The organism is Xanthomonas axonopodis (genome assembly GCF_001304695.1).
GTDB classification, from domain to species: domain Bacteria; phylum Pseudomonadota; class Gammaproteobacteria; order Xanthomonadales; family Xanthomonadaceae; genus Xanthomonas; species Xanthomonas axonopodis.
Map to the genome: position 1 here is coordinate 1 of NZ_JFAQ01000122.1, position 46,236 is coordinate 46,236.

A 46,236-nucleotide genomic window follows, 5' to 3' on the forward strand; every position below is an offset into this window, starting at 1 on the left:
CGCGCGCAAGGTTGCCCACATGAAGCACAGAGGCCTCCCAACAGAGGCCTCGATCACCGGGATTGCCCTGAATGGGCAAAGCGATCTACGCGCCCCATCGTCTATGTGCATCCAACCTCCCGCGAAACGCGGGAACGGGGCTTGATCAGCGTTGCCTTAGGCAAGCACGCGCTCGCGTGGCGGTTGGACGGGTGGGACACATGCGCGTCACTGATGCAGGCCGGCCATCCGGCGCTGCTGAGGTGCAGGCGCTTCACGCGCACATCGGCCCATGCCTGCGGTTTGCCGCGGTGCGTGCATAATTGCTGTTGCAGACGGCCCGCCCCATCGGCGGGTCGTCTGCATTCTGCGGTGCGTGCCGCTGCATTTGGTTGGCTGAGCCGAGATGACCTCCCACAACGTGCTGCTCCCCACTGCTGCGACCGAGCGCATCGTCGTGCTGGATATCCTGCGCGGCGTGGCGCTGCTGGGCATCCTGCTGATGAACATGGAAGCCTTCGTCGGGCCGCTCGATCTGGCCATGACTGGCGTGGAGCCGCATTGGCATGGCGCCGACCGGGTCGCCGATGCGTTGGTCTACGTGTTCGTGCAAGGCAAGTTCTACACGCTGTTTTCGCTGTTGTTCGGCATGGGCTTTGCGGTGATGGCGCAGCGCGCCGGGCGCGCGTTCTTTGGCCTGTATCTGCGCCGCACCCTCGGGCTGTTGGCGATCGGGCTAGCCCACGCATTGCTGGTGTGGTCCGGCGATATTCTGGTGACCTATGCCCTGCTGGCGTTGCTGCTGCTGAGTGCGCGCAATGTGCCGACGGTGACGCTGCCATGGTTTGCTGCGTTGGTATATCTGTGTGCACCCGGGCTGACCCTGCTGTACAGGGTGGCAGGCGAGTTGGCGCAGACTGATCCCGATGCGATGGTGCAATGGAAAGCGGCGATGGCCGACGCCGCGCAGCAGGCGCTGGCGAACGTGCAGGCGCAGCGCGCCGCATTCGGCAGCGGCACTTACCTGCAAGCGACAGTGCAGCGCTGGCATGACTTTCAGGAAGCGATGACCGGTCTGAGCATCAACGGCCCGGCCATGCTCGGCATGTTCCTGCTCGGTGGTTGGTTCGTGCGCAGCGGTGCGATCGCCACGCCCGAGCGCTTCCCACGCGTGTTTGCCACGTTGCGCTATGTCGTGTTGCCGTTGGGGCTGGGCGTGATGCTGGCAAGTTACGCATTGGAGCCGTGGATCGATCCGGCGCGTCTGGACCTGCGCCTGTCCGGCGCCTTCGCGCTGTCGCTGATTGCAGGGCCATTGATGTGCCTGGGCTATGCCGCATGGGTGGTGCGCTTGGCACCGCGTCTGGCATGGCTTGCGCCAGCGGGGCGGATGGCATTGAGCAACTACCTGCTGCAATCGCTGGTCTGCACCGGCATCTTCTATGGCTACGGACTGGGCTATTTCGAACAGCTGCCGCGGGTGTGGCAATTGCCGTTTGCGCTGGTGCTGTTCGCGCTGCAGGTGCTGCTGAGCCGATGCTGGCTGCACTGGTTCCGCTTCGGGCCGATGGAATGGCTATGGCGCAGCGTGACCTATCTGCAGGTGCCGCCGATGTGGTGTGGCACTGGGCGCGCCGGGTAGCGCCTGCATGCACGGCAGCGGCGATGATGTGTTGGTGATCGGCGCGGGCGCGATTGGCCTGGCCACCGCGCTGGCACTTGTCGAAGCGGGCCGGCAGGTGTGTGTGCTCGATGCCAGTGCGCCCGGTGCGGCGACCTCCTACGGCAATTGCGGCACCATCACGCCGAGCCACGCACCGCCGCTGGCGGCGCCCGGCATGATTGCGCAGGCACTGAAATGGATGTTCACCCCGGATGCGCCGTTGTATATCCCGCCACGTCTGGATCCGGGGTTATGGCGCTGGCTGCTGCACTTCGCACGGCGCTGCAATGCGCGCGATTGGCAGTCCAGTGCGCAGGCGCGCGCGGCGCTGTTGCACGATGCGCGGCAGCGTTTCGACGTGTGGGTGGCGCGGTACGGGTTGGAGTGCGAGTTTCGCAACGACGGGCTGGATTACGTGTTCGGCGATGCGCGCCGCTTTGCGCAATACCGCGACGAATGCGCGCTGCTGGCGCAGTGGGGTATCCGGGCCGAGGTCATCGATGGTGCGGACTATGTACGCCAGGATCCCGCATTTCGCGATGGGATCGCCGGCGCGATCCACTTCCCCGGCGATGCGCATCTGCGCCCGGAGCAATACACCGCAGAGCTTGCGAGAGTGCTGCGCGCACGTGGCGTGGTGATCGATGCGCACTGCCGCGTGCAGGCGATCGTGCCCGATGGAGCTGGCAGCTGTGTGCAGACAGAGCACGGCAAGCGCCATGCGCGCGAGGTGGTGATCGCAACCGGGCCATGGTCGCCGGTGCTGGCGGCGCAACTTGGTTTGCGCTTGCCGGTGCAGGCCGGCAAGGGTTATTCGATTACCTACAGCGCGCCGCATCTGATGCCGCGCCGCCCGGTGGTGTTGAAGGACCGTTGGGTGTTCGTGGTGCCGTGGCGTGACCGCCTGCGCATCGGTAGCACGATGGAATTTTCCGGGCGCGATACGCAGCTCAATGCCACACGCCTGGCTGCGTTGGAGCGTGCAGCGGCCGACTATCTGCAGGCGCCATGCGGGCCTGCGGTGATCGAGCGCTGGTACGGATGGCGGCCGATGACCTGGGACGATGTGCCGGTCCTGGGCGTGGTGCCCGGCCATCCTCACGTCTGGCTCGCAGCCGGGCATGGCATGCTCGGCATCAGCATGAGCACTGCAAGCGGACAATTGATGGCCGACCTGATCACGGGCCGCGCACCCGCGCTGGACCCACATCCTTACCGGGCGGAGCGTTTCGCATGAGTGCGCCATACGACTACGACGTGGTGATTCTGGGGGGCGGCTCCGGGGGGCTTGCGGCGGGATTTCGCGCAGCAAAACATGGCGCGCGCGTGGCGATCATGGAGCCCAACGAATTGGGAGGCACCTGCGTCAATCTCGGTTGCGTGCCGAAGAAGGCGATGTGGCTGGCAGCCGATCTGGCCGGCAAGGTCGAGTTGGCCAGTGCGTTGGGATTCGATGTGCCGCGCCCGACCTTGGCCTGGCAGGAGCTGGTCACGCATCGGCAGGGATACATCGCCAACATCCATGCCAGTTACCGACGCCGCCTCAACGACGATGGTGTGGTGTTGATTCCGCAGCGCGGCGTAGTGCAGGACCGCCATACCGTCATGGGCAGCGACGGCGTGCCGGTGACCGCTGGCCATATCGTGATCGCCACCGGCGCACACCCATTACGCCCGGACGTGGAGGGCGCAGAACATGGCGAAGTTTCCGACGATTTCTTCAATCTCTGCCATGCGCCTGAGCAGGTCGCGATTATCGGCGGTGGCTATATCGCGGTGGAAATCGCCGGGCTGCTGCAGGCCTTGGGCAGCCGCGTGCATCTGTTCGTGCAGGGCGAGCGCTTGCTGGAACGCTTCGATGCGGAACTGACTTTGCAGTTGGCAGACAACCTACGCCATCTGGGCGTGCGGCTGCACTTCGGTTTCAACACGACCGCATTGGAGCGTGATATGCAAGGTGCGCTGCGCGTGCATGGGCATTCCGTGCATCCGCGCGAGCAAGGCAACGACGTCTTCGATAAGGTGTTTTTCGCGGTGGGCCGCCGCGCCAATACCGCCGGGCTGGGTCTGGACACCGTGGGCGTTGCGCTTGGCGACAAGGGCGAAGTGGTGGTGGACGACGGGCAGACCACCAACGTGCCGAATATTCACGCAATCGGCGATGTGAGCGGCAAGGTCGGACTGACGCCGGTGGCGATTGCGGCGGGGCGCAAGCTGATGGACCGCCTGTTCGGTCACCAACCGGATGCGCGCATGGACTACGAAAACGTGCCCAGCGTGGTGTTTTCGCACCCGCCGCTTGGCAATGTCGGGCTCACCGAAGAACAGGCGCGTGCGCGGTACAACGGCGCTGTGCGGGTGTACCGCAGCAATTTCCGCCCGATGCTGCACGCACTGGCCGACGCGCCGCAGCGCAGCCTGTTCAAACTGGTGTGCGTGGGCGAAGAAGAGCGGGTGGTCGGCGTGCATCTGCTGGGTGAGAGCGCCGACGAAATGCTGCAAGGCTTCGCACTGGCGGTGAAGATGGGCGCGACCAAGCGGGACTTCGACGAAACCGTGGCGATTCATCCGACCTCGTCTGAAGAGATTGTGTTGATGCATTGAGGGATGGGGTGGCGCGGTGGCGTCGCCGTCGCTATCGATGGTTGCTTGTCGTGTGGCGGCGCATAAGGCGATGCCGCGATCAACGCCCGACTGCAATCTCCAGTGGCAGCCGTACCCGCATCCGGCGCTGCGCGCCCCCTTCTCTCCCATGAAGGGGCAGTGTCCCGGAGGGATAAGGATTGAAGCCTCTGCCATCGGGGGAGGCCTCAGCACAAGCGACTCGTTGATCCAACTCGATCTGATGTTCAAAGCTTTTTGTACTCTGATCGGGGCGAATGACGACGTATTGCGTTGCCTGAGCGGTTTGCTTGCTGCGCCCGTACCCTCACCCCAATCCCTCTCCCGTGGGGAGAGGGACTTGCAACTTTCTCTTCGCGTGCAGGGCGATCCGCACGCGCACATGTAGCTCCGTCAGCTGGCATGCTTGCGCGATGTCCAGATCTCGCCATCCAACCGCGCGCGGCACTGCCAGCGTGCCTGTGCGTGCCGCCTCCAAGGGTGAGGCACTGTCCGGCGAGCAGGCGCGGCTGCGGATTCTCCAGGTGGTCCGCGCGATTGCCGTGGGCGAGGTGGCCGGTTATGGGGACGTTGCCCGGCGCGCCGGCCTGCCGGGCCGTGCGCGGCTGGTGGCACGCGTGCTCAGCGGCAACGACGATCCGCGCTGCCCTGGCACCGCGTAGTGCGCAGCGATGGCCGGATTGCCTTGCCCGAAGGCTCGGCAGGCTACCGCGAGCAATGCCAGCGCCTGCGCGCGGAGGGCGTCCAGGTGGAACGGGGCCGTGTGCGCCGGGCCAGCGCCGCGCAGCGGCTGGATGCGGCCGTGTGGGTGCCTTCATAAGCCTGCCGTTATCATCGGCAGCATTCCGAAGGATGCCGCCATGCCTCAACTGCCGCCCATCACCAAAGCATTACTGATCGCCAACATCGGCTTGTTCCTGCTGCAATGGGCGGTAGGCGACCTGGGCGCCGGCGTGTTGCCATCGGACAGCGTGTTGTCGTGGCTGATGTTGTGGCCGCTGTCCAACGGCTTCGATGCGTTTTCGCCGGGCGCCAGCTTCATGCCGTGGCAGCTGCTGACGTACGCGTTCCTGCATGGTGGCTTCAACCATCTGTTTTTCAACATGCTGGCGCTCTTCATGTTTGGCGCGCCGTTGGAACAGACCTGGGGCCAGAAGCGCTTTCTGACCTACTATCTTGTGTGCGTCGCCGGCGCCGGCCTGTGCCAGCTGTTGATGGCCTGGTTCACACAAAGCGGTGCGCCGGTGGTAGGCGCATCGGGCGGCGTGTTCGGTTTGCTGCTGGCGTACGGAATGCTGTTCCCCAATCAGCGCGTGATGCTGCTGTTCCCGCCGATTCCAATGAAGGCGCGCACCTTCGTGATCGTGTTCGGCGCGATCGAGTTATTGCTCGGGGCGACCGGTTGGCAGCCTGGCGTGGCCCACTTCGCACATCTGGGCGGCATGCTGTTCGGCTGGCTGATGATCCGCTACTGGCGCGGCCAGTCGCCATTCGGCGGCAGCGGCGGAAGGAAGGGCGGTGGCAAGCGCAAGCCGCCGTTGCGCGTGGTGCGTTGAGTCGGGCGATGCTGCGTTGTCGGCGTGATCCGTAGTAGCGGCCGTGGCCGCGGTGGGCGTTGCCGGGATTCCCTTGTCGCCGCCAGAACCGCGACCGGAAGGGTGGCTGAGGCCGAAGTCGGCATGGAGCGCAGACGACACGCCATCCCGCCAATGCCACAGAGACAAAAAAAGAGCGCGGAATCCGCGCTCTTTTTAATTGTCTAACCTTGGCGAAAATCAGCGCCAGAGTTCGATCTGGTCTGCATCCACGCGCTGCATCGGCTGGCCGGCCTTGCAGCTGAACGCTGCACCGAACTCGGGCAGGTTCGAGAGCGGGCCGTTGGTGCGCCACTGGCCCGGTGCGCGGATGTCGGCGCTTGCGCGCTGTACCGCTTCGTTGGGCGACAACTGCTGTGCCCACAGCCCGGCCCATGCGGTGAAGAAGGCCTGCTTGTCGGCCTCGGTGGCTGCCGGCTGCGCCTTGCTGAACGCCTGCCAGGCCAATTCGACGCCGGCCAGGTCGGCCAGATTCTCTTCGGCGGTCTGCGCACCATTGACCTTGGCGTTGGGCACGCCTGGGTAAGGGTAGGCCGAGAACTGCGTGGCGACCTTGTTGGTCAGCATCGTCCAACTCGCCTTTTCGGCCGGTGTCCACCAGCTGCGCAATTCGCCCTTGGCATCGACCAGCGAGCCCTTGGCATCGATCGCACGGGTGATCTCGTGTGCGACCAGCGCACCGTAGGCACCGTACTGCGCGGCCTGGGTACCGCCGGTGGTCAACACCGGTGCCTGCAACACGGCGGCAGTGACGATCAGGCGGTTCTGCGCGATGTCGTAGGCCACCGCCGGCTGCTGCGGCAGCACGTCCCAGCGACGGTCGGCGTTGCCCTTGCCGATGCGCTTCATCTCTTCGTGATGGCGCCAGGTCGAGGCGATCAGCATATTGCCGCCGAAGCTGCCGCGCCCCATCGGCTGCACGGTGTAATCCAGGTCGCGTCGCGGCGCGCCGACTTCGATCTTCATCGCGGCCAGCTTGGCCTTGGCTTCGGCCACCACCTCGCCGTTGCCCCAACCGCTGCGCTCCAGCGCGGCCAGCTGCGCATCGCGCACTTGGTCGGCGATGGTTTCGGCCTGGCGGCGGGTGTCGCTGCTCAGGTAGCGTGCCACGTATTCGCGGCCGAGCATCGGGCCGGCGGCCACGTTGATGGCGTCCAGCACCTGCTGCCAACGCTGCGGCGGCACCGCATCGCCACGCAGCAGACGGCCGCGGAACTGGTATTCGGCATCGTGGAAGCTCTTGGACAGGTACGGCGCCATCGCATCGCCCACGCGCCAGCGCAGGTAGGCCTTCCACTGGTCCGGCTTGATGCTGACGATCATGCTGTCGAGCTGCTTGAACATGGCCGGGTCGGCCATCGACACCAGGTCGTCCTTGACGCCCTGCGCTTCCAGGAAGTCGGCCAGGCGCAGGTTCTTGTACTGCTTGCTCAGTTCCTTGGTGGCGGTCGGTGCGTAGTTGTTGAACGGGTTGTTGATGCCCTGCACCGACTGCGCGCTACGCGCCAGCGCGGTTTCGATCTGCAGCACCGAGGCGGCATCGGCGTCGAGCTTGTCGGCGGCGGTGCCGGTGAGCGCCAGGATCTGCTTGACGTAGGCACGGTAGCGGCCCATCAGCGCCTGGGTGTCGGCGTCGGTGCGGGTGTAGAAGGCCGGGTCGGGCAGGCCCATACCGCCCTGCATGAAGTAACCGATATGGCGATCGAGCGCTTTCAGATCCACGTCCGGGCCGAAATTGAAGCCGACCGGAATACCGACCTGATGCAACGCGGCGATGGAAGCGGGCACATCCTTGGCCTTCTTGATCGCGTCGATGCGCGAGAGCAGGGGGGCGATCGGGTTGGAGCCGTCCTTTTCGACAGCCGCTTCGTCCAGGCCGCTTGCCCAGAAATCGCCGAGCAGCTTTTGCACGTTGCCCTGCGGGGCCTTCATCGATGCATCGAGCAATTCGCGCTGCTGCTGCAGGGCGCGCTCGGACAATTGACCCAGCGCGGTGACGGCGCCGGCCTGCGGCACGGGGTTGGCCTTGAGCCAGCTGGCGTTGGCGTAGTCGTAGAAATTGGTGCAGGCCGCCGAGACGGCCGGAGCCTTGGGCGCTGCGGCCTTCTTCTTGCGAGCGGCGTCGGCGTCGGGGGCGGACAGCAGCGAGATCAGGCTGAAGCCAAGAGCGAGGGCAAGCGGACGAATGGTGGGCATCGAGAAGAAGGGTGGCCAGATTGAGGTCGGCGGAGTTTAGCAAGGCTAGGTGCCGCGCAGGCAGGCGCGCGCGCCGGTTCGTGCTCGGTGCCGGCTGCGTGCATGAATGCGACAGGCCCACGCGTGCGGGCCTGTGCCACCAGGTGCCAGGTGCCATCGTAGTGGAAGCGCTTGCCGCCGCCGGTGCGGTCTTACCAGATCACCACGCGGTCTTTTTCTGGCCGCACCATCGCATCGCCGGCCTTGCAGGAAAATGCCTTGGCGAAGGAGGGCATGTTCGAGGGCGGCGCAATGGCGCGCAGGTTGGTCTGGCGCATGGGGGTCGCTGGCCAGGTAGACCAGTTGCTGCTGTTCACGTGTCTGCCCACGCCAAGTGCGGGCGTAATTCAGGAAAAAGCGTTGATCCGGGCTGTACCCGTCGATCGCGCCGGCCCGCTCCGGATGCGCGCGCAGATCTGCCTGCAACGCATCGTAGGCAACGTTGGTGCCGCCCAGGTCGGCGATGTTTTCGCCCAGGCTGAGCTTGCCATTGACGTGCACCGTGGGGTGGTCGGGCAGCGGCACGTAGGCATCGAACTGTTTGACCAGTCGCTCGGCGCGTTGCTCGAAGGCCTTGCGATCCTGCGGCGTCCACCAGTCGACATGGTTTCCGGCGCCGTCGAACTGCCTGCCCTCATCGTCGAAGCCGTGGGTGGCTTCGTGCCCGATCACCGCACCAATGCCGCCGTAGTTCAAGGCGTCGTCCGCGCTGGCGTCGAAGAACGGCGGCTGCAGGATTCCGGCCGGGAAATTGATGGAATTGGTGCTGGGGTCGTAATACGCATTGACGGTCTGCGGCGTCATCTGCCAGCGCCTGCGGTCGGTGGGCTTACCGATCTGGGCGATGTCGTAGTGATAATTGAATTTCGCTGCTGCCTGCAGGTTGCGGTAATACGCGCCGGGCACGATCTCCAGCCCCGACCAGTCGCGCCAGGTGTCGGGATAGCCGATTTTTGGCAGGAATGTCTGCCACTTGGCGATGGCCTTGGCTTTGGTTTCCGGGCTCATCAAGTCGACGTTTTCGATGCGCGCCTTGAGCGCAACACGCACGTTGTCCACCAAGTCGCTGGCGCGCTGTTTGGCTTCCGGCGTGAACACCTTGGCGACGTAGAGCTGCCCCAAGCCTTCGCCCATCGCGCCGTTGACCGTGCGTAATACGCGTTTCCAACGCGGCTGCTGTTCGGGTTGCTCGGACAGCGTTTTGCCGTAGAAGGCGAAGTTGTTGTCGACGAAGACCTTGCTGAGCTGCCTGGACGCATCGTCGATGGTGTGGAAGCGCAGATACGCCTGCCATTGTGCGATTGGCGCGTTCGCCAGCTGACGATCGAATTCAGCGAAGAACCGCGGCTGCGACAGGGAAAAGCCGGCACCGTTGTCGATGCCTTGCACAGCGAAGAAATTGCTCCATGAAAAGTGCGGCGTGAGTTTGTCGGCCTCGGCCGTGCTGACGAAGTGATACTGGTTCTTGGGGGCGCGCGCCTCGGTGCGTGTGAGCGAGGCGGCAGCCAGCCGCGTTTCGAGCGCCAGGACCTCGCTCGCCTGCGTCTTGGCGGCGTCGGCGGTGCTGCCGGTGAGCTCGAAGGATTTGGCGATATAAGCCAGATACGCCTCGCGAATGGGCGCGTATTCGGGGGAGGTGTAGTACTCCTTGGTCGGCAGGCCCAGTCCATCTTCCTGCGCGAACCCGATCTGTCTGTCGGCTTGTTTGAAGTCGGTACGCGCGCCGAAGTCGAAGACCAGCGCATCGCCTTCGGCAAAACGATGCGTGATGTAGTCGGCAACGTCCTTGCCTGAGGTCAGCGCGGCGATGGCCTCGAGCTGTGGCTTGATCGGTTGGTCGCCGGCCGCTTCGATGGCCGCTTCATCCATGCCGGAGGCATACAGCATGCCGATTTTGTGGGCGACAGGATTGGTCTGGGTGTCGGCCTGTTTTGCGGCGTCTTCGGCGATCTGGCGTTGGGTGGTCAGGCTGTTCTCCACGAGCACGTCGGAGACCCCCCAACTGGTGCGGTCGGCCGGGATGGGGTTGGCTTTTTTCCAACTGCCATTGACGAAATCGTCCAGGTTCCGGCACGCGCTGGTGGCTGTATCCAGTTCGCCGATATCGAACGCAGGTTTCGCAGCCGCTGGCGTCGCTGCAGGTGCCGAGGTCGCGGTTGTTCTGGTGTGCGCTTCGCGTTGGCAACCTGTCACGGCGACCAGCAGGGCGAGGGCAAGCGTGGAGGTCTTGGTGGGTGACATGGGCGGGCGCCAGTGTCTGGAATAAACGCCGAGCATAAGCGGACCCATCACCAGGGGCACGTGCGTTGAGTTGTGTTGAGGCTTGCATGCAGGCGCGATTGCAGATCGCACCGCATTGCGGCTGATGTTTGCGGCTCTTGCGTACAGACTACGCTTGCGGCCGGGCGCAACGATGGCATCGCGGCAGGATGTGCGTTGTACGCGTTGGTCGGCATGTGTCTGGCGACGCGTGCGTGCAGGAAAGATCATCTACTGCAGGAGCATGGCCTGCCTCGGTTGTTGGCGCCGGCTGGTGGATATGGAGAAGACGACGCGGGAAATACGGTGTGCACAAAGAAACGGGCGGCCATCTTTCGATGGCCGCCCGTCGTTTTACAGCGACTGCGCAATTACCAGATCACGACCTGCTTGTCGCCCTGACGCACCATCGCATCGCCCGCCTTGCACGAGAACGCGGCGGCGAATGCCGGCATGTTCGACGGTGCGCCGATGGCGCGGAAGTTCGCCGGTGCATGCGGGTCGGTCTTCAGGCGCACGACCAGTTCTTCCGGAGTGAAGTTGCGACGCCACACCGTGGCTCAGTTGAGGAAGAAGCGCTGGTCGCGGGTGATGCCGTCGGTCTTGGGGTCGTCCTTGCCGGCAGTGGCCGTTTTCATCGCGTCGTAGGCGGTATTGAGACCGCCCAGATCCGCAATGTTTTCGCTCAGCGTCAGGTCGCCCTTGACCTTGTCGCCGGCAGGCGTGCGGTAGCTGTCGAACTGCGCCACCAGCTTGCCGGTGCGTGCCTTGAACGCGTCCAGATCCTTCTGCGTCCACCAGCCCGGATCGGGGATGAAGTTGCCATCGGCACCGAAGCGGCTGCCCTGGTCGTCGTAGCCGTGGGTCATCTCATGGCCGATCACTGCACCGATGCCGCCGTAGTTCATTTCCTCCGGCGCATTGGGGTCGAAGAACGGCGGCTGCAGGATGGCGGCAGGGAACACGATCTCGTTCTGCAGCGGGTTGTAGTAGGCGTTGACCGTCTGCGGACTCATGCCCCATTCGGTCTTGTCCACCGGCTTGCCGATCTTGGACAGGTTCCACTTGTAGTTGAACTCCCGCGCGGCCATCACGTTGTCCAGGTAGCTGTCGAGGCCGGTGCTCAGGCCGTTCCACTCACGCCACTTCTCCGGGTAGCCGATCTTGGGCGTGAAGCTTTCCCACTTGGCGATGGCCTTGGTCTTGGTCTCCGGGCTCATCCAGTCCAGCTTTTCGATGCGGGCCTTGAGCGCGGTGCGCAGATTGGTCACCAAGGTTTCCATCTTGGCCTTGGAATCGGCCGGGAAGGCTACCTTGACGTACAGCTGGCCCAGCGCTTCGCCGGCCTGGCCGTTGATGGTGGCCAGCACGCGCTTCCAACGCGGCTTGATTTCCTTCTGGCCGCGCATGGTCTTGTTGTAGAACGCAAAGCTCTCATCGACGAACGGCTGGCTCAGGAACGGCGAAGCGCCATCGACGGTATGGAAGCGCAGGTACGCGCGCCAGATCGCCGGGTCGGTGTCGGCGATCATCTTGCTCACTTCCTGGTGGAAGGCGGGGATCGCCAGCGAGAACATCTCCGGTGTGGCCACGCCCTGCGACTTGAAGAACTCGGTCCAAGACCAGTTCGGGGTCCGCTTGTCGGCCTCGGCCGGGGAGATCGGGTTATAGGCCAGCGAGGCGTCGCGCGACATCTGGGTGCTGGTCTTGGAGACCTTGGCCAGGCGGGTTTCGAAGGCCACCACTTGCTTGGCCTGCGCGGCGGCATCGGCCGCAGCCACGCCGGACAGTTCCAGCACCTTGGCCACGTGCGCCTGATACGCCTCCAGCTTGGCCTTGTTGGCGGGGCTGGTGTAGTACTCCGGGTCCGGCAGGCCCAGGCCGCCCTGCATGGCATAGGCGATGTTCTGGCTGGACTTTTTGAAGTCCGCTTGGGCACCGAAGCTGAAAAGTTCGTTGTTGCCCTTGGCCGCGCTGCTGCGCAGATAGTCGACCAGCTTGGCCTGGTCGCTGATGGCGTCGATGGCGGCCAGCTCCGGCTTCAGCGGCTCGATGCCCTGCGCGTTGATCTTGGCTTCGTCCATGCCGGTCGACCATAGGTCGCCGACGATCTTTTCCACGCCGGTGGCCTTGCTGTCGGCTGCGGCCTGTTCCACCAACTGCCGCTGGATCGCATTGGAGCGCTCGTCGAGCATCTCGAACGCGCCCCAACTGGTGCGGTCGCTCGGCACCGGATTGGCGGCCAGGAACTTGGCATTGGCATAGGCGTTCAGATCGGTGCAGGCGTTGCTGTTGGGGTCCAGGTCGGCCACGGTGAAGTGGTTCACTGCCGGCAGCTTGCTCTGGTCCAGCGTCAGCGTCTTGGGTGCCGCCGGGGTGGTGGCCGCGGTGTCGCCCGCCGGGGCCGCAGGCGCGGCGTCTTCGGACTTCTTGCAGCCGCTCAGGGCGGTGGCCACGGCCAGGGTCAGCGTCAATAAATGAGGTGTTCGAATCACAAAGGACTCCAGAAGCATCAAAGGGAAGCCCCGTCGCCAGGGCCGTGGCCGGCACTCTACGCCTCGCTGGCCGGATGGCATGGTGTCGAAGGTCATGGGTGCGGGGTGTAAAGGGCCGGGCGAGGTGCCAGCTTTTGGCGCGCTGGTGCCGAACATCATTTGAGTCACCTGGCCAGTGCCAGCAGTGCAACGGCGGCACTGCCGATCACACAACATCCAGCTGTCGGCTGGACGTGTCGGCCTGCTCACCCTCGAATCCTTGAGCGTGGCACTTGCTGCAATGCCCGCCGCGACGTTGCAGCGGCCGTTCGTCGTCTTGCCGGTGGCACGCGCTGGCGCGGTGGTGCGTTGGTAGCGGCGGGCAGGCGCTCAGACGCTGCCGCTGCCAGATGGTGGGCGCGGGTAAGCGGTGCTATATACCAACGCATGCCCATCGCCTCTGAACCCCTGGATGCACTGATCATCGGCGCCGGCCACAACGGGTTGGTGTGCGCTGCTTATCTGGCCAAGGCTGGCAAACGGGTGCTGGTGTTAGAAGCGCGCGAGGTGGTTGGCGGCGCGGCGGTGACGGAGGAGTTTCATCCGGGTTTTCGCAATTCGGTGGCGGCGTACACGGTGTCGTTGCTGCAGCCCAAGGTCATCGCCGATCTGGCACTGGAGCGCCATGGCCTGCGTGTGGTGCCGCGCCGTATCAACAACTTTTTGCCGCTGCCGAACGGTGACTATCTGCTTGCCGGTGCAGGGCGCACGGCACAGGAAGTCGCCAAGTTTTCAGCGCGGGATGCGGCGGCGTTACCCGCCTATGAGGCGCGGTTGGAGCAATTGGCCGATGTATTGCGTGCGCTTGCATTGCAGCCACCGCCTGATATCACCGATGGCGGCTGGCTGCAGGCATTGCCGCAGCTATGGCGGGCAGGCAAGCTTGGGCTGCAGTTGCAGGGCCTGCCGCTGACATTGCGCCAGGAGCTGTTGGACCTGTTTACGATTTCAGCGGCCGAGTATCTGGAGCGCTGGTTCGAAAGCGCGCCGATCAAGGCCTTGTTCGGCTTCGACGGCATCGTGGGCAATTACGCCAGCCCCTACACGCCGGGCACCGCCTACGTGTTGTTGCATCACGTGTTCGGGCAGAGCAACGGCGTCAAGGGGGCGTGGGGCCACGCCATTGGTGGCATGGGCGCGATCACTCAGGCCATGGCCGCCAGCGCAAGCGAGCACGGGGCGCAGATCCGTACCGGCTGCGCGGTGGGGCACGTGCTGGTAGAGCAGGGGCATGCGGCCGGTGTCGTCACGACTGCCGGGGAAACGATCCGCGCTCGCGCGGTCGTGGCCAATGTCAATCCGAAACTACTGTATCAGCGCCTGATGCGGCCAGACGACGTGTCTGCGCCAACGCGCGAACGTATCGCGCATTACCGCTGCGGGTCGGGCACCTTCCGCATGAACGTGGCGCTCTCGCGCCTGCCGGACTTCACTGCGTTACCCGGCGATGGCGATCATCTGACTGCCGGCATCATCCTGGCACCGAGCCTGGACTACATGGATCGCGCCTGGCAGGACGCGCGCGCTTTCGGGTGGTCGCGTGAACCCGTGGTCGAACTGCTTATTCCCAGCACCCTGGACGACACCCTTGCGCCACCTGGCCAGCATGTCGCCAGCCTGTTCTGCCAGCACGTGGCACCGCAACTGCCCGACGGCAGGCAGTGGGACGACCGCCGCGACGAGGTGGCCGATCTGATGATCGCGACGGTCGAGCGCTATGCGCCCGGGTTTGCCGCATCGGTACTGGGCCGGCAGATCCTCAGCCCGCTCGATCTGGAACGCATCTTCGGCCTGGTTGGTGGCGACATCTTCCACGGCGCCCTCAGCCTCAATCAGCTTTTCAGCGCACGCCCGCTCCTGGGCCAGGGTGCGTATCGCGGCGCGGTGCCAGGGCTGTATCTGTGCGGCTCCGGGACGCATCCCGGCGGAGGTGTGACGGGTGCGCCTGGGCATAATGCGGCACGGGTGATTTTGGGTGGGTGATCGGCTTACCTCTCCGATCATTTCATAAGCGAACTAATAAAAAGGCCCTGGAAACCAGGGCCTTCTGTAACACGTTGTCTGCAACCGGAAACGCCTTCCAGCGCTCCGGTGCCGTGCCTGTGATTAGAAATCGTAGGCTGCAGTCAGGCGAACAAAGCGCGGCGTGTTGTAATTGTACGGGTCCGTGCCAATGCCGTAGGTGTTACGAACGGTGTAAGGCGCGGTGTTGTAGCGGCTTTCAACACGGTTCACCGAGCGGTCGTTCAAGACGTTGAAGACCTGAAGGCCCAGTGCCAACTTGTGGTCGGCGAAAGAAGGCCTGTAGGTAATGCCGAGGTCCAGATTCTTGATCCAGGGAGTCCGTCCAGCATCACCCGGAGGCGATGCCTGTCCCCCACAGTAATGGTAGGCAGAGCCATAACCGATCGGATTGTCTTCGTTGGATCCGAAGTAGCCCAGGCATGAGATAGGCGTGCCCGACATGACGCGCACCGTGGCCGATGCCATCCATTCCGGCGAGATCTGATACGCACCGAATGCCTTTAGCTGATGCCGACGATCGTTCGCCAGGCTACCACCGGCGTAATACATCAGTGCGGCAGCATCCCAGTCCTGAGTCTTGGAAACGTCGGATTGACCGATATCAGACTTCACCTGGCCTTCCGTGTTGCCGTAGCTGTGCGACCACGTGTAGTCGACGCGGCCATACCATTTTTCGTCGAACGGATGCTCCAAGAACAGATCAACCGCGACATAGTTGCGACGCGCCTTATCGGTGAATCCCCAGTCAGACTGGCTCATGCGCAGCTGCGTGTAGCCTGATCCGTCGACGTTGGCGAGATTGTAAATATTGGTCTGTCCAGGATTGAACATGACGCAGCCCGGGATACTGACGCTACTGACATCGCCACCGCTTGCAGCCAATTTCGCGGACATCTTGCCCGGATCGCATACGTCATCGATCGCGCTCTGCAACTTGCGATATGTCACCTTGGCGCCGGAATTCCAGCTCTCGCCCAATGTCTTTTCAAAGCCCAGGATAATTTCGTCCTGGTACTGCGACTTCAGATCGCTTGGCGCAAAGGCGTTGGGATCTGGTGATTGGCCATACTCGCCATTGCCCGAGACAGGGCCGGGACCGATAGCGCCAAGACCCGTCGGCTCGCCATTCGCATTGATACCGGTGTAGGTGAAGTACTCGTCGGTGTAGGTAGATGCCGACGCACCCCGAATCGCGACGCTGTTAGGCAGTGCTAGATAGTAGCGGCCGAGGTTGGCAAACACCTTCAACGAAGAGTCACCGAGCACATCCCAGCTTGCGCCCAGGCGAGGTGCCCACTGGTCGCCACTGTCCACATAGGCGACATGCTCACTGTTGAAGTTAGTGAACTTGTCGTTACGGATGCCGAGCGTCAGCAGCCAATTTTCGCTGACCTGCCAACGGTCTTCCAGATAATAGGCTTTCTGTTCGACCGCCATGCTGGTGGTCGTGGAAAAGATTCGACGCTGTGCGTAATAACCCTGGCCGCCTGGCGCACCGACGCCGAGCTCCGGATTAATGCCTTCGGCGGGGTTGTCCTGTCGCCCGTAGATCCATTGGTAGCCCGGACCCGTGGTGCGAACGCCCTCGTCGTAGGCGTTGAAATACATATTGTCCACGCCCGCGGTTAGGTCGTGATTACCCAGTCGATATTCCAGCTCAAGGCGAAGGCTACGGGTTTTGTTGATCGGATCGTCCGCCTTCGCCCGATTGGTAGCCTGGTTGTTGCGGATGGGCGTGGTGCCGACGATTGCCGGATCTTGCTCTGTGACACCGTCCAGAAACGGGAGCGCCGAGATATGGGGGTTGAACTGGCGGTTGTGCTCAGTGCTACGGCCCCAGGTAGCGTTAAAGGTCAAATCATCGGTGAGATAACCGGTATATTTGAAGATGTCGTAATTGTCGGTGATCTTAAACGTATCAGGGAAAATGCCGGTTGCACCGCCGGTGCTTAAATCGTTGTAATTGAATGCGGTGTAATAGCCGCCACGGCGGTCCGTGTTCTGAATGCGTGTGTATTCAAGAATATTGGAGTCGTTAATGTTCCAGTCCAGCTTTCCGTAAAACTTGGGAGAACTGTACCCGTAGTTATTTTGGCCCTGTATCGCGCTCGTCCAAGCGTTTGTAGTGACGCCATCGGTCTTATCGGTTTCGCCAGCGACAAAGATGAAAAGCTTGTCTTCGATTAAGGGGCCGCCTGCGTATGCGCTATAAACGGTACGGGTCTGATTATTGTCTTTGCCGCTGCGATAGAGCGTCCCGGGCTGGGTTCGGTTGGTGTAGCCGTAATTTTCCGGCAGCGTCTTGTTCGGGAACCAGACATCGCCGGTGGAACTCGCCAGGGAGTCCGGCTCCCACACGGCCTGCGCGCCAAAATGCCACTCGTTGGTGCCACGCTTGCCTAGCTGGTTGATGACACCGCCCGTAGAGCGGCCGTACTTGGCGCTGTAACCGCCGGTATACGTTTCCTGCTGATCGATGGCGCCATAGGGCAAGCTCACGCCGCCCAGGTTGCTGAGCGGATTGCTGACATTGAAGCCATTGATGTAGTAAGCGTTTTCTGTGACGCCCGAGCCACCGAACGACACCACCGAGCGCGAGCCGTTGTTGAACGCGCCGCTACCAGCCACCGCACCGGGTGCCAGCAAGGCAATCGCTTCGGCGCTACGGCCCAGCGGCAGGGTAGCCAACTGCTCGGACGTGATCACCGAGCGCGAGCTGGTGGAGCTGACATCGATCTTCGGCGCGTTGGCGGCGGTGACGGTGATCGCACCGAGCGTGGTTGCATCGGCATTGCTGCCCGATGCGGCCGCGCCGGCAAAGGACACTTCAGTGCCCGAGCCGACGCGCAGCTGCACGTTCTTGCGGGTGTCGACGACCTGATCGCCGCGCTTCAGGGTGACGGTGTAGGCACCCACCGGCAGCGAGCCGAGGTTGTAGCGGCCATTTGCATCCACCGTAATGATGCGGCTGAGACCGGTGTCGCTCTGCACGATGATCGTGCTGCCGGCTTCGGACGGGGCGCTGCCGTAAATGCTGCCTGTGGTGGTCTGCGCGTAGACCGCGCCGTTGGTTAGGCAAGCACCGAGCACGACAGCGAGGGCGGTGCGCTTGAGGACTTGGCGACGAAACTGATTGCTCATTCCTGACCTTTCAACTGGAGTTCGGATAAGGGGCGGTCATCGGGGAGTCAGATGGCCTTAACCCGAACGTAATGAATGCCTGCTACGGAGTGCAAGCGTCTGATATGATTTGTTAATGAAATAACCGGAATCCGCGTTGGATGTGAGGAATTAGGCACAAAGTGGTGCTGTGTGCCACACCTCGGCAAACGACCTGAAGCGGCGCTCGCGACTTAATAGTTACGTTCGATACAGATCGTCTGGTGCAGCCGGTGGATCGGACGTTGCTCGGAGTTCCACTTCGCGAGCGAAGATCCACCGCCTGGACAAAGCCCAACAAAAAAGCCCCCGACAAGCGGGGCTCTTTACTATGCGCGTGAGGCCATCAGAATTTCACCGTCGTCCCCAGGTAGAAGAAGCGACCGACGTTGTCGTACAACGCCGAGCTGAAATCCGAGCCGAAATAGTTGTGTGGCGGATCCTTGTCGAAGGCGTTGTCGATGCTCAGGTACACGTCGATCTTCGAGCCGGGGAATTGGTAGCCGAACTGGAAGTTGTGATACACGTACTAGCCGTTCTTGATCGGGCTGGCCGAGCCGGGGTTGCTGTTATAGCTCTCCGGGGTCACGCGCAGGTTGCCGTCCACATAGTTCATGTCCCACGACGCGCGCCACTCGTTCCAGTTGTACTTGGTCTGGAACTGCGCACGCCAGCGCGGGTCGGTCACGGAGGTCACATACTCGTCGTATTCCTGCGGAAAGTCCTGGAATACCCATTCGCGGGACTGGATCAGGCGGGTGCCGACGAACCGCAGCAAGGTATTGCCTTCGCCGATCTGGAAGCGGTAGTCCATTCCAGATCCACGCCCACGCGACGCGAACGGGCGAGGTTTTCGTTGAGTGCCTGCCAGCCGGTGATGCTGTGCTCAGGATAGATGCGGCCTTGCGGGTCGGTGAAGCCGCCCAGCGGTGCGCGCTGCACGAAGCCGCAAAAACTGTTGCCGATCCCGCCGGGGTTATCCACGCAGCGGGTGGCATTGGTTTCCGCAGTCACCGTGCCGATGGCATCGCGCAGGTCGATGCGCCAGTAGTCGATCGACATACCGAAGCCTTCGAAGAACTCCGGCTGCCACACCACGCCATACGACAGGCTGCGCGCGCGCTCCGGCTTGAGCTCCGGATTGCCGCCGCTCACGCCGGGGCGAGTGGAGGTATAGGTGTCGATCCAGCCGACCGGCACGCCCAGCGCACTGCAGTTGGCCTGATGCAATGCCACATCGCCGGCGGTGCCGGGGCGGTTGATATTGGTGGGCAGGTAATTGCAGGGGGCGTTGATGGTGGCGAGGTTTTCGCTCTGCGATGCGTACAGCTCGCCGATGCTGGTCGCGCGTACGGCCTGTGCCAGGGTGCCGCGCAACCGCAACGACTGGATGATGGTCCAGTCCAGCCCGATGTTCCAGGTATTGGTCTAGCCGATGCTGCTGTAGTCCAAATAGCGTCCCGCAACGTCCAGCGCCAGACGCTCCACGCCCGGCAGGCCGGCCAGCAACGGGATGGTGCTTTCGACGAACACTTCCTTGACGCTGTAGTCGCCGCCGTTGTTCGGGATGGCGTTGAGGAAGGTCGCGCCCAACGCAGCCAATGGGTCGGTGACTTCTTCGCTCTGTTCCTTGCGGTATTCCACGCCGCCGGCGAAGCCGATGTCGCCGGCCGGCAGCGACAGCAGGTTGCTGTTAGCCACCGAAGCGCTGAACACGGTCTGCTGGATCTTGGCTTGCGAGCGCGCGGTGGTGTTGAACCACGCAGCCGCTTCCGGGGTAACCGCACCATTGCCGAACACACTGAAGGGCACGCAGCCTTCGCGGGCCAGTGCCGAGTACACACGGCCGGTATTGGGATTGACCGCAGTCGGATCCAGCGTGGTGCGGCAGACGATGTTGCCGCTGGCATCGCGCGCCGCATCGATACCGGCCTGCCAACGCTCGTTGATGCGGTTGTTGAGGTTGAGGCGGTCGACCGTGGTCTTGCCGTAATTGGCAGATACGTCGTAGGTCCAGTTGTCGGTGAAGTTGCCTTCTGCACCGAGCACGGCGCGGTAAGTCTTGCGCTCGATGTTTTCGCCGCGACGGCCGGCATCGACGTTGAAGCGGTTCATCAGGATCTGCGTAGCGCCGCGCGAATCCATCAAGGCGCCGAGGTCGGGACTGACGTACGGGTTCTTGCGACGCACGCGCAGCGAGCTGTCGAATGCGGGTTGGCTGAAGAATTCCGAATCGGTTTCGCTGTATTTGCCTTCGAAGAACACGCGATGGTTTTCGCTGATCTCGAGTTGATCATCGTATTGACGCTTTTGCGATCGAAGCCCGGCTGCAGGTCGGCCACCGCGTTGAGGTTGACGAAATCGCAATCCACGCACGAGGTGTTGCTCACCACCGTGCCGTCGTAGCGGTTGCGCCGGAAGCTGCCATCGTTGTTGAACAGATAACGGTTGCCGTAGCTGGCCGGGTTACGGAAATCGAACGTGCCCAGATTGAAGGTGCCGCCGTAGGAGGTCGAATGGTTGCCGCCTGGGCCGCTGAGCACGTTCTGTGGGGTGCTTTCGCTTGGCGGACAGGTGGGGTCGAAACCGGGATTGGGCACACTCACCAGATACTCGCGGCCGATGGCGCGATTGCCGCGACCAAAGCGATCTTGCTTGCTGTATTCGCCGGACACCGCGATGTTGCCGCGGCCGCCTGCGAAATCGATACCGGCAGAAAAGCTGGCAAATGAGCGGTTGAAATTGCCTTCGTCGGCCAGACCGGTCTGCGCGCGGGTTTCGAAGCCGGTGAACGATTTCTTGAGAATGAAATTGACCACGCCGGCCACGGCGTCGGCGCCGTACACCGCGGACGCGCCGCCGGTGATGACTTCCACACGTTCGATCCATTCCACCGGGATCGTGTTGACGTCCACCGCGGTCGAACCGGGGCTGGAGCCCACATGGCGACGGCCGTTGACCAGCACCAACGTGCGGTCTGCGCCCATGCCGCGCAGGTCGAGCATGCCCAGGCCGGCCGTGCCGATGAAGCGGGTGGAGTTGCCTAGCGTGTAGGTCTGGGCGAGTGCCGGCATACGCGCCATCAGGTCGCTGAGGGTGGTCGCGCCGGTGGCGCGGATTTGCTCTGCAGTGATCGCGGTGACTGGCGAGGGCGTGACAAAGCCGGTGCGCGCAATGCGCGAGCCGGTGACGGTGACCTTGTCCAGATCGGTCGTATCGGGCGCGACGCCATTTTCGGACTGGGCGGCGGCGTTGCCCGCGGATGCGGCACGTACGCCGAAAAGTGCGGTGCTGAGGCGGTGGCGGCGGGTGCGCTGCGAGGTACGGCTCGACAGGATGCTGCAGAATCCTTGCTGAAATTCGATTGGCATCGCTAGGCTCGCTGAGCGCCGGTTGAACTTTTTTCGAACGTAACAATCACTTAATCTTGTGTCCATGTTTGCGAAATATGTCACAACATGTCACGCGCTAACGCGCGGGCGTTAGTCGGGGTTGCCGAACAAACCAGCTGTTTTTGGCCGAGCCAGTACACTGACGCCCTCTTTTGATGTCGCGCCGGGCGATGCTTGCGTCGCTCGTGCATTGGCACACGACCAGTCGAGTAAGCGATGAACACAATGGCGGAAAGTGGTTCCGTAGCTGCACGCGCTGTTGCGCAGGCAGTTGGCGCATGACGGGCGAACGCAGAATCGCCGCGCATGCGGTGCAGGGCGCATTGGCGCCACATCCGCGCATCCGCAACGTGATTGCGGTGGGGTCGGGCAAGGGCGGCGTGGGCAAGTCCACCACTGCGGTGAATCTGGCACTGGCACTGCGTCAGTTGGGCGCGCGCGTCGGCGTGCTGGATGCCGATATCTATGGTCCCAGCGTGCCGGCGATGCTGGGCCTGAGCGGGCGACCGGATAGCCCGGACAATAAGTCGATCGAACCGCTGCGCGCGTTCGGGATCGAGGCGATGTCGATCGGCCTGTTGGTCGATCAGGACACCCCGATGATCTGGCGCGGGCCGATGGCGACTTCTGCGCTGACCCAGCTGTTCAACGACACCCTGTGGGACGACCTGGACTACCTGTTGATCGATCTGCCACCCGGCACCGGCGACATCCAGCTGACCCTCTCGCAGAAGATTCCGGTGGCCGGTGCGGTGATCGTCACCACGCCGCAGGACATCGCCACGCTGGACGCGCGCAAGGCCTTGAAGATGTTCGAAAAGGTCGAGGTGCCGGTGCTCGGCATCGTCGAAAACATGGCGGTGCATACCTGCAGCAACTGCGGTCACCGCGAGCATCTGTTCGGCGAAGGCGGCGGCGAGGGTATGGCGGCGCAGTACGGCGTGCCGTTGCTGGGGTCGCTGCCCTTGGAAATCGCGATCCGCGAGCAAGGCGATGCCGGTCAGCCGATTGTGGTGGCTGCGCCAGAGTCGGTGGCAGCCCAGGCCTACCTGGCGGCGGCGACGCGGCTTGCCGAAGAACTGGGCAAGCGCCCGCGCGCCAGCATCCCGATTTCTGCGTCGCTGCTGTAACCCGTCCGGCCGGCTGCGGGTGCCGGCCGCTGGTAGAATTCGCCGTCTTCGCGCGGGCCGCTCGGCTCGCCGCCTTCCGTCTTCAAGGAACACCGCATGAGCATCAAGAGCGACCGCTGGATCAAGCGCATGGCCGAACAGCACGCGATGATCGAGCCGTTCGAACCCGGCCAGATCAAGCACGATGCGGCCGGGCAGCGCATCGTCAGCTTCGGCACCTCCAGCTACGGGTACGACGTGCGCTGCTCGCGCGAGTTCAAGGTCTTCACCAACATCAACTCGACGATCGTCGACCCGAAGCACTTCGATCCCGGCAGCTTTGTCGATATCGAATCGGACGTCTGCATCATTCCGCCGAACAGCTTCGCACTGGCGCGTACGGTGGAATATTTCCGCATCCCGCGCGACACGCTGGTGGTGTGCCTGGGCAAGAGCACCTACGCGCGCTGCGGCATCATCGTCAACGTAACCCCGCTGGAGCCGGAGTGGGAAGGCCATGTGACGCTGGAATTCAGCAATACCACGCCGCTACCGGCGCGCATCTATGCCAACGAAGGCGTGGCGCAGATGCTGTTTTTCCAGTCCGACGAAGTCTGCGAGACCTCGTACAAGGACCGTGGCGGCAAGTACCAGGGCCAGACAGGCGTGACCCTGCCGCGCACGTAGGGCAGCGACCAAGACGACTGCGCTCGCTGCCAGGCGGGCGCGGCCTGGGCTCGGGATCGGCATGTTCCGCGCGTACACGCCGGTTCGTTTCGCCTGCCGGCTGCTCACTCGGTTTTTAGCCGCTCTTGATGCAATGGCGCGGCCGTGACCTTCAGCAGGTTGCGGCCTTTTTCTCGCGATAGCGCAGCAGTTGGCGCACGCCGGCGGCGATCAGAAACGCCGGCCACCAGTCGCGATCAGGTGGCCCACATCCATATGCGCCAGCCCCAGGTTGTCCAGCAGAAACAGCGCGCCCATGACAATCAGGAACAGGACAGGGATCAGGCGGTAGTTCATGGCGATGTCCTCGTTGGGTATGAGGCCATGCTGCGCCGGATGCGCCCCACGATCAGGTGCCGGAAGTCAACAATCGCAGATGACAAACGTCATGTCGGTGGCGGCATTCGGTGGGGCGGCCGTCGACGGAGATGTGGGTGCTGCCGCTTTTGGCTAGCCGCGTCCGCGCGATAACTGGCGCTGGTGGGAGCCGAGCATCCCGTTTTGAAGCAGCATCTCCGGTGCACCACGCTTCGCCCGTCCCTCATGCGCCACGACGCGGCACCTTCCTCCCCATGAAGGAGGACAATGTCCCGATGGGAGAGGAACGCTGCGGTGAGCGACAGGCTGCACTGGCTCTGCTCAGGACAGCGCTGGACCGCCCAAATCGGCAGCAACCAATGCGTACGAAAAGCGTGGATAAGCGATTGTTCGTCGATTGAAGTGCCACGAGCGCGTGAGCAGCGGTGCGACCAAACGCAGCACCGCACCCCAACTCGCAAGCGCCTCCTACCCAGCCGCTGGAATGTCAGCAGCGCCAATAGCTCGCTCCAACCAATCCCCAATCCCAACTTCCCAATCCCAGCCCCACCTACTTGCCGCGCCCGAACAGCATGCCGATGCCGCACGCAACCAGTGCGGCCGGCCACCAGGTGGCGATCAGACGACCAATACTGAGATTGGTCCAGCCCAGGTTATTGGCCAGGAACAGCAAGCCGACGAGGATCAGGATCAGTGCGGCGACGACATTGGATTTCATGAGGGAGACTGGTTGAAAGACAGGCGTCTATCGTAGCCGTTGCGCCCACGCCGCGACATGCTGCTGCAACGTCTCGGCCGCAAAGCGCTGCGCATTGCCGCTGCCCCAGACGGGCCCGGGCCACGCAGCATCGCCAGGGTGACGGCCGACCAGATGCACATGCAGCTGCCGCACGATATTGCCCAGCGCGCCGATATTGAGCTTGCTCACCCCAGGCTCGACACGTAGCAATTGCGAGAGCTGGTTGATTTCGGCCAGCAACAAACGCTGCTGGCCGCCATTCAGATCGATCCACTCACTGACATCGGCCATCCGTGGCACCAGCACCAGCCATGGGAAGCGGGTGTCGTCCATCAGCCGCACCTGCGACAGCGGTCCGTCGGCGACGAACACGCTATCGGCCGCCAGGCGCTGGTCGAGCTGGAAGTCGCCCGCAGGCGCGCCTGGTGCGGTGTCGCTCATCCCAGGTGCGCCGCGAAGAAGCCCAAGGTGCGTTCCAGTGCACGCTCGGCACTGTCGGCGTCGTAGTGGGTCGGGTCGATGCTGCGGTTGAAGGCGTGCCCGGTCGGGTACACGAAGGTCTCCATCTGCGGCAGTTTCTCGCGATGGGCCTGGATCGCCTCGGGCGGAATGCTGGCATCGCGCTCGCCGAAGTGGAACATCACCGGCGCCATGGGGGTTTCGTCCAGCAGCTGGGTGTTGCGGCCGCCGTAATAGCTCACCGACGGCAGCCCCAGGCGAATGGCCGATAGCAGCGCGACCGAGCCGCCCCAGCAGTAGCCCACCGTGCCGACCTTGCCGGCGCGGGTCAGCAGGGTGGCGGCGGATTTCACCACCTCCACGGCGCGCTCCAGGCCCACCGCATTGGCCAGCGCCAGGCCGCGCTGCAGGCTCTCATGGTCGTACGGCAACTGCACGTCCTTTTCTTCCAGATCGAAAAAGGCCGGTGCCAGCACCTCATAACCGCGTGCGGCGTAGTCGTCGGCCACCGCGCGGATATGTTCGTTGACGCCGAAGATCTCTTGAATCACCACCAGGCCGCCGCGCGGGCTGGAAGCGGGTGTGGCGTGCCAGGCGGCGACCTGGCCGTCGGGTGTGTCCAGCGTGGTCCAGTGACCCATGGAAACTCCTGCTGCAGTCCGGGGGAGGCGTGAATTATCGACCGGATTGGCGGGGGCGAAGGTGAGGGTTCCGCTAAGGTGACCCCGCGTGCGCGGCCTGCGGTTCAGAGCGCCGCCCCCACGCCGCTATAATTGACCCGCTCAGGCCCCAGGCCGCTCCGCTTCCCAGGCTCCTGCTTCCATGTCCCAGCTGCACCCTAAAGTCGGCTTCGTCAGCCTTGGCTGCCCGAAGGCGCTCGTCGACTCCGAACGCATCCTCACCCAGCTGCGCGTGGAGGGCTACGACATCGTGCCCAGTTACGACGCTGCCGATGTGGTGGTGGTCAACACCTGCGGCTTCATCGATTCGGCGGTGACCGAATCGTTGGACGCGATCGGCGAGGCGATGAACGCCAACGGCAAGGTCATCGTCACCGGCTGCCTGGGCAAGCGCCCGGAGCAGATTCGTGAGGCATATCCGCAAGTGCTGGCGGTATCCGGCCCGCAGGACTACCAGAGCGTCATGGAGGCAGTGCACGCGGCGTTGCCGCCGCGTCACGATCCGTTCGTGGATCTGGTGCCGGACTACGGCATCAAGCTGACCCCGCGCCATTACGCATATCTCAAGATTTCCGAAGGCTGCAATCACCGGTGCAGCTTCTGCATCATTCCGTCGATGCGCGGCGATCTGGCTTCGCGTCCGGTGGACGAGGTGCTGCGCGAGGCCGAGCGGCTGGTGCGTGGCGGGGTCAAGGAACTGCTGGTGGTGTCGCAGGACACCTCCGCGTACGGCGTAGATCTGAAGTACGCCGAGCGTTCGTGGCGCGACCGCATGTACCAGACCCGCATGAAAGCGCTGTGCGAGGGCTTGTCGGAGCTGGGCGTGTGGACGCGCCTGCATTACGTGTACCCGTATCCGCACGTGGACGACGTAATTCCGCTGATGGCCGAAGGCAAGCTGCTGCCGTATCTGGACATCCCGTTCCAGCACGCTAGTCCGCGCATTCTCAAGTTGATGAAGCGCCCGGGCGCGGTGGAAAAAACCCTGGAGCGTGTGCAGCGCTGGAAGGCGATGTGCCCGGAGAGCACCGTGCGCTCGACTTTCATCGTCGGTTTCCCCGGCGAAACCGAGGCCGAATTCGAGTCCTTGCTGGACTTCCTGGATCAGGCGCAGCTGGACCGTGTCGGTGCGTTTGCGTATTCGCCGGTCGACGGCGCCAGCGCCAACGCCTTGCCGGACCAGGTGCCGGAAGAGGTGAAGCAGGAGCGCTTGGCGCGCTTCATGGCCAAGCAGGCGCAGATCTCTGCGTTGCGCCTGGAATCCAAGATCGGCAGCGTGCAGCAGTGCCTGGTGGATTTGATCGAAGACGACATCGCAGTGGCCCGCTCGCGTGCCGATGCGCCGGAAATCGATGGGCTGGTGCATATCCAGAACGGCGGCGAGTTCGGCTTGAAGGTGGGCGATCTGGTCGATGTGGAAATCACCGACAGCGACGAGCACGATCTGTTTGGTGATGCGTTACCGGTCACGGATAATCGCGGCATTGAACTTGCGGTGATCAGCTAGGGCAAGAGTGCAAGGTGCGGTAGAAAAGTTCGTACATGAGTTTCATTGCAAGTTCTGCGTCTTCGCGCATGACGGTGCGCGGATGTTTTTGTTCGGTGATGAGTCGGTGTCCGAGCGTATGGTCTAGGTCGTTGGCTTCTTTTCGATGCGCGTAGGCGTTTCTTTTTTTGACCAGCAGCTCGAGATTGTCTAGGAATTCCTGGCTTAAAACTACATTGCGTACCCGGATTTTTCTTATCTCTGTAATCATTTCTCCCAATGGTAGCTTCCGCTTTGAATTGCCCGCTTCCCTCAACTCATCCGCCAAGGTCATCTCAATGTAAGCAGTTGCCGTTAAAACTGCTGCAATGTCCAGGCTGCGTTTGAAACAGTTTTTTGCTTCATTGAGCAGAGTGAGTGATTCAATATCATCATTTAAAAAGGGTACGGGAGGCTGCTCCAGCTTAGCCAGCCATTCGATGCGCTCGGCGCGATCAGATATTGAAGCCATATCAGCTCTTTCCAGTGCGTTCAATAGGTTGAAATTCATGGGTTTCACGCCTCGTAATAGACCGACACCACCATAAACGTGTATTTGCCGGCCGGCAAGTGCGCGTCGAATTCGTCGTCCACGCGCTTTTTCAGCAGTGCGCGTGCCAGGGGCGAATCGATGCTTATCCAGCCGCGTCCGGCATCGGTTTCGTCCGGGCCGACGATGCGGTAGCGCAGCAGCTCGCCGCTGTCGGCGTCTTCCAGTTCCACCTGTGCGCCGAAGAACACCGCGTTCGCGTCGGTGGGTGCGGTATCCACCACGCGCAGCGCTTCCAGCCGCTTGCTCAGATAGCGCACACGCCGATCGATTTCACCGAGCTGCTTCTTGCGATAGGTGTATTCCGCATTTTCCGATCGGTCGCCTTCGGCGGCGGCTGCCGCCAGGGCCCGTACCACTTCGGGCCGGCGCACGCGCCACAAGTCGTCCAGCTCGGCCTTGAGGCGGGCATGGCCTTCGGGGCGTGATCAGCGCAGTGCTTTTCTCGGCAGGTGGGCGCCAGCGGCTCATGGGGCAGGCAGTTTCGAACGGCGGGGCCGCGATGCTAGCGCGCATGACGTGCTTGCGCATCTGCCGCCGCACAGCGAAGCTTTGCGCCATTCTTAAGACACGGACGTTGTCATGCTGATCATGCCGCTGCACAAACCCCGGTCGCGCCAGAACATTCCCTGGGTGACGCTGCTGCTGGTGCTGATCAATGTGGCGGTCTACCTGGGCTACCAGCGCAAGGACGACCGCCTGGTCGAAAGTGCCGTGCACTATTACGTGCACTCCGGCTTGGGCGCGCTGGAGGCCGATGCGCATGCGCGCCACCTGCAGCAGACCACCAACGCCAAGCTGCGCGGGGCACGTCAGGCAAAACTGGACAGCGTGAATGATGCCGCCAGATGGGTTGCATGATGTACGTCCTTGTGGTTGTCGAGAGCGCTTAGCGCTTCCCGCCAAAAATACTGCCGAAAATGCCGCGCACGATTTGCTGGCCGATCTTGTTGCCTACCGTGCGCGAGGTCTGTTTGGCCATCGCTTCCAGCATGCCCTGGCGGCGGCTGGTGCCGAAGACCGCGTCCTTGACCGCCTGACCGAAGCCGCTATCGTGCGTGTCGTCGTCTTCGCGAGTGCGGGCAGGTGGGGCTGCGTTGTGTTCGGCCACTTGTTCGACGCGGCGTGCGAGCAGTTCTGCGGCCGATTCGCGATTGATGGCGGCGTCGTAGCGCGTGCCGACGGGGCTGGAGGCGCGTACCTGCGCGCGCTCGGGCGGCGTGATCGGTCCCATCCGGCAACGCGGCGGTGCGATCAAGGTCTGCTGCACCGGCGCCGGTACGCCCTTGCCCTGCAGTGGTGACACCAGCGCCTCGCCGGTGCCCAGGCTGGAGATGGCGGTGGCGACATCGAGCTTGGGATTGCCGACGAAGGTTTGCGCGGCGGTCTTGACCGCCTTCTGGTCGCGCGGCGTGTAGGCGCGCAATGCGTGCTGCACGCGGTTGCCCAGCTGGCCGAGGATGTTGTCGGGAATGTCGTCGGGAAACTGCGAGCAAAAATACACGCCCACGCCCTTGGAACGAATCAGGCGCACGACCTGCTCGATGCGCTGCACCAGCGCCGCCGGCGCATCGTCGAACAGCAGGTGCGCCTCGTCGAAGACGAACACGAGTCTGGGTTGTTCCAGGTCGCCCACTTCGGGCAAGCGTTCGAACAGCTCGGACAACAGCCACAGCAGGAAGGTGGAATACAGCTTCGGCTTGAGCACCAGTTGGTTGGCCGCCAGGATGCCGATCACGCCACGGCCATCCGGCGCGACGCGCATCAGTTCGGCCAGTTCCAGCGCAGGCTCACCGAAGAACTGTTCGCCGCCGTCCTGCGACAAGCGCAGCAAGGCGCGCTGGATGGCAGCCACCGATTGGCTGGACACCAGCCCGTAACTGGTGGAGAGCTCCTTGCGCTCTTCGACCACCAGCGCGAGCAGCGCACGCAGGTCGTCCAGGTCCAGCAGTAGCAAGCCGCGGTCGTCGGCCAGCTTGAACACGATGTCCAGTACGCCGGACTGGGTGTCGTTGAGTTCCAGAATCCGGGCGAGCAGGGTGGGGCCCATCTCGCTGACGGTGGTACGCACCGGATGCCCGAGCTGGCCATACAGGTCCCAGAACACCACCGGGTTGGCGGCCGGGGCGTAGTCGGTCATGCCCATATCATTGGCGCGCTGCAGCACGCCGGGCGCGCCATCGCCGGCCACGGCCAGGCCGGCGACATCGCCTTTCACATCCGCCAGGAACACCGGTACCCCCAGCCGCGAGAAGCCTTCGGCCAGGGTCATCAAGGTCACGGTCTTGCCGGTGCCGGTGGCGCCGGCCACCAGTCCGTGGCGGTTGCCGAAGCGTCCTTCCAGCACAACCGGGATGTCGTCGGTGATGCCTTTGCCGAGCAGGAACGAGGCCATTGCGCTGATCCGGTAGGAAAGGGCCGATTCTAGCGGGCAATCCCGGCGGGCAATGCCAGCCGGCAACTCGGCAGATTCGGGCGGGCAGGCTGGGCGGAACGGGCCATCACGCGCACGCCGCGCTGCAGGCGCTGGCGCATGCAAATCATGACGGCGGTGAGCCGGTTTGCAGGTGCTGCACGCATCGATCGCGCCCACCAAGCTAACGGCCCACTGACCCCGGCGGCCCGGCTGCCTTGCCCCGGTATCGCCCCGGCGGCTACCCTGCCTGCCTTTCCGCTGTACTGCCTACGATGCCGCTCGCTCATTTTGGTTTGCGCCCATGGCCTGTCCTGGCCGTGCTGGCGCTGATGTCTGTCGTCCCCGCCGCCCACGCCATCTCCAAACGCGACACGGAGAAGGCCGCCGCGCTCGATGCGCGCATGGCCGCCGCCGAAAAGCGCTATCGCGATGCGCTGGTGCTGGTGAACAACTCCGACCCCAAGGGCACTGCCGAAGGCGACGCCGCGCTGGAGGACATGGAAGACATCATCGAGGCCTGCATCAAGCAGCGTGGTTGCCTGGTCTCCAATCAATTGGCCACCTACAAGCGCCTGCTCAAGGCGCGCGCCGATGCCGAGGCGCCGGCCGCCGAAGATCCGGAAGACGACGACACGCTGCTGCAAGCCGACCCTGACCATCTGGGCCCGGCGTCGAACGGCGTGCCCGAGGCCGCGCGTGCCGCCACGCTGCTCAACGACCAGCGCCACGACTTCGACAAGATGGTGCAGTACAACACGGCCGTGCAGGCCGGCGTCCGGCGCTGGCTCACCGATATGCGCCCGGCGCTGCTGACCAGCTATGAGAACTACAGCAACCTGCGCGGCGTGATGTGGCCGGAATGGCAGAAGCGCGGTCTTCCCGAGGCGCTGCTGTTCGGCATCATGGCCAAGGAATCCAACGGCAAGGTGCATGCCAGCTCGCGCGCGGGTGCGGCCGGGTTGATGCAGTTCATGCCTGCGACCGGACGTCGCTTCGGGCTGGGCCCGGACGGCACCGGCTTCGACACCCGCTTCGATGCACGCAGCGCCGCCGAAGCCAGCGCCGCCTACCTCAACGAGCGCATGGCCGGGCTCAACCGCAGCATCGAACTGGCGCTGGCCGCCTACAACGGTGGTGAAGGCCGTGCCGCGCGCGCGTTCTCGCAGAGCGGCGGGCGCGGCTTCTGGGACCAGGACGTCTATAACCAGTTCCCGGTCGAAACCAAGGACTACGTGCCGATGGTGATCGCGGCGGCGTGGATCTTCCTGCACCCGCGCCAGTACGGGGTGGACTTCCCCAAGCTCGATGCGCAGCCGGCCACGCTCAAGCTGGCCAAGTCGACCACCATCTACGAGCTCACCATCTGCCTGGGCAGCATGGGCACACGCGACGGCTACATGCGTGCGCTGCGCAATCTCAACCCGCGTTACGAATCCGATGGCTGGATTCCGGCCGGCACTGTCATCAATGCCACCAACCGCATCGTCAACCTCTACACCCGTTACTGCGTCAACGGCCCGCGTGCGGATCTGGCACGCACCCTGATCACTGCCGACCTCAACAGCGCGATCGTGCGCAGCAGTAGCGCGCCCGAGTACGTGCCCAGCGTGGCGGTGGGCGATGTCAGCCAGATGGCCGGCGTACCGACCACCGTCGCCACCGGCCAGCCGGCAGTTGCCAAGCCCAAGGCCAAGCAGGTACGCAGCTACACCATCGCCAAGGGCGACACGCTCGGTCGCGTGGCGAACAAGTATCAATGCGAGATCAAGGAGCTGGCCAAGGCCAACGGCCTGAAGGCGCCGGCGTACGCGCTCAAGCCGGGTCAGAGCATCAAGCTGGCCGGTTGCGATCGCTGAACCGTGCGCTGGTGGTGCGGTGCTGATGGCCGCACCCTCTAGACGGCGGTGCGCATCGGCCTGACCCGCTTGCGTGGGGCAGGTCAGGCCGCGTCAAAGCCGTTCCCGGTAGCCCCGGCACGGGCAGCGTGTTTTCAAATCGAGGCTGGGAAAACGGCGGCCGGGTGTGCGACGCGTTCTCGGGAATGCCTGGTCGCGGCCAGCTCCGCTGCTACGACGGCGTCGTTGCAATTCACTGACGACGCGCGAGTGCCTGGCCAAGACGAACCGATGTTTCGGCCGCAAGGTTGCCATCGAGCGTGGCCACACCCGGCGGCAGCAACACGATCACGGTCGAACCGTAGTTGAACCTGGCCATCTCCGCGAACTTTTCCAGCACGATGCCCTTGCCGCGGTAATCCTTGCGCGTGATGCGGTCACCGTAGCGCGGAATCTCCACGCCGCTCCACACCGTCTCCACGCCGGAGACCAGCAGTGCCCCCACCATCACCGAGGCCATCGGGCCGAAGTCGGTGTCGAAGTGGCAGACCAGCCGCTCGTTGCGCGCGAACAGGCGCGGCACATTGCGTACTGCGTCCGGACCTACGCTGAACAGCCGTCCGGGCACGTGCACGGTTTCGCGCAGGGTGCCGGTCCACGGCATATGCACGCGGTGATAGTCCTTGGGCGACAGATACACGGTGGCGAACAGGCCGTTGTTGAAGGGCACTGCCGCGGCTTCGTCGCCGAGCAATTCTGCGGCAGTGAACGACTGCCCCTTGGCCTGGAAAATGCGGCCGTTCTCGACCGGGCCGAGCTGGCTGATGCGGCCGTCGGCCGGCATCAGCACTGCCGAAGGGTCGGCATCCGGCACGCGCGCGCCGGCCTTCAAGGCGCGGGTAAAAAACGCATTGAAGGTAGGATAGGCGCGCGGATCCGGCTCCTGCGCTTCGCTCAGGTCCACGCCGAACTTGCGCGTGACCGTATCGATCAACCACTGCTTGGTGGATGGGGTCTGCGAACAAGCCAGCGCGCGCGCCAGCGACGACAGCAACCGGTGCGGCAGCACGTAGGTCAGGGAAGTGACGAGACTCACGGAGCGGTTACCTTGGTCAGCTGTTGGAGGTCGGCGGCGATCGCCTTCGGATCAAGCGGGGGACGGATCAACCCGGCCAGACGGCCTTGCGGATCGAGCACGGCGATGCCGGCCGAATGATCCATGCTGTAGTCGTTGGGATTCTGCGCATAGCCCTTGCCCGGCACCTTCTGGAACACGAAGCCCAGCGCGGTGGCAAAGCGCTCCAGCGCCGGCACGTCGGCAGTGGCGGCCAGGGTGTCCTTGTGGAAGGCGTGCGCGTACTCGCCCAGGCGCGCAGGCGGGTCGCGCTGCGGGTCCACCGACACGAACAGCACGCGCGGGCGCAAGCCGTCGGGAATGCTTTCCCATTGCTGTTGCGCCACCGCCAGATCGATCAAGGTGGTGGGGCAGACGTCGGGGCAGAACGTGAAGCCCAGAAACACCAGCGTCCAATGCCCCTTGAGCTCGCCGGGTACCAGTTGGGTGCCGTCGGACTGGCGCAGGCTGAATTGCGGCAGCGGGCGCGGCTGCGGATAAAAGGTGATGGTCTTGGTGAGTGGCCATGGCGAACTGGGCGCGCCGCCAAGGAACCTCTGGCCTAGCAACATCCCCAGGCCAGCGGCCAGGGCCACTAGTAGCACGATGCCGGTATTGCGATTGAACATGGCGGTTTCCAGTGCAACAGACGCTCATGATACCGATCCGACCTCTATAATCGGGGACCGATTCCTGTTTAGTTGTTGCCATGACTGCCGCCGCGGCCGACGAACTGCACACCATCATCGACCTGATCCGCTACGGCACCAGCTGTTTCAACGCAGCCGGTCTGACCTTCGGCCACAGCTACGACAATGCGTTGGACGAAGCCACCCAACTGGTCCTGCACAGCCTGCATCTGCCGCACGATCTGGGCCCCGCTTATGGCCAGGCGCGCTTGCTGCGCTCGGAAAAAGAGCAGGTGCTCGGTCTGTTCGAGCGCCGCATCACCGAGCGCGTGCCGGCCGCTTATCTCACCGGCGAGGCCTGGTTTGCCGGCCTGAGTTTCAAGAGCGATGCGCGTGCGCTGGTGCCGCGTTCGCCGATCGCCGAACTGATCGAAGCCGGCTTCGAACCCTGGCTGGGCGGTCGCGAAGTGTCGCGCGCGCTGGACCTGTGCACCGGTTCGGGCTGTATCGCGATCGCGATGGGCCACTACAACCCGCAGTGGGATGTGGATGGCGTGGACATCAGCGATGATGCGCTGGCGCTGGCCGCCGAAAACAAGGCGCGCCTGCATGCCGACAATGTCACCTTGCTCAAGTCGGACCTGTTCACCGGTCTGGGCGGTCGCCAGTACGACCTGATCGTCACCAACCCGCCGTACGTCACCAACGACGAAACCGACGCGCTGCCGCAGGAGTATTCCTACGAGCCCGAACTCGGCCTGCGCGCCGGCGACGATGGCCTGGACCTAGTGCTGAAGATCCTGCGCGATGCGCCGCAGCACCTGAGCGAAGACGGCTTGCTGATCTGCGAAGTGGGCGAGTCCGAGCAGCACCTGGTCAAGCTGCTGCCGGAAGTGGATCTGGCCTGGGTCGAGTTCAAGGTGGGGCAGATGGGCATTTTCGCGGTGGAATGCGGCGAATTGATCGCCCACGGCGCCCGCATCGCCGAGCTGGCCGCGCAGCGATGAGCCTGCGCGCATGAGTGCCAATTCGTTCGGCAAGCTGTTCACTGTCACCACCTTTGGCGAGTCGCACGGGCCGGCAATCGGCTGCGTGGTCGACGGCTGCCCTCCCGGCCTGGAGCTGGCGCCCGAAGAGTTCGCTCACGACCTGCAGCGCCGCGCCAGCGGCAAGAGCCGGCACACCTCCGCGCGCCGCGAGGCCGACGAGATCGAGATCCTGTCTGGCGTGTACGAAGGCTGCACCACCGGCACGCCGATCGGCTTGCTGATCCGCAACACAGATCAGCGCAGCAAGGACTACAGTAATCTCGCCCAGCAGTTCCGTCCCGGCCACGCGGATTACACATACTGGCAGAAGTACGGCATTCGCGATCCGCGCGGCGGCGGGCGCTCGTCGGCGCGCGAGACCACCATGCGTGTGGCCGCTGGCGTGATCGCCAAGAAGTGGCTCAAGCAACGGTATGGCGTGCTGGTACGCGGTTTCCTGTCGCAGCTGGGCGAGATTCGTCCCGCTGGTTTCGATTGGGATGCGGTGGAAGACAACCCGTTTTTCTGGCCGCATGCCGCGCAGGTGCCGGAGCTGGAAACCTACATGGACGCGCTGCGTAAATCCGGCGATTCGGTCGGTGCACGCGTGGACGTGGTGGCCGGCGGCGTTCCGGCAGGCTGGGGCGAGCCGATCTACGGCAAGCTCGATGCCGAACTGGCCGCTGCGCTGATGAGCATCAATGCGGTCAAGGGCGTGGAGATCGGCGACGGCTTCGCCAGCGCAGCGCAGAAGGGCACCGAGCACCGCGATCTGATCACCCCGGAAGGCTTTGTCAGCAACCATGCTGGCGGCATCCTGGGCGGAATCTCCACCGGCCAGGCGGTCACCGCCTCGATGGTGCTCAAGCCCACCTCCAGCCTGCGCCTGCCCGGCGCCACGGTGGATGCCGACGGCAGCGTGGTCGATGTCATCACCACCGGCCGGCACGACCCGTGCGTGGGCATCCGCGCCACCCCGATCGCCGAGGCGATGATGGCGCTGGTGCTGATGGACCAGGCGCTGCGCCACCGTGCGCAGTGCGGCGATGTGGGTGAGGTGTCGCCACGCATTCCCGGTCAGGTCGATGTCTGACCGCCGGCGCGCCAAGGTGTGGGTCAGCCAGCCGCTGTTCGACGATGTCGTCGCACAGCTGGGCGAGCATTTCGAGTTGACCACCACCAAGCAAGTCAGCGCGTATTCGTCGGCCGAGCTGGCTGCGCAACTGGCACCGCTGGACGGTGCCCTGATCACCCTCAACGAGCGTATCGGCGCGGCCGAAATCGCGGCGGCGCCGCAGCTGCGCGCCATTGCCAATGTCGGCGTGGGCTACAACAATCTCGACATCGACGCCTTGAGTGCGGCCGGCATCCTGGCCAGCAACACGCCGGACGTGCTCACCGAAACCACCGCCGATCTCGGCTTCGCGCTGCTGATGGCCACCGCGCGCCGCATCACTGAATCCGAGCGCTGGCTGCGTGACGGGCAGTGGGGGCAATGGTCGTTCAAGACCATGCTCGGCGCCGCTATCCACGGCAGCACGCTCGGCATCCTTGGCATGGGGCGCATTGGCCAGGGCATCGCCCGGCGCGGCGCGCACGGTTTCGGCATGCGCGTGCTGTATCACAACCGCAGCCAATTGCCGGCCGCCACCGAACAGGCGCTAGGCGCGCAGTACGTGGATTTGGAGACGTTGCTGGTGCAGTCCGATCACCTGGTGCTGGTGTTGCCGTACACCAAGGACTCGCACCACATCATCGATGCGGCGGCGCTGGGCAAGATGCGCCCTACTGCCACGCTGGTGAATATCGCCCGCGGTGGCATCGTCGATGAGCTGGCGCTGGCCGATGCACTCGCGAACGGGCGTCTGGCCGGTGCCGGTCTGGATGTGTACGAAGGCGAACCCCGCGTGCGGCCGGAGTTGCTGGCGCTCAATAACGTGGTGCTCACCCCGCATATCGGCAGCGCCAGCCTGGCCACGCGCCGCGCGATGGTGCAACTGGCGGTGGACAACCTGATCGCTGCGCTGGGCCAGGGCCCGCATGCCGGCAATCCGCCGAGCGCGCTCAATGCCACTGAGGTTGCCGCTGCCAAACAGGGCGGCACCGGCGTGGACGCGAAAAAAACCGCCGTCACCGGCAGCATTTCTACCAAACGATAGGGAACCTCCGCGGCCAGTGTTGGAGGTTCCCCGAACCCAGCGCGCAGTGCTTACTTCTTCCCCTTTTCGATAAAGATAAACCTCATGAGCAACGAAAACCGTCGTTTCAACGTCGCGGTCGTGGGCGCCACCGGCGCTGTCGGCGAGACCATGCTGAGCATCCTGGCCGAGCGCAACTTCCCGGTCGCCACGCTGTATGCGCTGGCGTCGGCGCGCTCGGCCGGTGGGCAGGTGGAGTTCAATGGCAGCAAGGTCGACGTGCTGGACCTGGCAGAGTTCGACCCCACCGGCGTGGATATCGCGTTGTTCTCTGCAGGCGGCAGCGTGTCCAAGGAATACGGCCCCAAGTTCGCCGCCGCCGGGGCGGTGGTGATCGATAACTCGTCGGCGTTCCGCTACGACGACGACGTGCCGCTGGTGGTCTCCGAGGTCAACCCGGAGGCGCTCAAGCAGCGCTCGCGCGGCATCATCGCCAACCCCAATTGCTCCACCATGCAGATGCTGGTGGCACTGGGCCCGATCCATCGCGCCTACGGCATCGAGCGCATCAACGTGGCGACCTACCAGTCGGTCTCCGGCGGCGGGCGTTCGGGGATGGAAGAGCTGGGCAAGCAGACCAGCGAGCTGCTGAGCTTCCAGGACATCGACCCGCAGCGGTTCCCGGTGCAGATCGCCTTCAACCTGATCCCGCACATCGACGACTTCCAGGACAACGGCTACACCAAGGAAGAGATGAAGCTGGTTTGGGAAACCCGCAAGATCCTCGGCGACGACAGCATCCAGGTGAACCCCACCGCGGTGCGCGTGCCGGTGTTCTATGGCCACTCCGAAGCGGTGGCGATCGAGACCCGCGACAAGATCACCGTCGAGCAGGCGCGTGCCCTGCTGGCTGCATCGCCGGGCGTGGAAGTAGTGGACGAGCGCAAGCCCGGCGGCTACCCGACGCCGGTCACGCACGCCTCTGGCAAGGACGCGGTGTTCGTCGGCCGCATCCGTGAGGACTTCTCGCATCCGCGCGGCCTGAACCTGTGGATCGTCTCCGACAACATCCGCAAGGGCGCCGCGCTCAACGCCGTGCAGCTGGCCGAACTGGTCGCACAGGAAGGCTAAGGGGCACGACAAAAACGACCGCGTAGCCGCCATGTGGGCGCGTGGTCGGTGCACGGTGGGTCAGGCATCACCCGGCCCCTGCGGTACTGGGCGCGCCACCCGCACCTGCATGACGACTGGTGACGGCGGGCTATCGGCGCGCCAAACCAGCCGTACACGTGCTGGAGCGTGCGGGCGCGCGATGTGCTTCCCAGGGCGGCTCACCGCGCGCAAGCGCTGCGGCAGGGTGCAGGCCGACGCATGTAAGGTCGGCTCGATTTTCAACCAAAGGCCAACCTGCAGGCGCGCTGCCCATCGCGTGCCTGCAGGCATGCGCAGGTGCGCATGTCGCCTTATATCGCTCGCCCTGCGCATTGAAGGACCTTGCAGCTTGCGCTGCGCAGTCTTGCTGACCGCCTCTCACACATTCCGTTGCCGGCTCCGTCGACGCGCCATTGGCGCCATGTCATGGCATCACGCATCTCGTGCTTCGCACCACGCAAGCTGCCGATAAGCCGTTGCGCGCTTGATGCATCGCGCAGTGTGATCGCCCATGCGTGCTTGCCGGTTGCAGTGGCCACGCCTGCATGTCGCACTGCGGCAGTGCCGCTGTCGTAGCGCTCTGCAGCACGGTGCCGACTTTTTCGCTCATCCAGCGGCTATATTGATGCCCATGAAACATAGGGGCGGGGGCGCGATGCGTCCGATACAAGGGATAGGTGCGTTGCTGCTGATGGCCTGCAGCGGCGCTGCAATGGCATTGGGACTGGGCGATATCCGGGTGCTGTCCAAGCCCGGGCAACCGCTGGTGGCCGAGATCCCGGTCATCTCCAACGAGCCGGGCGAACTCGACAACGCGCGCGTGGCACTGGCATCGGCCACCACCTTCGCGCGGGTTGGCCTGGAGCGTCCGCAGGGGCTGGTCAGCAATCTGCAGTTCCAGTTCGCGCAGGACGCGCGCGGGCGGGCGGTGATCCGCGTGACCAGCAGCCAGGCGGTGGACCAGCCGGCGATCAACTTCCTGATCGAAGTGGAGTGGGGCCAGGGCCGGCTGGTGCGCGAATATTCCGCCTTGGTCGATGCGCCCAACACCGCGGCCGCCATCGCCGAGCCGGCCATCGAAGCGCCGCGCGCCGGTTCCAGCAATGCGATTGCACGCGAGCCGGCGCCGGTCGCCGAGCGCGCCGCGCAAGACAATGCCAGGGCCGAACCGGCCGCGCGTGCAACTGCCGGTGCGTCTGCTGCGTCCGCCACGCAGGCCGGCGATGCGTTGCCGGCCGTGCGCGCGGGCCAGACCTTGTCGGAGATCGCCGCGGTGGTGGCGCGTTCCAGCGGGCATTCGCTGGACCAGACCATGCTGGCGTTGCTGCGCACCAACCCGGACGCCTTCATCAACGGCAACATCAACCGCCTGAAGCAGGGCGCGGTGCTGCGCACGCCGCAGGAAGACGCGCTTGCCCAGGTCGGCGCGGCCGAAGCGGCGGTGATGGTGCGCGAGCAGGCCGCCCAGTGGCGGCAGGCGCGATCGGCGGTGCCGCAACCGGCCGAAGCCGGCGCTTCCGCTGCCGCAACGCCGCCGCCTGCCACAGAGGCCGGCAACGGCGCGCGGCTCGAAATCGCCCCTGCAGTGGCGAGTCAGACCAACAAGGCCGGCGTCACGTCCGGCACCAGTGCCGAAGGCGAGGGCGAGATGGCGGCCAATCAACAGTTGCAACAGGCCAAGGAAGACATCGCCACCCGCGATGCGGAATTGCAGGACCTGCGGACCCGCGTGGCGGATCTGGAAAAGCTCAAGCAGCAACAGCAAGCGCTGATCGCCATGAAAGACAGCGATCTGGCGGCCGCGCAAAAACGCCTGTCGGAAACCCCTGCGGCCGCACAACAGGGCGGCGGTTTTCCGCTGTGGTTGATTGGCGGGTTGGTGTTGATCATCGCTGCCGTGGTGGCGTGGCTGGCTGCGCGCCGCCGCAAACCCTCACCGCTGCCGCCGTTGCCGCGCCGGCAGTTCGACTTCGTCCTGCCTGGCGCACCGGTGCAGGCCGCCGAACCGCAAGACGCGACGCAAACCACCGAGCCCAGCGAGCGCGATGTGGTGCACGAGACCGAATTCGAGCAGGCCGATCTGCGCGACGAAGAGCGCGCCCATGACGCGCACCAACCGTTATCGGACGTGCTGCGTCGCGAGCCGCCGTCCGAACCGACTGCTGCGCCCATGGCGGTCAGCAGCGACGATTGGCGCGCGCTGCGTGCCACGCCGCCGGTGGTGGCAACGCCGCCGCAGCACATCGCGCCCGTCGACGAGGCACAGGCTGCGCCGCACCCGACGCCCGAGGCTGTGGAAACGCGCCACACAGATGTCGCGCCCACGATGCGCGATGTCCCGTCTACGGCTTCCCCTGTCGCGGTGGCTACGCAAGACAGCCTGGATGTCGAGCGTCCGCCTGCGACACCGAGTGCCGCGCCCAGCCCGTCGGCCAGTCGGGATGTCGCATCTGCCGGACGCGATCGCCTGGAACTGGCAGTGGCCTACATGGACCTGGGCGACAAGGACACCGCGCGCGGCCTGCTGCTGGAAGTTGCCGCCATCGGCGACGACGCCACGCGCGCCGAAGCGGCCGAGCTGCTGGAACGCCTGGCATGAGCCCGGCGATCGATCGCCTCGCCGCGCAGGCAAGCGCCGCACGCGAACGCCGGATCGACTATGTGGAGTTCGCCTCGATCGACCCGGATGCCAGTCGTGCGTTTTTCGAAGCGGTGTTCGGTTGGCAATTCCAGGCCTATGGCCCGGATGACCTGGCCTTCAACGATGGCCGCCTGGACGGCGGCTTCTACCGTGCAGACGCGCCAGCGCCGGCCGAGGGTGGGCCATTGGTGGTGTTGTATGCCGACGCGTTGGCCCCGGTGGTGGAGCGCGTGCGGGACGCAGGCGGGGAGATCGTCAAGGCGGTATTCGGCTTTCCGGGCGGCAGCCGGTTTCATTTTCGCGAGCCCGGTGGCAGCACCTTGGACGTGTGGTCCGAGCGTAGCGTCGCGTCCAACGACTGACCACGCGCCTGCGCGCTGGCCGCACGCGCCTCGTCGTGCTCGGCACGGGGCGATGCTGCTCTTACACTTCACCTTCTTTGCAGCGGCGCGGCTGTGCTGGCAATCGCCTGCGATGGCGGTGGCATGACCGGCGCGCGGATTTCATCGATTCATTACATAGGGCAGATACCGATGCGTTACGCGCTGGGCGTGGAGTACGACGGCAGCGAGTTCCAGGGCTGGCAGCAGTTGGGCGAGCATGGCGGGCCGAGCGTGCAGGCCAGCCTGCAGGCGGCCTTGTCATCGGTCGCCGATGCGCCGGTGCAGGTGGTCTGCGCCGGGCGCACCGACGCGGGCGTGCATGGCGAATGCCAGGTGGTGCATTTCGACAGCGACGCACGCCGCGAGCCGCGTGGCTGGATGCTGGGCACCACTGCGCGCCTGCCGCCGTCGATCGCGGTGCGCTGGTGTGTGCCGGCAGCCGATGGCTTCCATGCGCGCTTTTCCGCGCGCGCGCGTCGCTACCGCTATCGCCTGCTCAATCGGCAGATTCGCCCGGCACTGTATCGGCAGACCCTGAGCTGGGAGCGGCGCCTGCTCGATGCCGATGCCATGCATGCGGCAGCGCAGGCCTTATTGGGCGAGAACGATTTCAGCGCGTTCCGCAGCGTGCAATGTCAGGCCTTGCACGCGCGCCGTCACCTGCAGGCCATCCACGTGCAGCGTATCGGCGAGGTGGTGGAGGTGCAGGTCCAGGCCAATGCATTCCTTCATCACATGGTGCGGAATATTGTGGGTTCGCTGATTTTGGTCGGGACCGGCGAGCAGCCGGCCGACTGGATCGCGACGTTGCTCGCCGGACGCGACCGCACTGTGGCCGGCCCGACAGCGCCGCCGCAGGGTCTGGTGTTTATCGGACCTCTGTATCCTGCAGAGTGGCATCTGCCTGCTGAGGTGACCCAATGAATCGATCGCTGTACCGCACCCGTATCAAGTTTTGTGGCATGACCCGCGCCGGCGATATCCGGCTGGCCGGCGAGCTGGGTGTGGACGCGGTAGGTTTCATCTTTGCGCATGGCAGCCAACGGCGCGTGGCACCGGCCGAGGCGCGTGCGATGCGCCAGGCCACCGCGCCGATGGTCGATGTGGTGGCCTTGTTCCGCAACAATTCCAAGGAAGAGGTGCGCGAAGTGGTGCGCACCGTACGCCCGACCTTGTTGCAATTCCATGGCGAGGAAGACGACGCGTTCTGCCGTAGCTTCAACCTGCCGTATCTCAAGGCGGTGCCGATGGGCAGCAGTGGCGTGAATGGCGAAGACGCCAACGCGCGTACGCTGCAATTGTCCTATCCCAATACCGCTGGTTTTCTGTTCGACAGCCATGCGCCCGGCGCGGGCGGTGGCACGGGCAAGACCTTCGACTGGTCGCGCCTGCCCACCGGCTTGCATCGTCCGTTCCTGTTGGCCGGTGGCATCAACGCCGACAACGTGTTCGACGCCATCGTGGCCACGTTGCCCTGGGGTGTGGACGTTTCCAGTGGCGTGGAGTTGGCGCCTGGCATCAAGGACGGTCACAAGATGCGCAAGTTCGTCGAGGAAGTACGGCGGGCGGATTGTCACGACATGTCGTGAGCGTGATTGGGATTCGGGATTCGCAGCAGCGGCTGCACCTGGGCGCCTTAAGCGCTCCATATTGCTCGCAGCGCCACTGCGTCAGGTTCCACTCGACAGTTGCGTCACTCTGTACGCGTTCGCGTTGGGCCGGTACTAGCGATGCAGTGATGTGGCGATCGTGCGCGATGGCGGCTCAACTTGTTGCCACATCCATGATTGACGAGGTGTGCTGGTCTGTCGCCAGCGCTTGTCCTAGCCAGCCGGCCAACCGTTCGATGCGTGGATCCGGGTTGCGCTTGGCGGCGCACAGTACCCAGCGGCCATGCGTGGCGCTGAATCCCCATGGCGCCAGCAGGCGTCCGGCCGCCAGGTCCGCAGCGACCAACGGCTGCGGCGCAATCGCGATTCCAAGGCCAGCGGCAGCGGCTTCCAGCAGATACACCAGATGTTCGAATTCAGTGCCGAAGCGCAGGGCTGCAGGCGCCAGCCCGTGCGCCTGTGCCCATTCCGGCCAGGCCTGCGGGCGCGAGCGGGTGTGCAGCAGCGCGTGATCGCCGAGCGCGGCCGGGTCGCTCCCCTCGATCTGCAAGCTTGATGCGAGCTGGGGGCTCAGCACCGGCCCGATCCACTCCACGCCCAGCGTGTGCACCTGCCATTCGCTCGGCCAGGGCGGGGTGTCCAGCAGCAGGGCGGCATCCAGACCGTCCAGGTCCGGGCCAGGCGGCTGTTCGCTGGCCGACAGATGCAGGCGCACATCAGGTAGCTCGTGCTGCAGCAGTCCCAGGCGCGGAATCACCCAGCGCGCCAGCAAGCTGCCCGAACACCCCAGCACCAGCGGCGCTTCGGCGACCGGGCGTTGCAATGCCGCCCAGGCTTGACCAATCACGCCAAAGCCTTCGCCGGTGGCATCGCGTAGCCGAACACCCGCCGCGGTCAGCACCAGGCCACGGCCCTTGCGCGCGAACAGCGCGGTGCCCAATGCCTGTTCCAGCGAACGCACGTGCCGGCTGATGGCGCCATGGGTCACGTGCAATTCCCCGGCTGCACGGCTGACGCTCTGCAAGCGCGCGGCAGCTTCGAACGCACGTAGCGCCGCCAGCGGAGGAAGCAAGGTGCTCATATGTGATTCCAGGTCACAGGTTGCGGCAATCTTATCGATTTATCGCATGTCGCGGCTGCGCTAGAGTGACGCCTCTCGGATGACGCATCGCTTCAGAGGATTTCCATGTCGGCCCAGCCCATCAGTGACTTTTACGCTTATCCGGATGCTGCCGGCCACTTCGGCAAGTTCGGGGGACGTTTCGTCGCCGAAACCTTGATCGGCCCGCTGCAGGAACTGTCCACCGCCTACGACCAGGCGCGGCAGGATCCGGGTTTCATTGCCGAATACGACAAGGACCTCAAGCATTATGTCGGCCGCCCCAGCCCGATCTACCACGCCGAACGGCTCAGCCGTGAAGTGGGTGGGGCGCAGATCCTGCTCAAGCGCGAAGACCTGAACCACACCGGCGCGCACAAGATCAACAACACCATCGGCCAGGCCCTGCTGGCCAGTCGCATGGGCAAGACCCGCATCATCGCCGAGACCGGCGCCGGCCAGCACGGCGTGGCCAGTGCCACCGTCGCGGCACGCCTGGGCCTGGAATGCGTGGTCTACATGGGCGCCACCGATATCGAGCGGCAGAAGATCAACGTCTACCGCATGAAGTTGCTCGGCGCCACGGTGATCCCAGTGACCTCCGGCTCGGCCACGCTCAAGGACGCGCTCAACGAAGCCATGCGCGACTGGGTGACCAATGTGCGCGACACCTTCTACATCATCGGCACCGTGGCCGGCCCGGACCCGTATCCGCGCATGGTGCGCGACTTCAACGCCATCGTCGGCCGCGAGGCGCGCGAGCAGATGCTGCAAGACTACGGCCGGCTGCCGGATGCGATCAGTGCGTGCGTGGGTGGCGGCAGCAATGCGATCGGTCTGTTCCATGCCTTCCTCAACGATCCGGGCGTCAAGATCTATGGCGCCGAAGCGGCCGGCGATGGCATCGCGACCGGCCGCCATGCCGCCTCCATCGCGGCTGGGCGCCCGGGCGTGCTGCACGGCAACCGCACCTACGTGATCTGCGACGACGACGGCCAGATCACCGAGACCCATTCGATCTCCGCGGGACTGGATTATCCCGGTGTAGGCCCGGAGCATTCGTTCCTGTCCGACAGCGGTCGCGCGGTCTACCAGGGCATCACCGACGACGAGGCGATGGCCGCCTTCCATTTGCTCGCGCATACCGAAGGCATTCTGGCGGCGCTGGAGTCCAGCCATGCGGTGGCGCAGTCGATCAAGCTGGCGCGCGAGCTGCCCAGGGATGCGTTGGTGTTGTGCAACCTGTCCGGGCGTGGCGATAAGGATGTGCATACCATCGCGGCGCGCGAGGGCATCGCGCTTTAAGCGTGGCTGCGGCTAACGCTCTATCCGGATGCAGGGATGCGGCGATGCTCGAAGGAATGATCCAGTTGGTGGCCGAGGTGCTGCTGCAGGCCTTGGCCGAGCTGCTGGTCGAACTGGGCCTGCATTCTGTCGCCGAGTCGTTCGAGCGCAGGCCCTCGCCTGGGCTGGCGGCAATCGGCTACGCAATCCTGGGTGCACTGCTTGGCGCTGCCAGTCTGTGGCTGCTGCCGCAGCACCTCACGGCGACCCACGGCGCGCGACTGGCAGCGGTAGTGATCGCGCCAATGGTCGCCGGTGGGCTGATGGCCGCGCTTGGTGCGTGGCGAGCGCGGCGCGGCGACCCGGTGTTCCGCATCGATCGATTTTCCTACGGCTACCTGTTTGCGCTGTGCTTTGCACTGATGCGGTATTTCTTTGCCACCTGAGGTTCCATGGCGGCTGGCTTTCCTCCCTTGTTCGAGTGATTTCATGCGTCGTATCGATTCCCGCTTCGCCGAGCTGCGTGCCAACGGGCGCAAGGCACTGATCCCCTTCATCACCGCAGGCGACCCATCGCTGGAAGCCACCGTGCCGGCGATGCACGCGCTGGTGCGCACCGGTGCCGATGTGATCGAGCTGGGTGTGCCGTTCTCCGACCCCATGGCCGACGGCCCCACCATCCAGCGCAGCTCCGAGCGTGCGCTGGGGCGTGGTGCCGGCCTGGCCTATGTGCTGGAAGCGGTGCATGAGTTCCGCCGCGAGGACGCCGTTACCCCGGTGGTGCTGATGGGTTACCTCAACCCGATCGAGATCCATGGCACGCGACGCTTCGCCGAAGCCGCGGTCGCCGCGGGCGTGGATGGTGTGCTGCTGGTCGACCTGCCGCCGGAAGAAGCCGGCGAAACGCGCACCATCTTCACCGAGGTCGGGTTGGCGCTGATCGCATTGGCCTCGCCCACCACCAGCGAGCAGCGCCTGGACATGCTGTGCAGCACCGCGCAGGGCTATCTGTACTACGTCAGTTTTGCCGGCGTCACCGGCGCCTCCAATCTGCTCGACACCCACGCCGCCAGCGACCGCCTGCGCCAGTTGCGCCAGAGGGCCGGAGCGCCGGTGGTGGCCGGCTTCGGCATCAAGGACGCGGCCAGCGCCGCTGCCATGGCCGTTGATGCCGACGGCGTGGTGGTGGGCAGCGCCCTGGTGGCGGCCCTGGCCGAAGCGGGGGGCGTCCGCAGCGCGCGCGAACGCGCCGAAGCCTTCCTGGCGCCGTTGCGCCAGGCGCTTGACCAGGAATGAGAACGGAGCGTCTCTCTCACGCCTAGGTGTTCAGTCCCGGCA

30 protein-coding genes and 7 pseudogenes are annotated in these 46,236 nt (G+C 64.5%); 22 read left to right on the forward strand and 15 right to left on the reverse strand.

Annotated features, from left to right (window positions below; all coding sequences use genetic code 11):
* Window positions 1–385 precede the first annotated feature (385 nt).
* From XAXN_RS11840 to XAXN_RS11865, 5 genes and pseudogenes are all read left to right on the forward strand, one after another.
* A complete protein-coding gene (locus XAXN_RS11840) occupies window positions 386–1,621 on the forward strand; it encodes a DUF418 domain-containing protein (RefSeq protein WP_054319688.1) in 1,236 nt (411 codons plus the stop codon).
* The gene (locus tag XAXN_RS11845) at window positions 1,599–2,879 is read left to right on the forward strand and encodes an NAD(P)/FAD-dependent oxidoreductase (RefSeq protein WP_206416659.1); all 1,281 of its coding nucleotides are present in this window, start codon (window positions 1,599–1,601) and stop codon (window positions 2,877–2,879) included. The genes XAXN_RS11840 and XAXN_RS11845 overlap by 23 nt, the downstream gene beginning before the upstream one ends.
* Window positions 2,876–4,246 (forward strand): glutathione-disulfide reductase, encoded by a 1,371-nt coding sequence (gene gorA, locus XAXN_RS11850; protein ID WP_054319689.1) that lies wholly within the window; start codon window positions 2,876–2,878, stop codon window positions 4,244–4,246. Before XAXN_RS11845 ends, gorA begins: the two co-directional genes overlap by 4 nt.
* Before the next feature lie 431 nt (window positions 4,247–4,677).
* A pseudogene (locus XAXN_RS11860) lies at window positions 4,678–5,084 on the forward strand (MGMT family protein).
* Window positions 5,085–5,124: 40 nt separating this feature from the next.
* Window positions 5,125–5,820 carry a rhomboid family intramembrane serine protease gene (locus tag XAXN_RS11865; protein ID WP_003486879.1) on the forward strand — a complete coding sequence of 232 codons (696 nt, stop codon included), beginning with the start codon at window positions 5,125–5,127 and terminating at the stop codon, window positions 5,818–5,820.
* 219 nt (window positions 5,821–6,039) lie between these two features.
* Here XAXN_RS11865 and XAXN_RS11870 read toward each other — a convergent pair whose 3' ends face one another.
* The 3 genes and pseudogenes from XAXN_RS11870 to XAXN_RS11880 form a co-directional block, all read right to left on the reverse strand.
* Window positions 6,040–8,055: a M13 family metallopeptidase gene (locus XAXN_RS11870; protein ID WP_054319691.1), complete on the reverse strand. Its 2,016-nt coding sequence runs from the start codon at window positions 8,053–8,055 to the stop codon at window positions 6,040–6,042.
* Window positions 8,056–8,246: 191 nt separating this feature from the next.
* Window positions 8,247–10,335, reverse strand: a pseudogene (locus XAXN_RS11875) (M13 family metallopeptidase).
* A gap of 389 nt (window positions 10,336–10,724) precedes the next feature.
* Window positions 10,725–12,866: pseudogene (locus XAXN_RS11880) on the reverse strand (M13 family metallopeptidase).
* A gap of 408 nt (window positions 12,867–13,274) precedes the next feature.
* On the opposite strand from XAXN_RS11880, the gene XAXN_RS11885 reads away from it, so the two are divergent.
* Window positions 13,275–14,870 (forward strand): phytoene desaturase family protein, encoded by a 1,596-nt coding sequence (locus XAXN_RS11885; RefSeq protein ID WP_054319692.1) that lies wholly within the window; start codon window positions 13,275–13,277, stop codon window positions 14,868–14,870.
* A 123-nt stretch (window positions 14,871–14,993) separates the two neighbouring features.
* Here the strand turns inward: XAXN_RS11885 and XAXN_RS11890 are convergent, their stop codons facing one another.
* Together XAXN_RS11890 and XAXN_RS11895 are read right to left on the reverse strand one after the other, a co-directional pair.
* Window positions 14,994–18,053, reverse strand: coding sequence for a TonB-dependent receptor (locus XAXN_RS11890; protein ID WP_054319693.1), 3,060 nt, complete (start codon window positions 18,051–18,053; stop codon window positions 14,994–14,996).
* A gap of 364 nt (window positions 18,054–18,417) precedes the next feature.
* Window positions 18,418–21,406, reverse strand: a pseudogene (locus XAXN_RS11895) (TonB-dependent receptor plug domain-containing protein).
* 335 nt (window positions 21,407–21,741) lie between these two features.
* On the opposite strand from XAXN_RS11895, the gene apbC reads away from it, so the two are divergent.
* Both apbC and dcd read left to right on the forward strand, forming a co-directional pair.
* The gene (gene apbC, locus XAXN_RS11900; RefSeq protein WP_054319694.1) at window positions 21,742–22,593 is read left to right on the forward strand and encodes an iron-sulfur cluster carrier protein ApbC; all 852 of its coding nucleotides are present in this window, start codon (window positions 21,742–21,744) and stop codon (window positions 22,591–22,593) included.
* A gap of 96 nt (window positions 22,594–22,689) precedes the next feature.
* Window positions 22,690–23,259, forward strand: coding sequence for a dCTP deaminase (gene dcd, locus XAXN_RS11905; protein WP_005912996.1), 570 nt, complete (start codon window positions 22,690–22,692; stop codon window positions 23,257–23,259).
* A gap of 151 nt (window positions 23,260–23,410) precedes the next feature.
* Here dcd and XAXN_RS11910 read toward each other — a convergent pair.
* The 4 genes and pseudogenes from XAXN_RS11910 to XAXN_RS11925 form a co-directional block, all read right to left on the reverse strand.
* A pseudogene (locus XAXN_RS11910) lies at window positions 23,411–23,595 on the reverse strand (LiaF transmembrane domain-containing protein).
* A gap of 571 nt (window positions 23,596–24,166) precedes the next feature.
* On the reverse strand, window positions 24,167–24,334 hold the full coding sequence (locus tag XAXN_RS11915) for a LiaI-LiaF-like domain-containing protein (protein ID WP_008577498.1): 168 nt from the start codon (window positions 24,332–24,334) through the stop codon (window positions 24,167–24,169).
* A 27-nt stretch (window positions 24,335–24,361) separates the two neighbouring features.
* Window positions 24,362–24,796 (reverse strand): HIT domain-containing protein, encoded by a 435-nt coding sequence (locus tag XAXN_RS11920; protein ID WP_054319695.1) that lies wholly within the window; start codon window positions 24,794–24,796, stop codon window positions 24,362–24,364.
* The gene (locus XAXN_RS11925; RefSeq protein WP_054319696.1) at window positions 24,793–25,455 is read right to left on the reverse strand and encodes a dienelactone hydrolase family protein; all 663 of its coding nucleotides are present in this window, start codon (window positions 25,453–25,455) and stop codon (window positions 24,793–24,795) included. The genes XAXN_RS11920 and XAXN_RS11925 overlap by 4 nt, the downstream gene beginning before the upstream one ends.
* A gap of 181 nt (window positions 25,456–25,636) precedes the next feature.
* Between XAXN_RS11925 and rimO the strand changes: the two genes are divergently transcribed.
* On the forward strand, window positions 25,637–27,001 hold the full coding sequence (gene rimO / locus XAXN_RS11930) for a 30S ribosomal protein S12 methylthiotransferase RimO (RefSeq protein WP_054319697.1): 1,365 nt from the start codon (window positions 25,637–25,639) through the stop codon (window positions 26,999–27,001).
* Here the strand turns inward: rimO and XAXN_RS11935 are convergent.
* Window positions 26,994–27,530, reverse strand: coding sequence for a hypothetical protein (locus XAXN_RS11935; protein ID WP_054319698.1), 537 nt, complete (start codon window positions 27,528–27,530; stop codon window positions 26,994–26,996). The two genes, rimO and XAXN_RS11935, sit on opposite strands and share 8 nt — an antisense overlap.
* Before the next feature lie 5 nt (window positions 27,531–27,535).
* A pseudogene (greB, locus tag XAXN_RS11940) lies at window positions 27,536–28,040 on the reverse strand (transcription elongation factor GreB).
* Window positions 28,041–28,151: 111 nt separating this feature from the next.
* Here greB and XAXN_RS11945 point away from each other — a divergent pair.
* Window positions 28,152–28,424: pseudogene (locus XAXN_RS11945) on the forward strand (rhomboid family intramembrane serine protease); the annotation flags it as partial.
* 34 nt (window positions 28,425–28,458) lie between these two features.
* Here XAXN_RS11945 and XAXN_RS11950 read toward each other — a convergent pair.
* Window positions 28,459–29,964 (reverse strand): helicase HerA-like domain-containing protein, encoded by a 1,506-nt coding sequence (locus XAXN_RS11950; protein ID WP_054319700.1) that lies wholly within the window; start codon window positions 29,962–29,964, stop codon window positions 28,459–28,461.
* A 293-nt stretch (window positions 29,965–30,257) separates the two neighbouring features.
* On the opposite strand from XAXN_RS11950, the gene XAXN_RS11955 reads away from it, so the two are divergent.
* Complete coding sequence (locus XAXN_RS11955) at window positions 30,258–31,841, forward strand: transglycosylase SLT domain-containing protein (RefSeq protein ID WP_054319701.1); 1,584 nt, start codon at window positions 30,258–30,260, stop codon at window positions 31,839–31,841.
* A 232-nt stretch (window positions 31,842–32,073) separates the two neighbouring features.
* Here XAXN_RS11955 and asd read toward each other — a convergent pair whose 3' ends face one another.
* Window positions 32,074–32,916: an archaetidylserine decarboxylase gene (gene asd, locus XAXN_RS11960; RefSeq protein ID WP_054319702.1), complete on the reverse strand. Its 843-nt coding sequence runs from the start codon at window positions 32,914–32,916 to the stop codon at window positions 32,074–32,076.
* Window positions 32,913–33,563: an SCO family protein gene (locus XAXN_RS11965; RefSeq protein WP_054319703.1), complete on the reverse strand. Its 651-nt coding sequence runs from the start codon at window positions 33,561–33,563 to the stop codon at window positions 32,913–32,915. The genes asd and XAXN_RS11965 overlap by 4 nt, the downstream gene beginning before the upstream one ends.
* A gap of 80 nt (window positions 33,564–33,643) precedes the next feature.
* On the opposite strand from XAXN_RS11965, the gene prmB reads away from it, so the two are divergent.
* The 8 genes from prmB to XAXN_RS12010 all read left to right on the forward strand — a co-directional run bounded on the left by prmB (window position 33,644) and on the right by XAXN_RS12010 (window position 42,494).
* Window positions 33,644–34,570 (forward strand): 50S ribosomal protein L3 N(5)-glutamine methyltransferase, encoded by a 927-nt coding sequence (prmB, locus tag XAXN_RS11970; RefSeq protein WP_054319704.1) that lies wholly within the window; start codon window positions 33,644–33,646, stop codon window positions 34,568–34,570.
* A 10-nt stretch (window positions 34,571–34,580) separates the two neighbouring features.
* Window positions 34,581–35,684 (forward strand): chorismate synthase, encoded by a 1,104-nt coding sequence (aroC, locus tag XAXN_RS11975; RefSeq protein WP_054319705.1) that lies wholly within the window; start codon window positions 34,581–34,583, stop codon window positions 35,682–35,684.
* Window positions 35,677–36,750 carry a 2-hydroxyacid dehydrogenase gene (locus tag XAXN_RS11980; RefSeq protein ID WP_054319706.1) on the forward strand — a complete coding sequence of 358 codons (1,074 nt, stop codon included), beginning with the start codon at window positions 35,677–35,679 and terminating at the stop codon, window positions 36,748–36,750. The genes aroC and XAXN_RS11980 overlap by 8 nt, the downstream gene beginning before the upstream one ends.
* An 84-nt stretch (window positions 36,751–36,834) precedes the next feature.
* On the forward strand, window positions 36,835–37,860 hold the full coding sequence (locus XAXN_RS11985) for an aspartate-semialdehyde dehydrogenase (protein WP_054319707.1): 1,026 nt from the start codon (window positions 36,835–36,837) through the stop codon (window positions 37,858–37,860).
* A 676-nt stretch (window positions 37,861–38,536) separates the two neighbouring features.
* Window positions 38,537–40,480, forward strand: coding sequence for a motility hub landmark protein FimV (locus XAXN_RS11995; RefSeq protein WP_485129856.1), 1,944 nt, complete (start codon window positions 38,537–38,539; stop codon window positions 40,478–40,480).
* Window positions 40,477–40,884: a VOC family protein gene (locus XAXN_RS12000; RefSeq protein WP_054319709.1), complete on the forward strand. Its 408-nt coding sequence runs from the start codon at window positions 40,477–40,479 to the stop codon at window positions 40,882–40,884. Before XAXN_RS11995 ends, XAXN_RS12000 begins: the two co-directional genes overlap by 4 nt.
* Before the next feature lie 171 nt (window positions 40,885–41,055).
* Window positions 41,056–41,829, forward strand: a complete 774-nt coding sequence (gene truA, locus XAXN_RS12005; RefSeq protein WP_054319710.1) for a tRNA pseudouridine(38-40) synthase TruA — start codon at window positions 41,056–41,058, stop codon at window positions 41,827–41,829.
* On the forward strand, window positions 41,826–42,494 hold the full coding sequence (locus XAXN_RS12010) for a phosphoribosylanthranilate isomerase (RefSeq protein WP_054319711.1): 669 nt from the start codon (window positions 41,826–41,828) through the stop codon (window positions 42,492–42,494). The genes truA and XAXN_RS12010 overlap by 4 nt, the downstream gene beginning before the upstream one ends.
* 175 nt (window positions 42,495–42,669) lie before the next feature.
* Here XAXN_RS12010 and XAXN_RS12015 read toward each other — a convergent pair whose 3' ends face one another.
* On the reverse strand, window positions 42,670–43,596 hold the full coding sequence (locus XAXN_RS12015; RefSeq protein ID WP_054319712.1) for a LysR family transcriptional regulator: 927 nt from the start codon (window positions 43,594–43,596) through the stop codon (window positions 42,670–42,672).
* Between the two features lie 105 nt (window positions 43,597–43,701).
* Between XAXN_RS12015 and trpB the strand changes: the two genes are divergently transcribed.
* Genes trpB through trpA form a run of 3 tightly spaced genes read left to right on the forward strand, consistent with a single transcriptional unit; the run spans window position 43,702 to window position 46,194 of the window.
* A complete protein-coding gene (gene trpB, locus XAXN_RS12020; RefSeq protein ID WP_042822946.1) occupies window positions 43,702–44,919 on the forward strand; it encodes a tryptophan synthase subunit beta in 1,218 nt (405 codons plus the stop codon).
* Window positions 44,920–44,963: 44 nt separating this feature from the next.
* Window positions 44,964–45,344, forward strand: a complete 381-nt coding sequence (locus XAXN_RS12025; RefSeq protein ID WP_054319713.1) for a hypothetical protein — start codon at window positions 44,964–44,966, stop codon at window positions 45,342–45,344.
* 43 nt (window positions 45,345–45,387) lie between these two features.
* Window positions 45,388–46,194 (forward strand): tryptophan synthase subunit alpha, encoded by an 807-nt coding sequence (gene trpA / locus XAXN_RS12030; protein WP_054319714.1) that lies wholly within the window; start codon window positions 45,388–45,390, stop codon window positions 46,192–46,194.
* Window positions 46,195–46,236 lie beyond the last annotated feature (42 nt).

Excerpts from the sequence above, each read along its gene's own strand:
- aroC (WP_054319705.1), top strand. The coding sequence starts at position 34,581 with ATGAGTGCCAATTCGTTCGGCAAGCTGTTCACTGTCACCACCTTTGGC.
- dcd (WP_005912996.1), top strand. The coding sequence starts at position 22,690 with ATGAGCATCAAGAGCGACCGCTGGATCAAGCGCATGGCCGAACAGCAC.
- XAXN_RS12010 (WP_054319711.1), top strand. The coding sequence starts at position 41,826 with ATGAATCGATCGCTGTACCGCACCCGTATCAAGTTTTGTGGCATGACC.
- XAXN_RS12015 (WP_054319712.1), bottom strand. The coding sequence starts at position 43,596 with ATGAGCACCTTGCTTCCTCCGCTGGCGGCGCTACGTGCGTTCGAAGCT.
- XAXN_RS11985 (WP_054319707.1), top strand. The coding sequence starts at position 36,835 with ATGAGCAACGAAAACCGTCGTTTCAACGTCGCGGTCGTGGGCGCCACC.
- XAXN_RS11865 (WP_003486879.1), top strand. The coding sequence starts at position 5,125 with ATGCCTCAACTGCCGCCCATCACCAAAGCATTACTGATCGCCAACATC.
- gorA (WP_054319689.1), top strand. The coding sequence starts at position 2,876 with ATGAGTGCGCCATACGACTACGACGTGGTGATTCTGGGGGGCGGCTCC.
- XAXN_RS12000 (WP_054319709.1), top strand. The coding sequence starts at position 40,477 with ATGAGCCCGGCGATCGATCGCCTCGCCGCGCAGGCAAGCGCCGCACGC.
- XAXN_RS11920 (WP_054319695.1), bottom strand. The coding sequence starts at position 24,796 with ATGAGCGACACCGCACCAGGCGCGCCTGCGGGCGACTTCCAGCTCGAC.
- truA (WP_054319710.1), top strand. The coding sequence starts at position 41,056 with ATGCGTTACGCGCTGGGCGTGGAGTACGACGGCAGCGAGTTCCAGGGC.
- XAXN_RS11995 (WP_485129856.1), top strand. The coding sequence starts at position 38,537 with ATGCGTCCGATACAAGGGATAGGTGCGTTGCTGCTGATGGCCTGCAGC.
- XAXN_RS11885 (WP_054319692.1), top strand. The coding sequence starts at position 13,275 with ATGCCCATCGCCTCTGAACCCCTGGATGCACTGATCATCGGCGCCGGC.
- XAXN_RS11935 (WP_054319698.1), bottom strand. The coding sequence starts at position 27,530 with ATGAATTTCAACCTATTGAACGCACTGGAAAGAGCTGATATGGCTTCA.
- XAXN_RS11950 (WP_054319700.1), bottom strand. The coding sequence starts at position 29,964 with ATGGCCTCGTTCCTGCTCGGCAAAGGCATCACCGACGACATCCCGGTT.
- XAXN_RS11955 (WP_054319701.1), top strand. The coding sequence starts at position 30,258 with ATGCCGCTCGCTCATTTTGGTTTGCGCCCATGGCCTGTCCTGGCCGTG.
- XAXN_RS12025 (WP_054319713.1), top strand. The coding sequence starts at position 44,964 with ATGCTCGAAGGAATGATCCAGTTGGTGGCCGAGGTGCTGCTGCAGGCC.
- XAXN_RS11965 (WP_054319703.1), bottom strand. The coding sequence starts at position 33,563 with ATGTTCAATCGCAATACCGGCATCGTGCTACTAGTGGCCCTGGCCGCT.
- rimO (WP_054319697.1), top strand. The coding sequence starts at position 25,637 with ATGTCCCAGCTGCACCCTAAAGTCGGCTTCGTCAGCCTTGGCTGCCCG.
- trpB (WP_042822946.1), top strand. The coding sequence starts at position 43,702 with ATGTCGGCCCAGCCCATCAGTGACTTTTACGCTTATCCGGATGCTGCC.
- trpA (WP_054319714.1), top strand. The coding sequence starts at position 45,388 with ATGCGTCGTATCGATTCCCGCTTCGCCGAGCTGCGTGCCAACGGGCGC.
- XAXN_RS11915 (WP_008577498.1), bottom strand. The coding sequence starts at position 24,334 with ATGAAATCCAATGTCGTCGCCGCACTGATCCTGATCCTCGTCGGCTTG.
- XAXN_RS11925 (WP_054319696.1), bottom strand. The coding sequence starts at position 25,455 with ATGGGTCACTGGACCACGCTGGACACACCCGACGGCCAGGTCGCCGCC.
- XAXN_RS11870 (WP_054319691.1), bottom strand. The coding sequence starts at position 8,055 with ATGCCCACCATTCGTCCGCTTGCCCTCGCTCTTGGCTTCAGCCTGATC.
- XAXN_RS11840 (WP_054319688.1), top strand. The coding sequence starts at position 386 with ATGACCTCCCACAACGTGCTGCTCCCCACTGCTGCGACCGAGCGCATC.
- XAXN_RS11980 (WP_054319706.1), top strand. The coding sequence starts at position 35,677 with ATGTCTGACCGCCGGCGCGCCAAGGTGTGGGTCAGCCAGCCGCTGTTC.
- apbC (WP_054319694.1), top strand. The coding sequence starts at position 21,742 with ATGACGGGCGAACGCAGAATCGCCGCGCATGCGGTGCAGGGCGCATTG.
- prmB (WP_054319704.1), top strand. The coding sequence starts at position 33,644 with ATGACTGCCGCCGCGGCCGACGAACTGCACACCATCATCGACCTGATC.
- XAXN_RS11890 (WP_054319693.1), bottom strand. The coding sequence starts at position 18,053 with ATGAGCAATCAGTTTCGTCGCCAAGTCCTCAAGCGCACCGCCCTCGCT.